Here is a 56,496-nt window from a genome sequence, read left to right on the forward strand (position 1 = left end):
ATGTGCGGGCCGAAATTCTGCTCGATGCGGATTTCCCACGACATCCGCGCCGAGGCGCAAAAGGAGGGCATGGCCGCCATGGCACAGAAATACCGCGAGGGGGGCGACCTCTACATGCCCGTGCGCGAGGGGGTCTGACCTGCCCTTGGGCAGGATGATGGAGGGGGAGGGCCGCCGGCGGCGGCCCCCGTCGAGGAAACTGGTCGCTTGGACCGCTTCCCGAGCCCGTGGCACCGCACCCCGTCGGGCGGCAGAGATCGCCCGGCGGAAACGCCGCGCCCGGGATCGGATCAGCGGCTATTCCGCTGCAAGCGCCGCCAGGACGGCATCCGCGCTTTTGCTGTTCACGGCAAGACGCACGTCGTAAAGGATCGCCAGCCGCAGCAGCGACTTCACGTCAACGTCATGGGGCAGGGCCGACAGCGGATCGATGAAGAAGATCAGGTTCTTCAGCCGCCCTTCGGAGATCATCGCCCCAAGCTGCGCGTCGCCGCCCAGCGGTCCGCTGAGCAGTCGGCCCACTTCGAGCCCGGTCGCGGCATGGATCCGCGCCCCGGTGGTACCGGTAGCGATCAGCGACAGGGGACGAAGCCGGTCGATCCGGTTCTCGACCCAGGCGATCAGGTCGTCCTTCTTGCCGTCATGCGCGACCAGGGCCAGATCGGCGCGATTATCCATGCAGGCTCTCCACAAACATCTCTGTTAGCGCAATCATATCGACCTGCCGGCCGCAAGTCGAGTTGGCGATGCGGCGGCGCAGATTTTCTCCCGAAACAGCCGACGGGCCCGCAGCATGGGGCGGCAGGCCCGGAACCCCGGCCCGGCACCGGGGTCGAGGATCTGCCTGTTTGATGGGCCGTTCCCGGAAAAACCGGCTGAAAATCCGTCAGACCATGCCGGCCGACGCGACGGCGCGGCATGAGGATTGGTGGCGCGCGGCCGATGCCCTCTAGTGCCCCTGAACCACTGGAAGGATAGAGGGAAGGGATACAGGGATGAACAGGATCATCGGCGCAGCCGCCGCTCTGGCCATTTCGACCGGGCTTGCGGGCATCGCGCAGGCGCAGGAAGGCGAGCCGATCAAGATCGGCGTGCTGCATTCGCTTTCGGGCACGATGGCGATTTCGGAAACCACGCTGAAGGACACCGTCCTGATGATGGTCGAGCGCCAGAACGCCAGGGGCGGGCTGCTGGGCCGCCCGCTGGAGGCCGTGGTGGTCGATCCGGCCTCGGACTGGCCGCTGTTCGCCGAAAAGGCGCGCGAACTGCTGACCGTCAGCGATGTGGACGTGATCTTCGGCGCCTGGACCTCGGTTTCCCGCAAATCCGTGCTGCCGGTGCTGGAGGAACTCAACGGGCTGATGTTCTATCCCGTGCAATACGAGGGCGAGGAAAGCTCGAAGAACGTCATCTATACCGGCGCCGCCCCGAACCAGCAGGCGATCCCGGCGGTCGATTACATGATGGAGGAACTGGGCGTCGAGAAATGGGCGCTCCTGGGCACCGATTACGTCTATCCGCGTACCACGAACAACATCCTTGACGCCTATCTGAAGGACAAGGGCGTCGCCGCGGCAGACATCTTCGTCAACTATACCCCTTTCGGGCATTCGGACTGGTCCAAGATCGTCGCGGACGTGGTGGCGCTTGGTGCGGACGGCAAGAAGGTCGGCGTCGTCTCGACCATCAACGGCGATGCCAATGTCGGCTTCTACAAGGAGCTGGCGGCGGCAGGCGTCTCGGCCGAGGACATTCCGGTCATCGCCTTCTCGGTCGGCGAGGAAGAGCTTTCCGGCCTGGATACCGCGAACCTGGTCGGGCATCTGGCCGCCTGGAACTATTTCCAATCCGCCGACACGCCGGAAAACGCCGCCTTCATCGAGGAATGGCACAAGTTCATCGGCGACGACAAGCGCGTGACCAACGACCCGATGGAGGCGACGATGATCGGCTTCAGCGCCTGGGTCGCGGCGGTCGAAAAGGCCGGCACCACCGATGTCGATCCGGTGCTTGACGCCATCGTCGGCATCGAGGTGCCGAACCTGACCGGCGGCACCGCGACGGTCCTGCCCAACCACCACCTGACCAAGCCGGTGCTGATCGGCGAGATCCGCGCCGACGGCCAGTTCGACATCGTCAGCCAGACCGATCCGGTGCCCGGCGACGCCTGGACCGACTACCTGCCCGAATCCGCCGTGCTGGATGCCGACTGGCCGGGCAAGCAATGCGGCATGTTCAACACGCAGACCAACAGCTGCGTGCAGGTCCAGTCGAACTACTGACCGGCCTTTGGGGGCGGTGCTGCCGCCCTCTTGCGCCTCCAGACGGGAATGCCCATGACCTGCCGCCTGATCGCCCTGCTGCTGAGCCTGTTCCTGGCCTTGCCCGCCGCCGCCAATCCGGCGCTGGAAACGGTCGTCGCCGACAACCTGGACCAGATCCAGCACCCCTCGCGCCGCACGGTCGAGCCGGTGGTGGCCCGGATCGCCGCCACCGGACCCGAGGGGCTGGCGCTGCTATCGGCCTGGGTGGACCGCGCGCTTGGCCTGGCCGACGGGCGGCTGGTGATCGTCACGGGCGACGGTGCCACGGACGCGGTGACGGGGCAGGCCGTCACGGGCGCGAAGCCGAAGATGCTGCGCCCCAATGCCGGGGTGCGCGGCGTGATCGAATCGGCGCTGGTCGCGGGCGAGATTGCCAGCCCCGACCCGGCCCGCCGCGCCGCCGCGCTGGCCAGCATCGCCCGCGACGGCACCGCCGCGCATCTGGCCGCCCTGCGCGCCGCCGCACCCGAGCCGGACCCCGCGCTGGCCGCCCGCCGCGCCCGGATCGAAAAGCTGCTGACCATCCGCTTCGACGCCGACCCCGCCGCGCGGGTGGCAGCCATCCAGGACATGGCGGGCGACGTGAGCCTTGATTTCCGCGCCGCGCTGAACCCTTTGCTGGCGACCTGGCGCGTGGCCGCGGCCGAGGAGCCGCAGGGCGCCAATATCGCCCGCGAATTGCGCCTGGGCTCCGACGATTTCCCGCGCGAGGCCGCCGTCGCCCTGCTGACCGCGCAGGGGCTGATCCAGCCGCGCCTGACCGCCGCCGACCAGCGCAATGCGCTGGCCGCGCATATCGTCGATGGCAAGGTGGGCGGCATTGCCGTCGCCGAGCTGTCCGACCCGAAGGCCCGCGACCGCGCCTATGAGGCGCTGGAGAGGGCGGGAACCGTCCCGCCCGCCGCCACCGAGGCCGAGACCGAGGCGGCGCTGGCAGGCACCCGCTTCTTCGATGTCTATGCCGAACCGGATGCGGCCGTGACCGACGCCGCCCGCGCCGCGCAAAGGGGCGCGGAATGGCGGCTGGCGGCGATGAAGGGAATCGATCTGGGGCTGGATGCGCTGTCTCTTGCCTCGATCTGTTTCCTGGCCGCCATCGGGCTGGCGATCACCTTCGGGGTGATGCGGGTCATCAACATGGCGCATGGCGAATTCATCATGATGGGCGCCTATACCGGCTATGTCGCGCAGACCGTGATCGCGGATCGCACCCTGTCGCTGGTGGCGGCGCTGCCGCTGGCCTTCGCTGTGACCTTTGCCGCCGGGGTGATGCTTTACCGGCTGGTGATCCGGCACCTGGCGCATCGCCCGCTGGAGACGCTGCTGGCGACCTTCGGCGTGTCGATCGCGCTGCAACAGCTTGCCAAGAACGTCTTCGGCACGCAGGCCCGGCCGCTGACCGCGCCCGCATGGCTGGAAGGCGCGATCACGCTGAACGACGTGGTCTCGATATCGACCATCCGGGTGGCGATCTTCGGGCTGGCACTGCTGTTCCTGGGCCTGTTCCTTATCATCATGAAGCGCACGCGGCTGGGGCTGGAAGTCCGCGCGGTGACGCAAAACCCCGGCATGGCGGCCAGCATGGGGATCAACCCCGACCGCATCGCCATGCTGACCTTTGGCCTCGGCTCGGGAATCGCCGGGATCGCGGGCGTGGCCATCGGCCTGTTTGCCCAGGTCACGTCCGAGCTGGGCCAGCAATATATCGTGCAAAGCTTCATGACGGTGGTGGTGGGCGGCGTCGGCAACATCTGGGGCACGCTGGCGGGCGCCGGGCTGATCGGGGTGCTGTCGAAGGTGATCGAATCCTTCAACCCCTCGAACACGCTGGCGGCGCAGACCTTCATGATCCTGTTCATCGTGATCTTCATCCAGTTCCGGCCGCGCGGCATCATCCCGCAGCGCGGCCGTGCGGCAGAGGCGTGACATGACCCGGCAACCCTTCATCCTGCGCAACCCCTCGGTGCTGGCCGTCCTGGCGCTGCTGGCCGCCTTTACGCTTGCCGTGACGCTGATGAGCGCGGCCTATGGGTCGGGCGTCATCCCCACCTCGACCGTCAAGGTGCTGGGCAAGACGCTGTGCCTGGCGCTGGCCGCCCTGGCGATGGACCTGGTCTGGGGCTACCTGGGCATCCTCAGCCTGGGGCAGATGGCCTTCTTCGCGCTTGGCGGCTACATGATCGGGCAATGGCTGATGTATGCCCGCACCGAGGCCATCGTCGCCGCATCGCTTTCCGGCAACCCGATCCCGCCCACCGCGCAGGAATTGCGCGAGGCGGTGGCCAACCAGATCTTCGGCGTCGTCGGCTCGGCGGACCTGCCGCTGGTCTGGACCCTGGCCCATTCGCTGACGGCGCAGCTGGTCCTGGTGGTCGCGGTGCCGGGGCTGCTGGCGCTGGTCTTCGGTTGGCTGGCGTTCCGGTCGCGGGTCAACGGCGTCTACCTGTCGATCCTGACGCAGGCGATGACGCTGGCGCTGGCCCTGTGGCTGTTCCAGAACGACAGCGGCTTTCGCGGCAACAACGGGCTGTCGGGATTGCAGAACATCCCCGGCCTCGATGGCGTGTCGCAGGCGCGGCTCTCGGTCTGGTTCCTCTGGGCCTCGGCCGCCGCGCTGGCGTTGTTCTACCTCCTGGCCGCATGGGTGGTCGGCGGCAAGTTCGGCAGCGTCATCCGCGCCATCCGCGACGACGAGACCCGCGTGCGCTTCCTGGGCTATCCGGTCGAGGGCTTCAAGCTGGCAGTCTTTACCCTGGCTGCGATGATCACCGCCATCGCCGGCGCGCTCTATTACCCGCAGGCCGGCATCATCAACCCGGCGGAGCTGATGCCCATCGCCTCGATCTACCTGGCGGTCTGGGTGGCGATCGGCGGGCGCGGCCGGCTTTACGGCGCCATGATCGGCGCCATCGTGGTCTCGCTGCTGTCCAGCTGGTTCACCGGCGGCCGCGCGCCCGACCTGAACCTGCCGGGCTATACGGTCAAATGGGTGGACTGGTGGCAGGTGGCGCTTGGCCTTTCCTTCGTGCTGGTGACGCTTTTCGCCCCCAAGGGCATCGCGGGGATCGTCGACCGGCTGGCTGGCATCCTGCCGCCGCGCCGCCACGGCCGCGCCCTTGGCCCCGATCAGGGCGCATTGCAGGAACAGGAGGCCAAGGCATGACCGCGCTTCTTGAAGTGGACGGGATCTCGGTCAGCTTCGACGGGTTCCGGGCGATCAACAACCTGTCTTTCAGCATCGGCGCGGCGGAACTGCGCGCGGTGATCGGCCCCAACGGCGCGGGCAAGACCACCTTCATGGACATCGTGACCGGCAAGACCCGGCCCGATTCCGGCGATGTGAAATTCGGCGAAAGCTCGCGCTCGCTGCTGCGGATGAACGAGGCGCAGATTGCGCGGGCCGGCATCGGCCGCAAGTTCCAGCGGCCCACCGTCTTCGAGGACCAAAGCGTCGCCGCCAACCTGACCATGGCGCTGAAGGCGCACCGCGGCCCCTTTGCGGTGCTGTTCTGGAAGCCCTCGGCCGCGTCGCGCGCGCAGGTGGCGGAACTGGCGGCCGAGGTCGGGCTGGCCGAGCACATCCACCGCAAGGCGGGCGAATTGAGCCACGGCCAGAAGCAATGGCTGGAGATCGGCATGCTGCTGGCCTCGGCCCCGCGCCTGCTGCTGGTGGACGAGCCGGCGGCCGGCATGACCCTGGCCGAGCGCGAGCAGACCACGGCGCTGCTGGTGCGGCTGGCCAAGACCCGCGCCGTGGTGGTGGTCGAGCACGACATGGACTTCGTGCGCCGGCTGGATTGCAAGGTGACGGTGCTGCACCAGGGCTCGGTGCTGGCCGAGGGCAGCCTGGACCATGTGACCCGCAATCCCGACGTGATCGAAGTCTATCTGGGGCGCTGAGACATGCTGGAAGCCAGGAACCTGACCCTTCACTATGGCGGCAGCCAGATCCTTCACGGCATCGACATCGACGCCCGGCCCGGTCGCGTGACCTGCGTGATGGGCAATAACGGCGTGGGCAAGACCTCGCTGCTGAGCCTGCTGGCCGGACGGCACCCCCGCTCGGGCGGCACGATCCGCCTTGACGGGCGCGAACTGGGCCGGGTGACGGCGCAGCAGATGGCGCGGCTGGGCGTGGGCTATGTCCCGCAGGGCCGGGCGATCTTTCCGATGCTGACCGTGCGCGAGAACATGGAGACGGGTTTCGCCTGTCTGCCCCGCAACCAGCGCCGCATCCCGGACGAGATCGTCGACAGCTTTCCCGTGCTGGCCGAGATGGCGCATCGGCGCGGCGGCGACCTGTCGGGCGGCCAGCAGCAACAGCTGGCTATCGCCCGCGCGCTGATCACCCGGCCGCGCGTCCTGCTGCTGGACGAGCCGACCGAGGGCATCCAGCCCAACATCATCGCCCAGATCGGCCGGGTGATCGCCGCGCTTCGCGAGCGGGGCGACATGGCCATCGTGCTGGTCGAGCAATATTTCGACTTCGCGTGGGATCTGGGCGACGACTTCCTGGTGCTGGAACGCGGCAGGCCGGTGGCCCAGGGATCGAAGGCCGATCTGCGGCGCGAGGATCTGCATGCGCGGCTGGCAGGCCACGCGGCATGATGGCTCCAACCCCTGCCGGGTCAAGAAATCGGGCACGCGAAGCCGGCCAGCCCGGTGAAGCGTATTTCCCCGGTTCCGGGCCGGTCCTGGCCGGCAAGCGCGGGTGGCGGGCAGGGTTTCGGCCGGGTCCGCTCAGGCCCACCGGCGGCACAGGACCAGTTTCGCCGCAAGCCCCTGTTCGGCCTGGAAGAACTCCAGCCGCCCGCCATGCTGCGCGGCGATGGTCGAGACGATGGCCAGCCCCAGCCCCATGCCCGAGGCCGCGCCGGCATTGCCGCCGCGCTGGAAGGCGCCGGTCAGCCGCGCCAGGTCTTCGCCGGTCAGCACCGATCCGCGATCGGTGACGGTGATCCACGCGTCATCCGCATCGCCATCCACCATCACCGCGGCCTCGCGGCCGTATTTCAGCGCATTGTCGATCAGGTTCGACAGCGCGCGGCGCAGCGAGGTGGGCTGGCCGCGCATCAGGATCGCGTGGGCCTCGACCGGCTGGCGCGCCTGCGCGCGCGAAAACAGCGTGCCCGCGCGGGCGGCCCGGATCGGCGCGGGGATCAGCCGCACCGGCATGCCCACGTCCTGATAATCGGCCACCACCGCCTCGGCCAGCGAGGTCAGCGAAAGCTGCCGGAACGGCTCGGCCCCGATCTCGGCGCGGGTATAGGTCAGCACGCCGTCGATCATCGTCGTCATCTCGTCGATGTCGCGCTCGAGCTTGCTGCGCAGGGCGTCATCCTCGATCAGCGCGCTGCGCAGCCGCAGGCGCGTGGCGGGGGTGCCCAGATCATGGCTGACCCCCGACAGGACCAGCGCGCGGTTTTCCAGCGCGGCGCGGTCCTGCGCGACATAGGCGTTCACCGCCTCGGCGGTCTGGCGCAACTCCTCGACGCCCCCCACCGGCAGGGCGGCATTGCGCGCCCGGTGATCGCGCAGCGCCGCGGCGAAGCTGGAAAAGGCGCCCGACACCTCGGCCACCCAGCCCAGCAGCAGAAGCAGCGCGCCCCCCAGCACCGACCCCGCCAGCAATCGCCGGTCCGGGGGCGCGGCGTCGCAGCCCCAGATCGCGGCGCCCTGGATATGCAGCCACGGGCCGGTGTCGGATTGCACGAACAGCCGGGGCGTGCTGCAAAACCGCGCCAGCGTGCGCGTGACCGAGGCCAGCCCCGCCGCCTGGCTGCCGCCGCCATAGCTGCGCACCTCGGCCACCGGATATTGGATGTCGGGCGATTGCACCCGGATCGACAGCCGCGCGCCGCGCGACAGGTCGGGGCGCCCGCCGCCGGTCAGGGTCAGCAGCGTCTCGTGCCAGCCGGCGGGCAGGGTGGGCGCGGCCCCCTGCTGCACCAGCGTCACGCCTTCGGGCAGGGCGCTGCCGTTTTCCAGCGAATCATGCAGCGCCAGCCCGGCGATATAGGCGCGGTCCAGATGCGTCTTCCATGCCGCCTGGCTGGCCATCCACAGCCAGACCCCACCGCCGCCGGCCGCCATCGCCAGCACCACCCAGAGACTGGCCAGCCAGCGCAGGCTGAGGCGGCTAGGCATCGTCGCGGCTGACCTCGGCCGCCAGCACATAGCCGGTGCCGCGTTCGGTGCGGATCAGCGCCGGGTCGGTCTTGTGGCGCAGCCGGCCCACCAGCATGTCGATGGCCCGGCCCCCGGCGGCCTCGTCATGCTCCAGCGCCGCGGCGATTTCCTCGCGCGTCAGCGGGATCAGCGGATTGGCCAGAAACACGCGCAGCAGCGCGGTCTCGCGCGAGGACAGCGAAACCTGCCACCCGCCCGGCGCCGTCACCTCGTCGCGGCGCGCGTCATAGCGCCAGCCCTGAAAGCGCAGGATCGCGTCGCGGCGGCGATGGCTCAGGCTGGGCGCGCGGCGGGCGCGGCGCAGCACGGCGCGGATGCGGGCCAGCAGCAGGTCCGGGTTGAAGGGCTTGGCGATGTAGTCGTCCGCGCCGACCTCGTAGCCGGCCATGCGCTGATGATCCGCCGACAACGCCGAGACCATGATGATCGGCACATCCTGCGCCGCGCGGATCTCGGCGCAGATCTGCACCCCGTCATCCTTGCCCAGCGACACGTCCAGCAGGATCAGGTCGACCCGGCCCGTCCGCAGCGCCTCCAATGCGCCGGCGCGGCTGTCGGCGCGGCTGACATGGAAGCCCTGCCGTTGCAGATAGGCGGCCAACATCGCCGCCATCTCGGCATCGTCCTCGACCAGAAGCAGGCGGTGCAGGCTCATGTCTTCCTCCCTGCCCTCGGCATATCACTTCGTAACAGTTTGTAACATAAAGGTGCGAAATCCGCCCGGCGCATGGCCGTGTTGCGTTGCGCGAATGGCAGCGGCTTTGGCATGATCCTTTCACGGCGCGGTCCCTGCAAGGTCCGCGCGATCAAGATCTGGGAGGATCCATGACCATGAAACCCCTTCTGGCGGCGTCGACCGCCGTGATGCTGGCCGGGCCGGTTCTGGCCGAGCCGCAGGCCGAAGTGCTGCACTGGTGGACCTCGGGCGGCGAAGCGCGTTCCGTCGCGGTGCTGCAAGAGCAGTTCGCGGCCGAGGGCGGCACCTGGACCGACATGCCCGTGGCGGGCGGGGGCGGCGACGCGGCGATGACCGCGCTGCGCGCCCGCGTGCTGTCGGGCAATGCGCCGACCGCCGTGCAGCTGAAAGGCCCCGCCATCCAGGAATGGTACGAGGAGACCGGGCTGGCCGATATCGGCGCGGTCGCCGAGGAAAACGGCTGGGAGGCCGTCCTGCCCGCGCGCATCGCCGAGCACATGCAATGCGAAGGCCACTGGTGCGCCGCGCCGGTGAACGTCCATCGCGTGAACTGGATCTGGGGCAACAAGCAGATCCTGGACGAACATGGCATCGCCATGCCGACCACGTGGGAGGAGTTCAACGCCGCTGCCGAGGCGCTGAAAGCGGCGGGCGTGACGCCCCTGGCCCATGGCGGGCAGAACTGGCAGGATGCGACGGTGTTCGAGACCGTCGTGCTGGGCCTGGGCGGGCCGGAATTCTACCAGCAGGCGCTGGTCGACCTGGATCCCGAGGCGCTGACCTCGGACACCATGAAGCAGGTCTTCGACCAGATGCGGGTGATCCGCGGCTATGTGGACGACAATTTCTCGGGGCGCGACTGGAACCTTGCGACCGCGATGGTGATGAACGGCGAGGCCGCCTTCCAGATCATGGGCGACTGGGCCAAGGGCGAGTTCCTGGCCGCCGGCAAGCAGCCGGGCGTGGATTTCGTCTGCGCCGAAACGCCCGGCGGCGGCTTCCTGTACAATGTCGACAGCTTCGCCTTCTTCAATGTCGATGGCGATGACCGCCAGCAGGGGCAGGCGCTGCTGGCCCGGCTGATCATGGGTGAGGATTTCCAGAAGACCTTCAACCTCAACAAGGGCTCGATTCCCGCGCGTACCGACGTGCCGCTGGACGAGTTCGACGATTGCGCCCGGCAATCGGCCGAGGCGATGAAGGCGGGCGCCGAAGACGGCTCCTTGCTGCCCTCCTATGCGCATGGCATGGCGCTGCGCGGCGGGCCCGCCGGGGCGATCACCGACGTGGTGACGGCGCATTTCAACAGCGACATGACCTCGGACGAGGCCGTGGAGCAGCTGGCCAACGCCGTCGCGAGCGCGATGTAAGGCCGACGGCCCCGTCCCCGGCAGCAGGTCCGGGGACGGGGTTTCCTTTCTGGGGGAAATCGGGAAATGGAATGGCTTGAACGCAACGTGCCCAAGCTGGTCTTGGCGCCGTCCTTCGTAGCGATTCTGGTGTTCGTCTATGGCTTCATCGCCTGGACCGCCTGGATCAGCCTGACACGCTCGCGCCTGATGCCACGCTATGAATTCGAGGGGATCGGGCAATACGAGCGCCTGTTCGCCGCGCCGCGCTGGGACGTGGCGATGCACAACCTCTTCGTCTTTGGCGGCTTGTTCATCGTGATCTCGATGGTGATCGGGCTGATGCTGGCGATCTTTCTGGACCAGAGGATCCGCGCCGAGGGCGTGTTGCGCACCGTCTACCTCTACCCGATGGCGCTGTCGCTGATCGTGACGGGAACGGCGTGGAAATGGATCCTGAACCCCGGCCTGGGCATTCAGGCCACCGTGCGGGGCTGGGGGTTCGAGAATTTCACCTTCGACTGGCTGATCCGGCCCGAGATGGCGATCTATACCATCGTGCTGGCCGCCGTCTGGCAGGCCTCGGGCTTCGTGATGGCGCTGTTCCTGGCCGGGCTGCGCTCGGTCGATACCGAGATCATCCGCGCCGCGCAGGTCGACGGCATCCCGACGCACCGCATCTATTCCGCGATCATCATCCCGACCATGGCGCCGATCTTCCTGTCGGCCTTCATCGTGCTGGCGCATCTGGCGATCAAGGCCTTCGACCTGGTGATCGCGCTGACCAATGGCGGCCCCGGCTACGCGACCGACCTGCCCGCGACCTATATGTATGCGATGGCCTTCTCGCGCGGCGATCTGGGCCAGGCGGCGGCCAGCGCGATGGTCATGATGATGGTGATCTTCGCCATCGTCGTTCCCTATCTCTACAGCGAATTGAGGCCCCGCCGTGACCAGTAACACCATGCTGCGCTGGGGCCTTTACGCGGTCCTGGTCCTGTTCGCGCTGTTCTACCTGATGCCGCTGTTCGTGATGCTGACCACATCGCTGAAAAGCCTCGAGGAAATCCGCACCGGCAGCCTCTTGTCGCTGCCGCGCGAACTGACCTTCGCCCCCTGGGCCGAGGCCTGGTCCAGCGCCTGCGCGGGCACGCAATGCCAGGGTCTGCGGCCTTTCTTCTGGAACTCGGTGCTGATGGCGGTGCCCGCGGTGGCGATCTCGACCGTCGTCGGTGCGCTGAACGGCTATGTCTTCGCGCAATGGCGCTTCCGGGGCGCGAACCTGTTCTTCGCGGCGATCCTGTTCGGCTGCTTCATCCCGTTTCAGGTCGTGCTGCTGCCGATGGCGCAGATGCTGGGGCTGATGGGCATCGCGGGGACGATTCCGGGGCTGATCTTCGTCCATGTGATCTATGGGATCGGCTTCACCACGCTGTTCTTCCGCAATTACTACGTCACCATCCCGCTGGAACTGGTGCGCGCGGCCAAGGTGGACGGGGCGGGCTTTTTTCGGATCTTCTTCGCGATCTTCCTGCCGCTGTCGCTGCCGATCATCACCGTCTCGGTCATCTGGCAGTTCACGCAGATCTGGAACGACTTCCTGTTCGGCGTCAGCTTCAGCGGGCCGGGCAGCCAGCCGGTCACGGTCGCGCTGAACAACATCGTCAACTCCACAACCGGCGTGAAAGCCTACAACGTGGACATGGCCGCCGCGATCATCGCCGCCGCGCCCACGTTGCTGGTCTATGTGATCGCCGGGAAATACTTCATCCGCGGCCTGACCGCCGGCAGCGTGAAAGGGTAAGCCATGCCGATCCTCGAAATCGACCATCTGCAGAAAGCCTATGGCGAAACGCATATCCTGCACGACATCAATATCAGCATGGAGCCGGGCGATTTCCTGGTCCTGGTCGGCCCCTCGGGCTGCGGCAAGTCGACCCTGCTGAACTGCATCGCCGGGCTGGAGCCGATCACCGGCGGCACCATCCGCATCGGCGGGGGCGACGTGACCGGCGTGTCGCCCAAGGACCGCGACATCGCCATGGTGTTCCAGTCCTACGCGCTTTACCCGACGATGAGCGTGGCCAGGAACATCACCTTCGGGATGCAGGTGCGCGGCGTGGACAAGGCGACGCAGGCCGCCAAGCTGGCCGAGGTCGCCCGGCAATTGCAGATCGAGCCGCTTTTGGCCCGCAAGCCCGGCCAGCTGTCCGGAGGGCAGCGCCAGCGGGTGGCGATGGGCCGGGCGCTGGTGCGCGACCCCAAGCTGTTCCTGTTCGATGAGCCGCTGTCGAATCTGGACGCCAAGCTGCGCGTCTCGATGCGGACCGAGATCAAGAAGCTGCACCAGGATCTGAACGCCAGCATCGTCTATGTCACCCATGACCAGATCGAGGCGATGACGCTGGCCACCAAGATCGTCGTGATGAAAGGCGGCGTGATCCAGCAGATCGGCACCCCGGCGGAAATCTACAACCGCCCGGCCAATATGTTCGTGGCCGATTTCATGGGCAGCCCGGCGATGAACCTGATCCCGGCGCAGGTGCGTTCCGAGGGTGGCCAGACCCGCATCGAGATCGCGCGCGAGGGCGCGGCGCCGCTGGTCATCACCGACCCGGTGGCCCGCGAGCTTCCGTCCCAGATCGTCCTGGGCGTCCGCCCCGAGGATATCCACGAGGCCACCGGCAGCGCCCATCTGCCGAGGCTGGCACAGGGCGCGGGCGGCGACGTGATGATCGAGATCGTCGAGCCTGCGGGCGCGGATACCTTTGCCGTCACCCATCTGGGCGGCAAGCCGGTCACGGCGCGGCTGCGCGCGGAAAGCGCGGTCCGGGCGCGGGCGCTGTTTCCGCTGGCCTTCGACCTTTCGAAAGTGTCCTATTTCTCGCCCGAGAGCGGAGAGCGGTTGAACTAGGCCAAGGACGATCGCGCTGCCCCGGCGCCTTTCTGCCGGCCGGGCCGAGGATGCGTCCCTGCCGACCGTTCTGATCTATGGTCACGGCGAGGTGGTGACCGGCGTGCCGGAAAAATGGCCCGCCGGCCTGCCGCCGTTCCGGATGACCGAGCGCGACGGGTGCTGGCATGGCCGCGGCACCGCCGACACCAAGGGCCGGCACTCGGTGAATTTCACCGCGCGCAAGGTGGTCCTTGCCGTCAACGGCAAGCTGGGCTTCGACCTGAAAGGCCTGATGTTCCTTACCCCAAGATCGTTCATCCGCGCCGACAGGAAGATGCGCCCGGCGACCGCAAGCCGCGCCCCGCCCTGTCGGCGCGAGCCGGCCCTCAACGCTCCGCCGCCCCGTCGTAAAGCCCGGCGAAACGGTCGCGCAGCAGGTTCTTCTGCACCTTGCCCATGGTGTTGCGCGGCAGCTCGTCCACGAACAGCACGCGCTTGGGCTGCTTGAACTTCGCCAGCCGTCCCTCCAGCGGGGCCAGCACATCGGCCTCGGTCAGGGCGGGGCTGCCGGTCGGGACCACCACCGCCGTCACGCCCTCGCCGAAATCGCGATGCGGCAGGCCGATGACGGCGGATTCGACCACGCCGGGCAGCGCGTCGATCTCGGTCTCGATCTCCTTGGGATAGACGTTGTAGCCGCCGGTGATGATCAGATCCTTGCCGCGGCCGACGATGTGCAGATAGCCGCGCTCGTCGAATTTCCCCAGGTCGCCGGTGATGAAGAAGCCGTTGTCGCGCAGTTCGGCGGCGGTCTTTTCCGGCATGCGCCAATAGCCCTTGAACACGTTCGGGCCGCGCACCTCGATCATGCCGATCTCGCCCCGCGGCAGTTCGGCGCCGGTCTCGGGGTCGGTCACGACGATCTCGGTGCCGGGCAGCGGCAGGCCGACGGTGCCGGCGATGCGCTCGCCGTCATAGGGGTTCGAGGCGTTCATGTTCGTCTCGGTCATGCCGTAGCGTTCCAGGATCGCATGGCCGGTGCGGGCCTGCCATTCGCGATGCGTCTCGGCCAGCAGCGGCGCCGAACCCGAGACGAACAGCCGCATGGTCGCGGTGGTTTCGGCGTTCAGCATGTCGTCCTGAAGCAGGCGGACGTAGAAGGTCGGCACGCCCATCAGCACGGTGGCGCGGGCCATCGCCTCGAAGATCCGGTCGACGTCGAATTTCGGCAGGAAGATCATCGAGGCGCCCGAGAACAGCACCACGTTGGTGGCGACGAACAGGCCGTGGGTGTGAAAGATCGGCAGGGCGTGGATCAGCACGTCCTGCGCGGTAAAGCGCCAGGCCTCGCGCAGCACCTGGGCATTCGAGACCAGATTGCCATGGGTCAGCATCGCGCCCTTGGAGCGGCCGGTGGTGCCCGAGGTGTAAAGCAGCGCGGCCAGGTCGCCGCTGTCGCGGGCCACGGTGGCAAAGGTTTCGGGGGCGGCATCGGCGGCGTCGGTCAGGCTGCCCCGCCCCTCGGCATCCAGCGTGACCATGCGGGCGCCGGCGGCCTCGGTGGGCGCGCGCAGCGCCTCTTGCCGGGCGGGGTCGCAGACAAAGACCCGCGGCTCGGCATCGCCCAGGAAATAGCCGATCTCGGCGGGGGTATAGCCGGTGTTCAGCGGCAGGAACACCGCGCCTGCCCGCAGGGTGGCGAGATAGAGGATGATCGCCTGCACCGATTTCTCGACCTGCACCGCCACCCGGTCGCCGGGCTGGACGCCAAAGGCCGCCAGCGCATTGGCCATGCGGCCGCTGCGGGCGATCAGGTCGGCGTAGCGGATGCGCTCGCCGGCCTGCGTCTCGATGGCCACGGCCTCGGGGTCGGTGATGCCGGCGGCGAGAAGGTCGAACAGATTGTCACTCATGCGTTGTCCCCGTGATTCATGGGTTGGAGGCCGGCAGCGCGCGCTTGACGCTGTCCGATGCGGCGATGGCGCTGCGTTCGGCGAAGGCTTCGTGGTTCGCCTCGATCCGGTCGAGATCGTAGAGATAGTTCACCATCAGCCCATGCGACTGCTTCAGCCCGTTGGCCGAGACATCGCCCAAAAAGTTCAGCCGTTCCAGCCGGGCGCCGTTGCCCAGGTGGAAGCGCGCCACCGGATCGACGATGCGGCCCTTGCCGTCGCGGGCGCGCAGGAAATAGGCCGCGGCGGCGGCCAGAAGCGGCGGGCGCAGGCTTTCGGCCTTGGCCGGATCCTTGTGCCAGCCGGGATCGTCCAGCAGGGCGAAGGCCAGGCGCTGGTCGGCGTCGATCAGTTCCGACATCGCGTCCTTGCACTGCCCGGCCAGCCAGGCGGCAAAGCCCGGCACCGGCGACAGCGTGACGAAGCTGCGGATGTTGGGCAGTTCCGCCTTGAGTTCCTCGACCACCTGCTTGATCAGGAAATTGCCGAAGGACACCCCGGCCAGCCCGCGCTGGGTGTTCGAGATGGAATAGAACACCGCGGTGCTGGCGCGCTCCGCTTCGATCGGCTGGCGGTCGAGGTCGAGCAGCCCGGCGACATTGTCCGGGATCTCCTTGGTCAGCGCCACCTCGACGAAGATCAGCGGCTCATCCACCAGCTGCGGGTGAAAGAAGCCGTAGCAGCGCCTATCGGTCGGCTGCAGGCGGTTGCGCAGGTCGTCCCAGTTCTGGATGGCATGCACCGCCTCGTAGCGGATGATCTTTTCCAGGATGCTGGCGGGTGTGTTCCAGTCGATATGACGCAGCACGAGAAACCCCCTGTTGAACCAGGACGCGAAGAGATGCGCGAAATCGCCGTCCACCCGGCGCAGCGCGGGGTTGCCCTTCAGATGGCGCAGCAGCTCCTCGCGCATCCGCACCAGCGCCGCCGTGCCGCCGGGCGCCAGGTTCAGGCGGCGGAACAGCTCCTGCCGGCGCGGCTCGGCGGCGTCGTGCAGCGCCTCGATGGCCCGCCCGTCCTCGGGGTCGCGCTGCACCGCCTCCAGCGCCGCGCGGACCGCCGCCGGATCGGGACCGAAACGGTCGGCAAGGTTTTGCAGGAAGGCCAGCCGCGTCGCCTCATCGGCATCCTCGAAGGCGGCGAGCAGACCCTGGGCGATGGCCACCCCCGAGGCCTCGCCCCGCCGCGACAGCAGCGCCTCGCCCAGCTCGCACAGGTCGGGCGCCTCGGGGGCGGTGCCGGCGCCGCGCCGCCCCAAAAGGCGGCGGCCGCGCTCTGTCAGCACCTCGAACAGCTCGCCCAGAAAGGCCGGGCGTCCGGGGCGCGGGGTCTCGACGGTCTTGATCATTTCGGGCCTCCGAAAAGCGGGTGGCCTGCCGGGATCACCCCGGCAGCACGACGAAGATCAGCCACAGCACGACCGGGGCGACCAGCGTCACCAGCGCGCCATAGCTCAGCAGTCTGCGGAAAAACACCTGGCGGTCCACCCCGCGCGCATTGGCCAGAACCAGGGCGCCGTTGGTCGAGAAGGGGCTGACATCGACGATGGTCGAGGCGACGGCCATGCCGGCGATGAAGCCGATGGCGCCGACGCCGGTATCGCCCTGCAGGAAGGGCACCGCCAGCGGGATCAGCGAGCCCAGCACCGCCGTGGACGAGGCGAAGGCCGAGACCACGGCGCCGATCAGGAACAGCATCAGCGCCGCCAGCAAGGGCGAGGCCATGCCCGCCACGCTGTCGCCGACGAAATCGATGGTGCCCATGTGCTCCAGCACCGCGACATAGGTGGAAACCCCGGTGATCAGCATGATCTCGGGCCAGGCGACCTGGGCCATGGCGCGCCTCTGCATGGTCGGATCCCACAGCGCCAGGGCCAGGCCGATGGTCAGCGAGACGAAGCCGATGTCGAGATTGAAGGCCAGCACCAGCACCGCCAGCAACGCCAGCCCGGCCAGCGTCACGATCTGATAGAGCGTGCCGTCGGGCTGGTCGCCCTCCTCGACCTCGGCGACGAGACGGTTCGATTCCCCGCCTCCCTCCTCGCCGATGCGGCGGCTCAGCGCCTCGGCCTCGCTGTCGCCGAAGATCTGCGGGCCGGTGGCGGGGCGGGCAATCTCGACATGCGGCACCGCGACCGGCTCGATCCGGTCCTGCCGCGCCTGCATCAGCTTGCGCCCGCCCAGCATCATGAACAGCAAAAGCGCCACCGCCGCGTTGACGAAGAAGCTGGCGGCAAAGGTGGTCATGGGCGACAACGGCAGCCCGGCCTTGGCCACCACGCCATTGGTGATGCCGCCATAGATGCTGATCGGCGAAAAGCCCCCGGCCTGGGCGCCATGCACCACCATCAGGCCCATCAGCAGCGGCGAGATCTGGTAGCGGAAGGCAAAGCCCAGCGCGATGGGCGCCACGATGGCGACGGCGCCGGGGCTGACTGCACCCACCGCGGTCAGGACGGCCGAGATGCCGAACATGATCCACGGGATCGCGCCGATGCGGCCCTTGACGGCGCGCACGGCCATGCGCACCAGCCAGTCGATGGTGCCATTGTTCTGCGCCAGCGCGAACAGCCAGGTGATGCCGACCAGCGTCAGGAACAGGCCGCTGGGAAAGCCGGCGATGATTTCCTTGGCGGCCTGCCCGGCCAGCAGGGTGCCGACCAGGAAGGCGCCGACATAGGCCAGCACGCCCATGTTGATTGGCCAGATGGTGGCGACGACGAACATCGCCGCCAGCGCGTAGATCGAAAACAGATGCGGGGTCATGCGCGGCTCCTCTCCATGCAAACCTCCTTGCGCCGGCGAACCGGCGGCCGATTCCCGCGCCCTCCTCCGGCGCGCGAATCCTCACCGGGCTGTTATACGTTTCTTGTTGCTTGTTGTATATATCAAATCCGAAGATGGATAAATGCCGGGAAACTGCTTATCTTTCGGGCAAGGAGCAGAAGGAGGCTTTCCATGGCGACGATCCCCAACACGCTGCGCATCCGCAACGCGCTGGAAAACGCCATCGTGGAAGGCAAGTATCCGCCCGGCGCCCGGCTGGATCCCGAGGCGCTGGAGCGGGAGTTCGAGGTTTCGCGCACCCCGATCCGCGAGGCGCTGCACCAGCTCGAGGCCTCGGGCCTGGTCCGGGTGGTGCCCAAGCGCGGCACTTTCGTCACCGAATGGAGCGCCAGCGAACTGGCCGAACGCTTCGAGGTCATGGCCGAGATCGAGGCGACCTGCGGCCGACTGGCCGCCCGCCGCATCACCGAGGCGGAACTGGCCGATTTCGAGGCCGTTCACGAGATCTGCCGCCGACTGGCCGAGGCCGGCGAGGTCGAGGCCTATTATGCCCGCAATTCGGATTTCCACCATTGCATCTATCGTGCGACCCATAATGCCTTTCTGGCGCAGGAGGCGGCGCGGCTGCATGCCATGCTGCAACCCTATCGCCGCATGCAGCTCAAGGTGCGCAACCGGATGATGCGGTCCTTCGCCGAACATGACGCGGTGGTGGCGCGCATCCGAGCCGGCGACGGCGAGGGCGCGGCCAAGGCGCTGCGCAACCATGTGATCGTGCAGGGCGACCGCTTCCACGACCTGATCGCGGCCTTGCGGCAAGGGCGGGGCTGAACGGGCGGGCACCGGTCATCGGAAAACCCCACCGGCGGATCGCCGCGACGCGACGGGATAATGGGTCATGGACCGCCCGGCGGGCTGGTTGCCCATATCGGGGCGAAGGCGACCGGGCGGCCGCGATCACCGGCCGGACAGTGGACCTTGCGGGCCCGCCACCGTGCGAACGGCCGACCGCTGCCAGCCGCCCTCCCTTTGCCAAGCCGGCCGCCGGGCGGCGTGCTTTCCCATGCGCCGCCCCTGGCGCTGCGATCTTCTCGAACAGGCGCTGGCAGATGCGGTGCGGCAACCCGCGATTGCAGCGATCATGGGGCGTGACCGGCAGTCCCCAGGCTGCCGGAACATCGCGCCGGCGGCGCCCGGTCCGGGGGATATGCGGAATGCCGGAAATCGCTGCCCGGTCATCGACTTGCGACATGCCCGCCGCGGCAAGAACCCGCAGACATGGAGCATTTGTCGCGAACCACCAGCAAGACATGCCGGCTCTCGGCCTAGCCGTCCTGGATCCGCAGCACGCGCGCCGGGCGCACCGACAGCGGCCGCAGCGCAAAGGCGATGCCGGCCAGCATGACGGCCGCCACCCCGCCCAGCACGATCGCCACCGCCGAGACCGGCTCGAACACGTAGCGCGCCTCCATCACGAAGGTGATCACCGCCCAGCCCGCGAGCCCTCCGGCAAGGATCGCCACAAGGCCCGCCGCAGCCCCCATCAGCGCCGAGCGCAGCGCGAAGGAGGCAAGGATGCGTCCCCGCGTCGCGCCCAGCGTGCGCAGGACCGCCGCCTCGAAGACCCGCGCCCGCTCGCCCGCCGCGGCGGCGCCGATCAGCACCATGAACCCGGTCACGAGCGTCGCCCCCGCCGCCCATGCCGCTGCCGAGGCAATGGCGCCGAGCGCGTCGGTCACGCGGTCCACCGCGTCGCGCACCCGGATCGCGGTCACGTTCGGGAAGGCGCGCGCCAGGTCACGCAGGATGCGGCCCTCGGCCTCGGTCCCGGCATAGACCGTGGCGATATGGGTATGGGGCGCGCCGCTGAGCGCGTTCGGGCTCATCGACATGACGAAGCCGAGGCCGCCGGTCGAGAAATCGACCGCGCGGAAGCTGGTGATCCGGGCCTCGATGTCGCGGCCCAGGATGTTCACCGTGATCCGGTCGCCAAGCGCCAGCCCCAGCTCCGCGGCCTCCTCGGCCCCGAACGAGACCTGCGGCGGACCGTCGTAGCCCTGGGGCCACCAGGTGCCGGCTGTGACCGTGGTGCCCTCGGGCGGCGTTTCGGAATAGGTGACGCCGCGATCGCCACGCAGCACCCAGTGGTCGCCCGCGACCTCGGCGGCGGGCCGGCCGTTGATGCGGGTCAGGATGCCGCGCAGCATCGGCGCGCTTTCCACCCGCTCCACGCCGGGATCGGCGTCCAGCCGGGCGTTGAACGCCGCCATCTGGTCGTTCTGGATGTCGAGGAAGAAATAGGCCGGCGCGCGGGCGGGCAGGTCGCGGTCGATGGCGGCGCGCAGGTTGGCCTCGATCTGCCCCACGCTGGCCAGCACCGCAAGCCCCAGGCCCAGCGAGAGAATGACCGAGGTGGTTTCCTGCCCCGGCCCGCCGATGGCCGATAGCGCCAGCCGCAGCGCCGGCCGCCCGCGCAGGGCGGGCCGGCGCGCCAGGAACCGCGCCGCGCGGCGCACCAGCAGGGCCGACAGGACCAGCACGCCCAAGGCCGCCACGATGCCGAACGCCGCCCCCAGCGCCAGCCGCGGCACGCCGGAAAACAGCACCGCACCGCCGATCAGCACCGCGGCAAGCATGGCGGACACCGCCCACCATATTGGCCGGGGCCAGCCTTGCGCCGCACCCGCCGCCTCGCGGTAAAGCGCCGCCGCCCTAATGCGCGCGGTGCGCGCCAGCGGCCAGAGCGTGAAGAGCAGCGCGGTCGCGATGCCGTAGAACGCCGCCTCGGCCAGCGGCGCGGGCCAGGGCGCAAAGACCGCCGGCACCGGCAGCAGGCGCGCGATCATCGGCGCAAGCGCCAGCGGGACGGCCGCGCCAAGGACCAGCCCCGCGCCGACCCCCAGGGCGGTCAGCGCCGCGATCTGGAACAGATAGGTCAGGAACACCACCCTTTGGTCGGCGCCCAGGGTGCGCAGCGTGGCGATGGTGGCCGTCTTGCCCGCCAGATAGGCGCGGATCGCCGCCGAGACGCCGACCCCGCCCACCGCCAGGCCGGCCAGCCCCACGATCACCAGGAAGGCCCCGATCCGGTCCACGAAGCGTTCGATCCCCGGCGCGGCGCGGCGGCTGTCGCGCCAGCGCAGGCCGGTATCGGGAAAGGCGGCCATCGCCTCTTGCCGCAGGGCGGACAGATCGGTGCCCGGCGGCAAGAGCAGGCGGTATTGCGTGTCAAACAGCGTGCCCGGCCCGATCAGCCCCGAATCCGCCAGCGCCGGGCTGGCGACCAGCGTGCGCGGGCCAAGGCCGAAACCGCCCGAGGCGCTGTCGGGCTCGGCCATCAGCACCGCTGCCAGGCGAAAGGATTGCAGGCCCAGCCGGAAGGTGTCGCCGATGCCAAGGCCCAGCCGGTCGACCAGTACCCGGTCCATCACCGCGCCGGGCAAGCCGTCCCTGCCGGCCAGCGCCTGATCGAGCGGCATCGGCGGGTCAAGCTCGACCGTGCCGACCAGCGGATAGGCACCGTCCACGGCCTTCACCTGGGTCAGGCCATGCTCGGCCGCGTCGCCCTCGCCGGCGACGGCCATCGAGCGGAAATCGATCACCTCGGAGATGCGCAGCGCCACGCGGTCCATGAAGGCGCGCTCGGCCTCGGAGGCATGGCGATAGGTGAACTGCATCTGCGCATCGCCGCCCAGCAGAACCCTGCCCTGCTCGGCCAGCCCCGCCTGGATCGAGGCGCGCACGATGCCCACCGCCGCGATGGCCGCGACGCCCAGGATCAGGCAGGCCAGGAAGATGCGAAAGCCGCGCAATCCGCCGCGCAGCTCGCGCCGGGTAAGGCGCAGGGCCGTGCGGGCGCTCATGGCCGGACCGCGCGGGCGGCGGCGGTTTGCGCGGGGCCTCGGCCGCGAGCCGGCATCCGCGCCGGGCGGCAAGGGGATGCGGCCGTCATTCCGCCGCCCTCTGCCCTGCCGCCTCGCCCTCGATCCGGCCGTCGGCCAGATGCACCACCCGGTCGCAGCGCGCCGCGAGTTCGGGCGCATGGGTGACAAGGATCAGCGTCGCGCCGTGCCGGTCGCGCAGCCCGAACAGCAGGTCCATGATCGCCCTGCCGTTCTTGCCGTCCAGGTTGCCGGTCGGCTCGTCGGCCAACAGGATCGCGGGCCGCGTCACCGCGGCGCGGGCCAGGGCCACGCGCTGCTGCTCGCCCCCCGACAACTGCGCGGGATAATGCCCGGCGCGCTTTTCCAGCCCCACGGCAGCCAGTTCGGCGGCCGCGCGTTCGAAAGCGTCCCGCGCGCCCATCAGTTCCAGCGGCACGGCGACGTTTTCCAGCGCCGTCATCGTCGGGATGAGGTGGAAGGACTGGAAGACCACGCCCATATTCCCCCTGCGGAACCGGGCAAGCGCATCTTCGCCCAGGGCCGTCAGATCGCAACCCAGCGCCCGGACGCTGCCCCCCGTGGCCCGTTCGAGCCCGCCCATGAGCATGAGGAGAGAGGACTTGCCCGAACCGGACGGACCCACCAGCCCCAATGTCTCGCCCCGCGCCACGTCCAGGGTGATGCCTCTCAGGATGTCCACCGGCCCGGCGTTTCCCATCAACGTGAGCCGCGCTTCGCGCAGCGAAACCACCGGCTCCGTCATCGCCCGTCCTTCACCTGACCGTCCTGCCTGGGGATATGGGGCCGGGCGGGATTTCCGCAACCGCATGATGGCTACGATGTCCGCGGTTTTCATCGGCCTGGCCATGCTGGCGCTGCCGGCGGCGGCAGGGCCGCTGCAGCTGGTGGCCCTGGGCGACAGCCTGACGCAGGGCTACGGCCTGCCGCCGGACCAGGGCTTCGTGCCGCAGCTGGAGGCCTGGCTGCGGGCCGAGGGGCGCGAGGTGACGGTGCTGAACGCCGGGGTCTCGGGCGACACCACCGCGGGCGGGCGGGCACGGGTCGGCTGGGCGCTGGCCGACGGGGCGGATGCGATGATCCTGGCCCTGGGCGGCAACGACCTTTTGCGCGGCATCCTGCCCGAGGTCAGCCGCGCCAATCTGGACGCCATCCTGGCCGAGGCGGCCGCGCAGGAGGTGCCGGTGCTGCTGGTGGGCATGGAGGCGCCGGGCAATTACGGCCCCGAATACCGCAGGGCCTTCGATGCCATCTACCCGGAGCTTGCACGGGCGCATGATGTGCCGCTGGCGGGCAGCTTCCTTGCGCCGCTGCTGGAAGGCACGGGCGATCCCGCGGGTCTGGGCGCCTATCTGCAACCCGACGGCCTGCATCCGAATGCCGAGGGCGTGGCGCGGATCGTCGAGGGCCTCGGCCCCGAGGTGCTGCGGTTCCTGGATGGTATCGAAGGGAAGGAATGACATCGGCGCAAGGGGTGCAGGGCAGGATCCGCACCGGCTTACCCGCCCGCGGAGGTTCCGGCATTGCCCCGGCGCCCTGCCCATGCGGACCACCAGCGCCGCGCCCAGATCCGCCTCCGAGATCCGGCGATCGCGCAAGGGGCGGCCCGTGGCCGGTCCTCGCCATGCATCCAGGTATCGGGAAAGGCGCCGATCCCGCCCTTTTGCAGCCGATTCATGCGCTCGGCGTTCGGGGCCGCCCCTTGCGGTCGCGTCCAGCCTGACCACACCGCGGCCGCAGCCCGGCATCGGTCCTCGCCGGAGGCGCAAGGGGCGCGGCAGGGCGGCCAGCCCTGCTGCCGCAGGCCGATCCCGGTCGCCCGGTTGCGGTCTGCATGCCTCTGGCGGAGGCGGGAAAACCCGCGGCCTCCTTCAGCCATCCGATCACCCGCAGCCGCGCCGGTCGGGGCCATCCGCAGCCGCCAGCAAATCGGCCAGCGCCCCGCTCAGCCCAAACGCGCGCCCTATCCTCGGGTTCCGGCATCCGGCGCGGCGCGGCCATGGCGCTCAGCCCATCCGGTAGCCGGGGGTGGATTCGGAAAGCGCGCGTTCCTCCTCGTCCATGTCCTCGGGGATATCCTGGAACAGCGGTGTGGAGAGATAGCGCTCGCCGGTATCGGGCAGCATGGCAAGGATCACCGTACCGGGCGCGGCCTTTTCGGCGATGCCCATGGCGGCGGCAAAGGTCGCGCCGCCCGAGATGCCGGTCAGGATCCCCTCGCGCGCGGCCAGCTTTTTCGCCCAGGCGATACCCTCCGCGCCGGGCACCGTGACCAGCTCGTCATAGCCGCCCTTGTCCAGCGCCTCCTGCAACACGAAGGGGATGAAATCCGGGGTCCAACCCTGGATCGGATGCGGCTCGAAGGCCGGATGGCTGACCGCCGGCGCGTCCGCCGCACCCCGCTCCTGCGCGATGCCGCTGGAGACCAGGGCGGCATTGGCCGGCTCGGCCAGCACGATCCTGGTCTCGGGCCGCTCCTTGCGCAGGACGCGGGCAAGGCCGGTCACGGTGCCGCCCGTGCCATAGCCCGTCACCACGCAGTCGAGCCTGCGCCCGGCGAAATCGCCCAGGATCTCGCGCGCCGTGGTCGCCTCGTGGATGTCGGCATTGGCCGCGGTCTCGAACTGGCGGGCCAGGAACCAGCCGTGTTCCCGCGCCAGTTCCACGGCCTTGTTGTACATTCCCGTGCCCTTATCGGCGCGGGGCGTCAGCACCACCTTGGCCCCCAGCAGCCGCATCAGCCGCCGCCGCTCGACCGAAAAGCTGTCGGCCATGGTGACGACCAGCGGATAGCCCTTTTGCGCGCAGACCATGGCCAGCCCGATGCCGGTGTTGCCGCTGGTCGCCTCGACCACCGTCTGCCCCGGCTGCAAGGCGCCCGAGCGTTCCGCCGCCTCGATGATGTTCAGCGCCAGCCGGTCCTTGACCGAGGCGGCGGGGTTGAAGAACTCCGCCTTGACGTAGAGATCCACCCCTTGGGGCGCCAGGTTGTTGACGCGGATCACCGGCGTGTCGCCCACCGTGTCCAGGATGCTGTCATAGAGCCGCCCGCGACCGGCGGTCGTCCTTGTGCCTTGCGTCGTCATGGTCCAATTCCCTTGGTTGCAGATGAAGCGGTGATGGTCCGCCGGCGATCGCGATGCCTGGTCGAACCATGAAGAACTCGTGCAGGATCCCCGCGGTGGGCTGGCGCATGATCGGCATCTTCGGCGACTTCAAGCCGGATGACCAGAAATTCGAGCGGCAGCAGGGCCGAGTTGGCGCATGCCGCGGCCGCGGATCAGCCGCCCTTGCCCGTCTCGTCCAGGATCAGGGCATCGGGCCGCAGGATGCGCAGGTATTTCCGCCCCGATTCGATGATGCCCGCGCGGCTGAGCTTGGCCAGCACGCGGCTGACCGCCTCGCGGTTGGCGCCGATCATGTTCGCCATCTCGGCATGGGTCGGCGGATCGGGCACGCGGCACCCCGGCTCAAGCCCGCCATGCTCCAGCGAGACGCGGAGCAGATAGGCGCGCAGCCGTTCCTCGACATCCAGCGAGGTCAGCTCGTGTACCCGTTCGGTCAGGTCGTGGATCCGCCGGACCAGCCCGCGCAGCACCGCCTGCCGGACGAGCGGCTGCGTATCCACCAGCCCGATCAGCAGCGGGCCGGGCATCTCCAGCAGGACGCAGGCCGTGCGCGCGTAAAGCGACAGCGAACGCGGCGTCCCCGACAGCACCGACAGCTCGCCGAAGGCGCTGCCGGAGGCGATCTCGCTATAGACGATCTCGCGCCCGCTCGGCGTCCATTGCACGGCCAGGACGCTTCCCGACAGGACAAAAAGCACGGAGCTGCCGGGATCGCCCCGTTCAAGGATCAGCTGGCCGCGGGCGACATGGCGGCGGCGCGAGCCGGCCTCGATTCCGGCCAGAACCTCGCCCGGCAGCCCGGCGAACCACGGCAACTCGGCCAAATCCAGAATCTTCTTCATCCTTTCCCCATACCATTCAATCGTTTGCCTGCGCGGGGCCGGCTTTGTGCGCCCGCGCACAGAACCGCGGCGACGGCTGTGGCAGGATCCGGGTCAACTCCAGCAACCAAAGGGCGTGTTTCATGTCGAACAGACATTCCGCACCATGTATTGCCAAGGAACCGCTGGCCGCGGCCGCCGGCCTGCTGCGTCAACTGACCATGGCTGCCCTGCATGTGCAGGTGCGCGCCCGTTTTCAGGGCGATCCGCCGCAGATCGTCGCCAACCGGGCCGGGATCATGGCCCATGCGGCTGTCGATGGTCAGGCCAGCCTGCGCGCGATGTCGCATTATTGCCTCGAACAGTTGCTGCCGCGCGTCCAGTCGATGATGATTCAGGTCGAGGAGGCCGCCGAACGGGCCGCCGCGCTGGCCGAAACGTCGGCGGCCGATCTCGTGCCGCAGTTGAACGGCATCGCCGCCAATCTGGAGCAGGCGCGCGGGTCATTGCGCGGCCGCGCCCGTTCGCCGCACAACAGCGCCGGGATGATCCGGCTGAGCGAGCAGCGGCTCTGGGGCGCGCTGGCGGTCGAGCTGCAGCGGCTCGAAGGCGCCGATGGCCCGATGATCTGCGCCTGCGCCCGGATCGAGCCCGCCGCGTTCGAGCTTGCCGCGGCGATCGAGGCGTTCCTGGAACGGGGCGACGGCATCGCGCTGGCGCAACGCCACGACCTGGCGCAAATCCTGGTCCGGCTGGAAAACCAGGCGGCGGCGACCCTGCTGTCGCGTGACGAGATCGCCCGGCAGCTTGGCCCGATGGCCGGCCGCCTGCCGCAGCTGGTCGGGCTGCTGGCCGGGCTGTCCCAGGAATACCGGCCGCTGCGCGAGGCCGCGCCACAGATCGCCATGGCCCTGTCCATTGCGACCCAGACCGCCACCCAGTCCCGCGTGACCCAGCGGCTGGAACAGGCGATGCAGGATCTGTGCCGGCTGCTGGGCGGGCTTGTCACCGACTACCGGGCCCTGGCCCGATCCGCGCAGCGCCCGCGGGGCATCGCGGCCGCGCGGCAACTGATCGCCGCCGAGGCGCCGCTGTGGCACGCGGCGGCAAAGGTGCTTGCCGACCCGCCGGCCCTGGTTCCCGATACCCCGGCCGCTTGTTCCGTGGCCCGGATCGAGGGCCGTGCCGGCCTGCACGGCCAGGCAATGGTCAGGGCCTGACGGGTCCGGCCCAGCTTCCGTGGAAATTTCAGAGCATTTAACCATTTTCTCGTTCTAACGTATCTCTGAAAGAAGGGTCAGGATCATGCCGATCCTGACCCGCATTCCTTCGGATTGTCCAGCCGCCGCGGAACCGCGCGGGGGCGATGGGCGGGGGCCAGCCGGGGGCGGGGCTAATCCTTGCCGTCGCTGCCTGCGCTCATGCCCCGCACGCTCATCCCGTGCACGCTCATGCCGCGTTCCGGGCCACCGCGCGGATCCAACAGCAACTGCTCGAACATGCCCGAGCGCACGTCCAGGCGGATCGAGTAATCGGCCTTGTCATAGGACCAGACCATCAGGTCGTCGGGCTGGGGAAGGCCGCGCGCCCCCTCACCCGTCCCCTCGCCCATCGCCTCGGCCGGGGCGGCCTGCGGCGAGCGCAGCTGCGACATGACCTTCCCTGCATCCAGCCCCGGTCCGTGCACCAGAAACAGCGCCGGGCGCGGCATGACGTGATACAGCCCCTCGAAGGCAAAGCCGTAGATGCGGGCAAAATTCGCATCTTCGGCCTGCAACTGCCGCTCGAGCAGGCCGGGCGTGCCGCCGCGGGCGCGTGGGAACGGCCCATGCCGGGGATCGTCGTGCTTGCCATGCGCCGAGGGCGGGCGGATCTGCAAATCCTCGACCACGCGACCGAAAAGCAGCAGGTTCGAGGGGCTCAGCAAGGTCTCGGGCATCGCAACCTCCGCCGGGAAAGGGAATTTTCCACCGCCGCGCAGGGCTAGGCCTGCGGGCCCGGACCTTCAGACTACGGTGCCGGGCGGCCGCTGTCGATGGGTTTGTCGCTCGCGCCCGCATCGGGCGGCGGCTGCCCGTCTTTCAGCCACAGCGCATGGTCCCGCGCCAGCGCGGCTTGGAAATGCCCCATATCGCGAAAGCCGAGGCTGCGGGCGTAATGCTCCAGATCCTCGGGCAGGTCGCGGCCAAGACGGGTGCGGAAATACCAGGCCACCAGCAGCGGCGGCGGCGGCGGCGGCTCGGAATCCGCGCAGGCAAGGATGCGCTCGCGCAAGGCGGCATAGCCGCCGTCCAGCCGAAGCTGGTCCAGGATCGCCGGCCCCAGCGCCGCGTCGCGGTCCTGCGCCATCGCCTCGAGCGTCGCCAGCCGGGCCATCAGCCGGTCGAATCCCGCACGGTCCAGCCCGTTTTCCGCCGCCCAGCGGTCGATGTCCTGCCCGCGCAGCAAGCCGCGCGGCAGGCGAAACTCCAGCGCGGCCTGGGCGATGCGCTGCGGGTCCGGCCCGCATCGCTCGCGCCCGGCGGTCTCGGCGGCGAGGTGTTGCAGCAGGGCGGCGCGGCGCAGGTCCAGATAGGGCTCGCCCCGCAGGCGCAGCGCATCGAGCAGCAGCGCATCCGCCGCCCCGGTGTCCTGCTCATGCGCCGCAAGCCAGGGCGCATTGGCCCAGGCCTCGGTCCATTCAAAGGCGAAATCCGGCTCCGGGGGCGGTTCGCCGCGCGCGGCATGGGCCTGGATTTCGTGCAGCAGTTCCAGCGCATCCGCACGCTTCTGGTCGATGCGGCCGCCGGGCAGCCATGCCGCAAGGCGGTCGCGCATGGCGGGGGGCACCTGCGCCGCGGCCGCCAGGACGCCGGGCCAGTCGCGCTCTTTGTAGAACTGCGCCTTGGCGGTGGCCAGCAGATGCGCAGCACCCGCATCGTCGACGATGCCCGCCGCCAGCGCGGCGGCGACGGTGGCACGGATATTGACCATCGGCTCGCTCAGCGCGGCATGGCCGGTCTCTGCCGGTCCATGCAGCAGCGCCACCTCGTCGTCATCCGTCAGCCGGCCGTCGCGGAAATCCCGGAAGATGCGCCCGACGCCCCGCATTCCGAAAGGCGCAAGCTCGGCGGCGCGCAGGGCGCCCATGCTGGCGGCACCGAAGACGGCGATGCGCTGCGAGATCGCCCAGAGCACCTCCTTGTGCCAGACCGCGGGCACGCCGTCGAAACTGCCGTCGATCAGGCCGATCGCCAGGGGCCGCTGCCGCGCGGCGCGATAAAGATCGCCCTGCTGCGCGGGCGGCAGGAAGCGGATCTGCGGAAAGGCGGCGCGGTCGCGCGCGCGCAGCGAGGGGCCGGAAAAGACCACCACGCTCATGTCGCGGCCTGCCCGGCGGCGCGGGCGCGGGGGCCGGGCCGCCAGCCGGGGTGGTCATGGGGCGCCTCCAGCCCCGGAATCACCAGGCGGACGACCGGCAGGTCCAGGCCCGGCTTGCGCAGGTCCACGGCCACCGCCTCGTCGATGCCGACCGCCCGCAGGCGGGACAGCAGCCAGTCCAGGTCTTCGGCGAAATCCATCGAGACGAACTCTTTCACCGCCGCGAAATCCGTCTCGGGCCGGTGGCTGGCGCGCATCCCGGCGGCCCGCCGCGCCTTGCGGGACAGTTCCTGCGGGCTGTAGTCCTCCGGGCGCAGATCGTCCCGCGCGCCCGAGATATAGGTGCAGCGCACCTGCGCCGCCTCGGTCAGGGCGCGCAGCAGCGCGATGGCGCGCGCGGGATGCGCCCCGGCACCGATGCCGTGATGCGATCCCGGCTCGCGCCGGTCCGAGAGCAGGCAGAAGAAGGCCGGCACCGCCAGGTCGCTGGCCAGCTGCCAGACATGCACGTCGAAACCGGCCCCCTGCATCCGGTCCAGCACCGCACGGCAGGCGGGATCGTCGACGCTGCCGAGATCCAGCCCGGTCGCGGCGCGGCGTTCGGGCGCCAGCAGGTGCCACAGGGTCGCGGCGTCGCGCTCGACCAGTTCGCAGATGGCATGGCAGGTCGCCTCGATCATGGTATTGCCCGAAGCAAGGCCGTTGCTGCTGCAGGGAAAGCACCCGCTGCCGGGGGGCGGCGGCAGGGTATAGTTCGCCCGCACGCATTCGAAGGGCAGCCAGCACGCCCGGCCCGAGACGAGATCCCGCCCCTCGATCCACAGCATCGGCAGGTCGCGGTGGAACCGGTCCGAGACCCTGGCCAGCCGGTCCATGTCGATCATGGCGTGAGAATGGGCCAGCTCGTTCAGGCTGCCCAGCTTCAGCGGCGCCTCGACATGCTCGGCGTGGTAAAGCTCGGCCGCCTCCATCAGGCCCGAGGCGGTGGCGGCAGCCAGGTCCAGCCCCTTGCCCTGCGACACCGCCAGCGAGCGGGCGTTCGGCCGGCAGACCATCACCACCGGCACGCCGATCCGGTCCAGCCCGGTGACATCGGCAATGCGGGTGATGCCCATCCGTGCCATCAGCGGCCGGACCCGCGCCACGGTTTCGGCCGGTGCCACGCCGCGGTGGCAACCGCTGCGATAGCCCTTGATCCCGGCCTCGCGCGTCAGCGCCGCAATCCTTCGGGCGCCCAGACCATGTCCAGGATCGGCGTGGCATCGGGGTCGATCATGCGAAAGCCCAGCCGCAGGTAAAGGCCGATGGCCCGGTTGGTCCGCACCACCGACAGCGAGACGGTCCTGCCCTCGCACGCGGCCCGATGCAGCAGGTCGCGCAGGATCCGCGAGCCGATGCCCCGGCCGCAATATTCCGGCAGCAGCTGCAGCTGGGCCAGGTTGTAGTCGGCATCCCGCTGCGTGACCTGCATCCAGCCGATGTCCCTGCCCTCCAGCGTGATGATGCAGGAATCCGCCGCCTTGAACGAGCGCCGGATCGCCGCCCGGCGCATCGGCTCGTCCCAGGCGTCCAGTTGCAGCATCAGGGGCCGCATCGCGTCGATATAGATCGCCTCGGCAAAGGGATATTCCTCGGGTCGCGCCGGACGCAGGCCGAATTGCGGGATATGATGCCTGTCATATGTCATGCGGGTATTATAGGCCCGTGCCGGCGGCTGTCACGGGCCCCGTGACGCGGCCCGCCGCCGCGATCCGGGCTTGACAGGCCGGGCGGCTGCGCCTTTCTCGGTGCCATCGAAAGGAGCCTTGGACGAGCCATGACCGAACAGCCCGGTTTGACCGGCCCCCGGCTTCAGGCGGTGCTTTATGCCGACATCCACGGCTATACCCGCCTGATCGAGCAGGACGAGGCGGGAACGATCCTGCGGCTGACGCGCTCGCTTGCGCTGATCCGCAACTTGGTCGGGGATTACGGCGGCACCGTGGTCAACACCGCCGGGGACGGGTTGGTCGCCGTGTTTCAGGACGTCCACAAGGCGCTGCATTTCGCCATCGAGATGCAGCGCGAACTGTCCTGCGAATCCGCCTGGGCCGAGACGCGCGAACCGATCGCCTGGCGCGTCGGCATCTCGCTGGGCGAGACCTTCGAGGGGCAGGACGGGGTCTACGGCCACAGCGTCAACCTGGCCGCGCGGATCCAGAGCTTTGCCGAGCCCGGCGGCATCTGCGTCACCGAGACGGTCTACCGGATCGTGCGCGACAATGCGCAACTGGCGCTGCGCTCGCTGGGGCGACGACGGCTCAAGAACATCTCGGCCCCGGTCGAGATCTATGCCGCGATGCCCTCGGCCGCCGCAGCCGCGCCCGCGTCCCCCCTGCCGCGCGACATGCTGCGCCGCACCGATCCCAGCCAGCCCGACGCCTCGCTGGCGATCCTGCCGATGGAAAATCTCTCGGCTGATCCCCGCGACCAGCATTTGTGCCAGGGCATCGTCGCCGATCTGATCACCAACCTGAGCCGGTTCCGGCAGCTGATGGTAATCGCGCGGCATTCCTCGGTCCTGGTCGCGGCGCAGACCACCTCACTGCGCGAGATCGGCCGCCGGCTGGGCGTGCGCTACCTGCTGACCGGCGGGTTCCGCCGGGCCGGCAACCGGCTGCGCATCACCGTCGATCTGGCCGAGGCGGAATCCGAGAACGTCATCTGGTCCGAACGCTATGACGGCGTCATGCAGGACATCTTCGATTTCCAGGACGACGTGACCGCGATGACCGCGGCGCGGGTGGCGATCCAGCTCGACACCGCCGAACGGCGACGGCTGGCCGAACAGGCGCATCCGGCGCTTTACGCCTATGGGCTGGTGCTGCGCGGCCAGGACATGGGGCTGCGCTTCCTGCCCGATGCCAACCTGCACGCCCGCCGCCTGTTCGAGGAGGCCCGCGACCTCGACCCCAGCTATGGCCGCAGCTATGCGGCGATGTCGCGCACCTTCAACGTCGAATGGCGCTACAACTGGACCAACGACCCGGACGCGGCGCTGAACCAGGCGCTGGTCCTGGCCAAGCGGGCGGTGCAATGCGACAATCTGGATTCGCGCGGCTTTTCGGAAATGGGCCTGGCCCATCTCTACAAGAAGCAGCACGACGAGGCGCTGGCCGCCTATGAACATGCGCTGGAACTGAACCCCAACGACGCCGACCTGCTGGCCTATACCGGCGACTGTCTTGCCTATGTCCGGCAGGGCGACCGGGCGGTGCAGCTTCTGGAGCGGGCGATGCGGCTGAATCCCTATTACCCGGACGCCTATCTGTGGTTCCTGGGCGACGCCCATTTCCACCATGGCGATTACGCCAGGACCATCGAGACGCTTTCCAAGATGCGCGACCAGTCCGAGGCGCACCGGCTGCTGGCGGCCAGCCATGCGCTGCTGGGCCAGATGGACGAGGCCCGCCACCATGCCCGCGCGGTGATGCAGGTGCATCCGAATTTCACCATCGCGCATTGGCGCAAGGTGCCGCCGCTGAAGCATCCCGAGGATCTGGAGCTTTACGTCGAGGGGCTGCGCAAGGCGGGCCTGACCTGACGGCCGGTCGCCGCCGGCCCTTGCGCGCACGCGCCCCTAAGAAGCTGCAGCGATCCCGGAGTTGGCAAGGTCATCCATCGGCTCATCCCAGGCTGTCATATCTGCGGACGATCCAGCTGATGTCATAGGCCAGCCAGACCGCGCCGATCAGCGCGACGCGTTGCAGGGTCCGGGCGCGAAGCGCCGCGAAGGCCACGCACAGGCCCAGGGCCAGCCTCAGGAAATACTCGGGCCCCAACGCATGAAGATAATCGCTGCCCTTCATCAGCGTGTCGAACAGGTCGAAACCGAATGTCAGCGCAAAGACGCCGAAGAACCAGCGGCGGCGGCGCATGAAGAAGCTCTCGCTTTCGGCATGGTCGGGCAGCGCGTCGGGAAAGATCAGCGTCGCCATCACGAAATGCAGCGAGGCATAGCAGAGAACGAAGACATAGGCGCCGAAATGCCAGTCGCTGATGCGGCGCAGCCCGAATTCCCACCACCAGAAATGCACGGCGCCCAGCAGGATGACGACCGCCCAGATCGTCTGGGCCAGCATGCCCTCGGTCCGGGCCGGCGACTGGATGCGCCGCGACAGTCCCGACAGGACGCGGGTGATCCCCAGCCCCAGGATCATGCTGACGAGAATGCGAAGATGGCCGTAAGCATCCATCACCGGGCTCCTTCATCCTTCGACCGCCGAAATCCATCCTGAAAGCCGTGATCGCGTTTTTCCAGCCCCGCAGCGGAGATTTATCGTAACCTGCCCAAAGAGATCGCTGCATTGAAAGGATAGGGACATGCCTGCATTCAAGGCTTCGTGGACGAGCAGGCGGCGCATCGTCGTGCAGCGCTGGCCGGCCGTGCCCGTCGCGCCGAAGGCGATGGCGCACAATGCCATGTCCAGATCGGCCGAGGGCAGACGATGCCGGCATTGTTGCCGCCCAGTTCCAGGATCGAACGGCCAAAGCGTTCGGCGACCTTGGGCCCGACGACACGCCCCTTGCTGCCCCTGGTTTCCATCGCCATGCGGCCGCGCGGACGGGCCGGCCGGGCCATCGCCCGGCGGTGCTGTTCAAGCCGTCCATCCGCGGTTGTGGCCCCGCGACATCTTGGGCATGGCGACGGCCGCGACAGGGCCGAAGCGCGGATCATCGGTATCGGCGACCGGGCTTGGCGCTGGGGACGGCGTTCGGCACGCTGAGCCAGGACCTGGAGCGACAGCGGGTGATCCATCTGTCGCCGGATCGGGAAGCCTGCCACGGTCGAAGCCTGGCTGCATGCCCAACCGACCCCAACCCAATGCCGCAGGCTTCTCTCAGCTAAAGATCTGCCAAGGGCGTGCTAGGCCAGCTGATAAGCCGTCTTTACCACCGTGTAGAACTCGGCAGCATAGCGACCCTGTTCCCGCGGGCCGAAGGACGAACCCTTGCGCCCTCCGAACGGCACGTGATAGTCGACGCCCGCGGTCGGCAGGTTCACCATGACCATCCCCGCCTCGACCCTGCGGCGAAACTCCGAGGCGTGCTTCAGGCTGCCCGTGCAGATCCCGGCCGAAAGGCCGAATTCCGTGTCATTGGCAATGGCCAGGGCCTCGTCGAAATCCTCGACCCGGATGACCGAGGCGCAGGGCCCGAAGATTTCCTCGCGGTTGATGCGGGCGTCGTTCGTCGTGTTCAGGAACAGGGCCGGGGCCTGGTAGAAACCGGGCTTGTCCAGCTCAAGCCGCTCGCCGCCAAGCACCTCGGCAGCTTCGCTTCGGGCCAGCTCGACATAGGCAAGGTTGGAATCAAGCTGGCGCTGATCGACCACCGGCCCGATCTGGGTATCCGGCTGCAAGGCATCCCCGACGCGCAGGGCGCGCATTTCACGGCCAAGCCTCTCGACAAAGGCATCGTGGATGCCTTTCTGCACGATCAGCCGCGAAGACGCCGTGCAGCGCTGCCCGGTCGAGAAGAAGGCGCCATTCAGGCAGGCCTGCACCGCGTTCTGCAGATCCGCGTCGTCCATCACCACCATCGGGTTCTTGCCGCCCATCTCGAGCTGCACCTTCCGGCGCAGGGTGCCGCATGTCGCAGCGATGCGCGAGCCGGTCGCCGCCGAACCGGTAAAGGACACCGCGTCGATGCCCGGATGCGACACCAGGGCATCGCCCAAGACCGAGCCCGGCCCCATCACCAGGTTGAAGACGCCGGCCGGGCAGCCATGCTTGTGCAGAAGCTGCGCGATCACATGGGCGCAGCCGGGCGTCAGTTCGGCGGGCTTCAGAACCACGCAATTGCCATAGGCAAGCGCGGGCGCGATCTTCCAGGCCGGGATGGCGATCGGAAAGTTCCAGGGCGTGATCAGGGCGATGACGCCCACGGGTTCCCTGGTGACGGCGACGTCGATGCCGGGGCGGACCGACTGCTGGGCATCGCCGGCGACGCGCAGCGCCTCTCCGGCAAAGAACTTGAAGACCTGCCCCGCGCGGATGGTCTCGCCCATCGCCTCGGGCAGGGTCTTGCCTTCTTCCCGTGCAAGAAGGCGCCCGATCTCTTCCTTGCGCGCCAGCAATTCGGTGCCGACGGCATCAAGCAGGTCGTGCCGGACCTGCGGACCGGCCGCCGCCCAAGCCGGAAAGGCCGACCGGGCAGCGTGGACGGCCTGATCGACCGCGGTGCGGTCCGCACAGGCAAAGAACCCGATGATGTCGCGGGTATCGGAAGGGTTCACATTGGGGCGGCAGTCGCCGTCCGGCAGCCATTCGCCGCCGATCAGGTTGCCCTGGATTTCGTTTCCGTCTTTCATGATCTTCTCCTGCTGGGTTCAGGCTGCGACGCGCTCGGACGCCCGCCGATCCAGCGATGCGATGGCGGACGCGCCAAGGGTCGTGAAGGGCGGCAGCACGTTCTGCCATTCGGGGTTGGCGGTGCGGCAGGCCACCAGATACTTGACCGCGGGGATCAGCGGGCAGGCCGATATGGCCGCTCGCAACTCGGCAAGCTGGGGCGCCAGGCCAACCTCTCCCCGCCAGACGCGCGCGCAAATCGGGGCGGTGTGGTTCGCCGTGGCCGAGATGCAGCCTGCGAAGCCGTCCCTTGGTCCCTCGGCCAGCGTGGTTTCCGAACTGGGAAAGACCTTCAGGCCGGGGAGCCGGGAAACCAGGCCGCGGCAATAGGAAAGGTCGCCGGAACTGTCCTTGATGCCATCGAAACGCTGCGGCGCCGCGGCGTGCAGATGCGCGATCACCGCCTCGGGGATCACGAAGCCGGTCATCTGCGGAAAATTGTAGAACCAGACCCGGATCGGCCGGTCGCCCAGCGCCGCATGAAGCGCCAGGTACCAGGCGATCAGCCCCTCCTCGGACGGGGGCGTATAGTAATAGGGTGGCAGAACCAGGGCCACAGGATAGCCCAGGTCATCGGCATGGCAGGTCAGACCGATGGTTTCGTCAATCGACGGCGTGCCGGTCCCGACCATCAGGCGGCAAAGGTCCAGCGCCTCGGCGGCCTGGGTCATGACCATGCGGCGCGTCCCGGTGTCGAGGGAATTCGCCTCGCCGGTCGATCCCAGGACGTTCAATCCGTCGCAGCCGTTGGCCAGGGCCCAGCGCGCATGTTCCACAAAGGCGGCCCCCAGGAAGCGGCCCTGTGCATCGATCGGTGTCGGCACCGCAGCGACGATCCCTTTCATCCTATTCTCCTTCGGGTTGCCTGCATGACGAGACGGGGAGCAGCCGGCAGATCCGGATGGTCCGGCCGGGGCGCCATGGCACGGGACCAGCCGCCGGGTTCTTCCATCTCGCCGGCCTCGTTGATGAAGACCTCGCGGTTGATGCGTGCGAAGATGGCGTTTTCGGGGTCCAGCTCGTCCTCGTATCGGATCGCATCGACGGGGCAGATGCTTTCGCACATGCCGCATTCGATGCATTCGGTCGGGTGGATGTAGAACATCCGCTCGCCCTCGTAGATGCAGTCGACGGGACAGGAGGTGGTGCAGATCCCGTCCTTGACGTCGATGCAGCGGCCCTGGATGACAAGCGCCATGGCATTTACCGGCCGCGCCAGACGGGCGCACGCTTTTCGCGGAATGCGGCGACGCCTTCGACCGAATCCTCGGATTTCAGGGCGGCGATCAGGGCCGGGCGGCGCAGGTCGCGCGCTTCCTGCGGATTCAGATGGGCCGTCGAACGGATCGTGTCCTTGATCGCGGCCACCGACAGGGGCGCGCAGGACAGGATGTCCGCGACCCAGGCATCGACCTCGGCATCCAGCCCGTCGGGCGGCACGACCGCGTTGACCAGCCCGAACCGCGCGGCCTCTTGCGCGGACAGCATCCGGCCCGTCATCATCAGCCCGGCGGCGATGTTGCGGGGGATCAGGCGTTGCAGGGCGACCATGCCGCCGTCCAGGGGCAGGCGGCCGACCCGCGCCTCTGGCAGCCCGAACCGGGCCTCGGTCGAGGCGATGACGATATCGGCGCCCAGCACCATCTCGAACCCGCCGCCAAGGGCAAGGCCGTTGACCCGGGCGATGACGGGCACGGTCAGGCTTTGCCGCAGGGCGATGCCGCCGAAGCCGTTCGGATTGGCGGCGCCCCAGTATTCCAGCCCGCTGAGCCCGTTCGCGGCCTTCATGTCCGCGCCCGCGCTGAAGGCCCGGTCCCCCGCCCCGGTCAGGACCACGCAGCGGATATCGCTGCGCGTCTCGATTTCCGACCAGATGCGGTCAAGCCTGGCATCGGTCGCAGCATCGACGGCATTCATCCGGTCGGGACGGTCGATGGTGACGCGCGCGACGTGATCGACGACTTCGAAGCGGACGGTCATACCGCCTCCTTCCGCGCGACGGCGTTCAGGTTGAATTCGCGGATGACCTCGTCGGTATGCTCCCCCAGCCGCGGCGGCGCATGGCGGATCACCAGAGGGGCCTCGCTGAGATGAACGGGCGACCCGACCAGGGTGATCTTTCCCAGGATCGGGTGGTCCAGGTCCAGCAACATGCCATTGACCGCGGTCTGCGCGTCATCCAGCGCCTCGCCCAGGGAACGGACGGGGGCGCAGAGCAGGTCCTGATCCTCAAGCCGCTTGATCCAGTGGGCGGTCGTGTTGGTCGCAAAGGCATCGCGGAAGCGGCCCTGCAGATAGGGCTTGTTGGCCCGCTGCGACGCAAGGTTCGGATAATCGGCCGACAGATCCTCGATCTCCAGGGCCGCGCATATGTCGCGCAGCGGATGCGGCTTGAAGGCGCCGACCACCACCACCGCCCCGTCGGTCGTGTCGAACACGCCGGTCAGGGGCATCGCGGCCCAGTTCAGCACCTCGCGGTGCTTCGACCATTGCGCGGCCTCTTGCATCTGCATGGCGATCATCGAGTCATAAAGCGAGACGCCGACCTTCTGCCCGCGCCCGGTCTTGGCCCGCGCCAGCAGCGCCGCAAGGATCCCCTGCACAAGATGCATCCCGGCCGTGTAGTCGCAAAGCGTGGTCGGATAGATCGACTTCGGCACCGCCGGATCCTGGGTCTTTTCCATGACCCCGGTCATCGCCTGGGCCAGCACGTCCTGGCCACCCTTGTGGGCATAGGGGCCGACCTCTCCGAAGCCGGTACCCGAGGCGCAGATGATGGCGGGGTTGATCTTCGACAGCGTGTCATAGTCGAAACCCAGGCGCCGCATCACCCCGGCGCGGAAATTGTCCACGACCACGTCCGACTGGGCGACCAGGTCATAGATCATCCGGCGGCCGGCCTCGGACTTGGTGTCGATCTCCACCGACCGCTTGTTGCGGTTAAGCGAGGCGAAGACGGCGTTGTTCATCGCCTCCTCGCTCGGCTCTCCGAAGAAGTTGCGCGACAGGTCGCCCTCGCCGGGGCGTTCGACCTTGATCACGTCCGCGCCGAAATCGGCCAGCATCTGGGTGGCGCAGGGGCCCATCATCACCTGGGTAAAGTCGAGGACGCGGATGCCCTCTAGCGGGAGGTGCTGTTTCGTCATGGTGGTTCCCTTTCTCAGGCGGCGGCGATTGGTTCGATCAGAGCATTGGCCGAGGGCATGTCGCCCGGATCGGCGCCCTGCGCCCGCATCTGTTTCTGGATGGTCCTGACATCGACGTCGCGCAGCGCGCAGTTCGCCTGAAGCGCCTTGGCCACGGCCACGCCGGCAGCCTCGCCCTGGGCCATGCAGGGGGGGATTTCGCGCGATTGCTTCTGCGCCTCGCTTTCGACGGAATAGTGCCGTCCGGCGACGATCAGGTTGTCGATCCCCCGGGGCAGCAGCGCCCGATAGGGGGTATAGTAGTCCCTGCCCCGGCAGACCGAGTCCGCGAAATGGCGCCGCTTCTTCACGTCGTCCTTGGTGACGATGTATTCGCCCTGCAACAGCCGCGTCTGCCGGATGCCCATCTGTTCCGCCGCGCCCAGCATCTTGGCGTTCTCGAAGCCCGGCAGGTTGGCGCGGGCGAAGTCCAGCAGCGCCATCATCCGGCGGCGGCCTTCATATTCGGCCTCGACCATGTGTTCGGGCGACAGGCCGTCATAGCCCGGCATATGCGGGCAGTTGCACCAGACCACGCCGGGCAGCGGCGTCTTCAGCCACCACATCCCCCAGGCCCCGCCGATGACGCGCCTTGCCTGGCGATCCAGCGCCTTGAAGGCTTCGGGGTTCTCGTATTCGAACGCTTCCGCCCTGGCGGTATCCACGTCCATGAGGCGGAAGACGGTCGTGACGATGAACTGCCCGGTCGCGAAGGACGCGCCCGCCGAGGCCGCCACGTCCAGATCGCCCGAGGCATCCACCACCATCCGCGCCCGGATCGCCTGCCGGCCCAGCTTGGTCTGCACGATCACGCCGGTGACGCGGTTGTTCTCGACGATGGCTTCGGAAAACCAGCTATGGGTGCGCAGCTCGATCCCCGCCTCGGCGACCAGATCCAGGCTGACGCGCTTCCAGGCATCGGGGTCGAAGGCGACCGCGTGGATGATCGGCTGCGGCATGCCCTGCTTGTGAAAGTCGATGCAGCCCCAGCGCGCCCATTTCCGCCACATTTCCCAGTTGGTCAGGCAATCTTCGGGCGGCGGGAAGACGGCACCGTCCTGGCGCTGCATCCGGTCCACGAATTCGCTGACGATGCCGGTGGTGACGATCTCGGTCCCGTCGTTCACCATGTCGTCCAGCACAAGGACCATGCCGCCCGACGCCATGCCGCCCAGGTGGTGATAGCGTTCCACCAGCGTCACCCGCGCCCCGTTGCGGGCGGCCGACACTGCGGCGGAAAGGCCCGCCGGTCCCGCCCCGATCACCACCACATCGGTGTTGCTGACGACCGGCACCTGCTCGGCCCTGGTGGTGAGAAAATCCCTGATGCGATCGGTCATTTTGGACAAGCTCCTCCTGTCACGCCGGGGCGGGTCAGGACCGCGGCGTCGATTTTCCGGTTGTTTCGAATGGTCTTAGCTTACCAGCGCACGATCCGGCGTTCGGCCAGCGTGACCAGGGCGAACATCAGCACCGACAGCCCCGAGGACATGAGCACCGTGGCGTAAAGCAGCGGCGAGTTGAAATTGAAGGTCGCGTCGATGATCAGCGCACCCAGGCCCAGATCCGCACCGACCCATTCGCCCACGATGGCACCGATGACCGAGGTGGTGGCCGAGATCTTCAGCGCCGAGAACAGGAACGGCAGCGACGACGGCAAGCGCATCTTCCAGAACACCTCGGCCTTCGACGCCGACAGGATCCGCGCCAGTTCCAGCGTCTGCGGGCTGACCGACTGCAGGCCGCGCACCATGTTGACCAGCGTCGGGAAGAAGCAGATCAGCGCGGCGATCACCACCTTTGCCGTCATGCCCGGCCCGAAGATCAGCACGAGGATCGGCGCGATGGCCAGGATCGGGATGGTGTTGACGAAGACGGCGATGGGGAAGAACGCCCGCTCGACATTGCGGGAATGGACGAAGGCCACCGCGATCAGGATGGCGGCAAGATTGCCCACCACGAAGCCCGCCACGCTTTCGAAGAAGGTGGGCCAGAAGTTCTGCATCAGCAGGGGGTACTTCTCGACAAGGGTGACGGCGACATCCGACGGCGCAGGGGCGATATAGGTCGGGACGCCAAAGGCCCTGACCCCCAGTTGCCACAGCCCGACCAGCGCGACGGCTGTCCCGATGGGCACGATGGTCGAGACCAGCCTTTCCCTGCGCGCCGCGCTGCGGGCAAGGGCATGGGGATCGGCGATGCCAAGGTTTTCGATGACGGCCATCAGCAGGTCTCCAGAAGTTCGCGCAGATAGCTGCAATAGCGGTTGAATTCGGGCGTATCGCGCAGCTTCATCTGCCGCGGCTCGGGCAGGTCGATATCGACGATTTCGCGCAGGCGTCCGGGATTGGCGCGCAGCATGATCACTTTCTGCCCCAGGAAGACCGCCTCGGAAATGGAGTGTGTCACGAACAGGATCGTCGTTCCCGTCTCCCGCCAGATGTCCAGCAGCTGAAGGTTCAGCCGGTCGCGGGTCATCTCGTCCAGCGCGCCGAAGGGCTCGTCCATCAGCAGCAGCTTGGGCTGGCACAGCAGCGCGCGCGCAATGGCGACCCGCTGGCGCATCCCGCCCGAAAGCTCATGCGGAAGGGCGTTTTCGCGGCCCTTCAGGCCGACCAGCTCCAGCAATTCGCGCGGGTTGCGGGGCCCGGTGGGGATTGCGACCCCGCGCTTGCGCCCGATCTCCAGCGGCAGCTCGACATTCTTCAGGGCCGTCCGCCACGGCAGCAGGGCGGCATCCTGAAAGACAAAGGCAAATTCCCGCGCCAGCCGCGCCTCTTCGGTCGTCTTGCCGAAGATCGAGACATCGCCCCCCGCGGCGGGGATCAGGTCCGAGACCAGCCGCAGCAGCGTGGACTTGCCGCATCCCGACGGGCCAAGGATGGTGTAGAACGCGCCGGCCTCGAGCTCCAGGTCAAGCTTGTCGATCGCGGTATAGGTTCCGAAGCGGACCGTTGCCGCGTCCAGCCTGGCCGCCGGGGCGTTCACCCGTGCCGCAGCGACCGGCTGCCCCACCAGGGTTTCCATGGGTTCCATCATGTCGTTCAACCGTATACCGGCCGCATTGCGGCGATTTCATCCAGCACCGAAAGGGTCATGACGTCGTCGACCGCAGGCGCCGCGCCTTCGAACTGGCCGAGGCGGTCGTAGATGTCGATCTGCGCCTGCCAGTTTTCGCGCGTCATCGTGCCCCAGCCGTGTTCGCGCGTCGCCTCGTTGAAGCTGTATTCGACGACCGAACCCACCGCCGCGAGTTCGGCATCCCGGTCAAGGTTGGGATAACGCGACACGAGGATATCGACGGCGGCCTCGGGATTGTCATGCACCCAGCCCCAGCCGCGTGCGATCGCGCGCAACATTCCGCGGACCTGCTCGGGGTTTTCGTTCAGCGACCTGTCGGTGACGTAATAGGGATTGGCGTAAAGCCTGATGCCCGCATCCCACAGCGTCATGTCGACCCGTTCCGGCCCCAGCACCGACAGGGCGCTGACATTGGTTTTCCAGCCGGTCACCACATCGGCCTGGCCGGTCAGCAGCGGCGACATGTCCGCGCCCATCACCAGCACCTCCACCTGGTCCTCGGGGATGCCGTTGGCGGCCAGCAGCGCCTGCAACAGGATCCGCGCAGTGCCGTTGGTGGCGACGGTCTTGCCGATCAGATCCTTCGGCTCGCGCACCGGGTTCTTCTCGAGCGAGAAATAGGTAAAGGGATGCTGCTGATACCCTGCGGCGATGCACTTGACCGGCAGCCCTTGCGAGCGCGCCAGCATCAGCGACGGGCTGGAGCTGATCGAGCCGATCTCGGCCCGCCCCGACGCAACCGAGGCGACGCCATCCACGTTCGGACCCCCGGCAACGACGTCCAGCGCCAGCCCTTCCTCGGCGAAATAGCCGTTCTCATCGGCGGCCAGTTCCCCCAGGATGCCGTTCCCCGCCAGCCACCCAAGCTGCAGCTTGATCGTATGGATATCAGCGGCCCAGGCCCGTTCGATACCGATCCGGGTTCCGACAAAGGCGGCCCCAAGGGCCGTCATGCCCTGCAACAGACTGCGCCGGTCGAGCTTTGTTCTGTGTCGCATCTTTCCATCTCTCTGTTGGTGGTGGGGCGGCCCTTGTTTCGACCTTGTTGCACTGACTTTAGCGTTGCGGATGCAGTGCAGATAGGAGAAAGTTTTACCAACAGTGGTGCAGAAACCGCATCACCCCCCTGGTGTCGAGGCAGCATGCATACCAGCTTCCTGAAGTATTTCGACGAGGTCGCCCGGCAGCGGTCGATCCGCAAGGCGGCACAGCTGCTCAACGTTTCGTCCACCTCGGTAAACCGCAAGATCCTCAACGTCGAGCAGCGGCTGGGCGTCTCGATCTTCGACCGCACCCCGGAGGGCGTGGAGCTGACGGCCGTGGGCGCGATCCTTCTGGAGCATTGCCGCACGGTGCTGCATGATTTCGAGCGCACCAAGATCCTGATCGACGACATGCGCGATCTGCGCACGGGGCATATCAACATCTGCACGATCGATTCGATTGCGATGGGCTGCCTGCCCCGGGCGATGAACGAGTTCGGAAAGAGCTATCCCGACATCTCGATCTCCGTCACCACCGCCCAGCCCGAGGACGCGGTGCAGGCCGTGGCCGGCGGCGCGGCAGAGATCGGAATCGCCTTTACCTTCTCGGACCATCCCGGCGTCAGGCTGCTATCCGAAAAATCCGCGCCCTTCGGTGTCATTCTTCGCCCTGATCACCCGCTCGCAGGCAGGACCAGCGTGACAATAGACGATATTGCCGCCTACCGGCTGGTGCGCACCATCGATGCCCGAGGCGGCAACTCGATCATCGATCAGGCCATCACGACATTGGTTACACCGCTGTCGACGCATATTTTCACGAACACATTGTTTCTCGCCAAGCAAATGATCCTGGGCGGCCATGGTATCGGGCTTTATACCAAGATCGGCTTTTACGACGACATCGAAGACGGCCGGCTCCGCTTCGTGCCGCTGATCCAGGAGATGCTTGCCAACATCCGGGTGGGGATCTTCGTATCCACCTCAAGCCCCATCGACCCGGCCAAGCATCTGATGTGCAACGCGCTGGCAAGAGAGATGGCAGGCATGCGCCTGGACTCCTGAAAGGCGTTGCGGCGCGGGCAGAGCCCGAGGGATGGTCTCAGTGCAGGGGCAGAGGTATCATCTGCACCGGCATTGGTGCGGGCGGTTCTGGTGCCACGACGATTGCTTCGCCCGGACTCGGTGCTGGAATGAAGGCGGGGGCGCTGCGATCCATTTCGCCGCAGGCTTTCTCGATGGTTTCGCGATCCATCGCATTGGTGAGCCGATGGCCGATGAGGGTGCCGAGCTGGCCGAGGACATCCTGTGGCACAGGGCACGATTGCATGGGAAAGGCTATGCGACCGGATTTCCGACAACCAGGTGGAGAACGAGGCTGATGGAGAAGAACGACAGCACCGTCATCACCAGCATCACCACGGCCGCGCCGTGCTGCTGTCCATAGCGCTGTGCCAGGATCGGATAGACCCCCATCGGCTTGCGCCGCGAGCGCCGCAAAGCCCTTGCGCATGTCGGCGCCCCCCGCCGCAAGCTCGACCCGCGTCTTGACTGGCACCGGGATCACGCCGTCAGCCCCCGGGACCAGCCGCGCCAAGGCTTCCGGATCATAGCCGCCGCTGTGTGCGTGGGAATTAGTTTGAGATAGGCGGTGGGAAATCCTTTAGGATGAAATCTTGTATCTCATTGATTTTGAATGAAAACAGGTGTCAGAGGTCCAACAAGGCAGTTTCGGAAGGGTGGCAATCTTAACAGAATGAACCGCGCCGGGTTTTCCGGAGGCTCCAACTCCTGAGTAGGATGGAGCATCATGAGCAAGACGACGACCAAGTTTTCCCCTGAAGTGCGCGAACGTGCGGTGCGGCTGGTTCTCGACAACGAGGCTCAGCATCCGTCGCGCTGGCAGGCGATCATGTCGATCGCGGCGAAGATCGGCTGCACCCCCCAGACCCTGAATGACTGGGTCAAGAAGGCCGAGGTCGACAGCGGCAGGCGCGCGGGCATCCCGACCGATATGGCCGAGAAGATGAAGGCGCTGGAGCGGGAGAACCGGGAACTGCGCCAGGCGAACGAGATCCTGCGCAAGGCATCAGCGTATTTTGCGATGGCGGAGCTCGACCGCCGGTCGAAGTGATGGTGTCGTTCATTGACGCGCATCGGGATGCACACGGGGTCGAGCCGATCTGCAGCGTGCTGCCGATTGCCCCGTCCACCTATTACGATCATCTGGCGAAGCGGGCCGATCCCACGCGGCAGTCCGACCGGGCGCGCCGGGACGAGGCCTTGCGGCCAGAGATCCTGCGCGTGTTCGAGGAGAACTGGCGCGTCTACGGCGTGCGCAAGGTCTGGCGGCAGCTGGGCCGAGAAGGCTTCGACATCGCCCGTTGCACGGTGGCAAGGCTGATGAAGGGCATGGGCGTTCAGGGGATTATTCGCGGCAAGCCGCACCGGACCACGATCCCGGACAAGAAGGCGCCATGCCCGCTGGACAAGGTCAACCGCCAGTTTCGCGTGCCTGCGCCGAACATGCTCTGGGGTCGTCCATTGTGGCGCCATTGGTCCGAGCCCAATGGACGACGACTTCACCTATGTCGCCACCTGGAAAGGCTTCGCTTACGTCGCGTTCGTCATCGATGCCTATGCCCGGCGGATCGTCGGCTGGCGGGTCAGCGCTCCCGCCCATGCAGGCTTCGTGTTCGATGCCTTGGAGCAGGCCGTGCATGATCGGCGCCCGTCCAAGGGCATGGGGCTGGTCCACCATAGCGACCGCGGTTCGCAGTACCTGAGCATTCGCTACAGTGAGCGGCTGGCGGAAGCTGGCATCGAACCATCGGTGGGCAGCGTCGGCGACAGCTATGACAACGCCTTGGCCGAGACGATCAATGGCCTCTTCAAGGCTGAGGTTATCCACCGTCGCGGCCCGTGGCGCAGCTTCGAGGCTGTCGAATATGCCACGCTGGAATGGGTCGACTGGTTCAACAACCGCCGTCTGCTCGAACCGATCGGGAACATCCCGCCTTCGGAAGCAGAGGCCAACTTCTACGCCGCTCTGGAAACTGAAGACATGGCCGCGTAACTAACCCAAATCAGCCTCCGGAAAACCCGGCGCGGTTCACTGGCCCGCGATGACCGGCCTTGGGGCGGCACGTCTCCACCGGGCGTGGTCTTCACTGACGCCCCCGGTCGGGGCGGACAGCATGCCGAACGGATATTGAACGGCTTCGGCGGCATCCTGCAGGTCGACGGTTATGCGGGATACAACCGCCTGATTGCGCCGGCCCCGGCATCCAGCTTGCCTATCGCTGGGCACATGCCCGCCGCAAGCTGATCGAGATCACCCGCACCGGGCCCGCGCCGATTGCCGAGGAGGGCGTAGCCCTCATCCGCGCAGCAATAAGGGCAAAGAGGGTCTCACAGCGTCGCTGGAACGCCCGGAAGGCAACGGGATCGGTGTTTCCTTGCTCTCTTGCATAGACTTCAAGCATCCAGACGAAGAACGAATAGTACCTGAAGCGCAGCGTGATGGTGCTGATGCCGGGCAGCAGGGATTGATAGATCGCTTCGATGGGGCGCTGCATTCCAAGGGGATCAAGTCCGCCATCCTGGCCGAGTTCGGTCCATTCGGGGAAACCCGGCCCAAAATCCTTCATCTTCAATCCACCGTCGAGAGAACCACGGGTTAATGATGGCGGGAACCGGAATCGCGCGCAACTGCGAGTTGCCTGCCGCTGCCTGCGAATGCGTGATTATGCGTGCTGGTGCGGTCTTTCTGGTGTCGTGTTGATGTGGCGTTGATGTAAACTGGAACGCACAAACCCCGACGATTTACGTCTGGTTCTAAGTGTCTGATATCTTTGTTTATTTTGGCTGCAGGGCGCGCAACCAACGAGACCAACACTCGCTAGAATGAGGTGGTGCCGGTTTCTGAGACAGGGGCATAAGGTGGATCGACCGATGAAAAGGACGATCCAGCATGAAGACACGCAGACGGTTTACGGCCGAGTTCAAGGCCAAGGTCGCGCTTGAGGCGATCCGCGGCGAGCGGACGATTTCGGAGTTAGCCACGAAACACCAGCTTCATCCCAACCAGATCACGCAGTGGAAGCGGCAGGCCATCGAGAACCTGGCCAAGGCGTTCGACGACAAGGCTTCCGACGCACAGGTCGGCCGGGAGGCCGAGGTCACGAAGCTGCACGCCAAGATCGGCCAGCTCGTCGTCGAGCGCGATTTTTTGGCCAAAGCCTTCGATCGCTGAGCCTGGATCGGAGGAGAATGATGATTGATCCCGATCACGAACGGCTCTCGATCCGTCGCCAGTGCGAGCTGGTCTCGATCTCGCGAGCCTCGTTCTACCGCCAGCCCGCTGGCGAGAGCCCGGAGAATCTTGAGTTGATGCGTGTCATCGACGGGGCCTTCATGGAAACGCCCTGGTATGGCTCGCGTCAGATGGCGCGGCACCTGCGCCGCCAGGGCTGGTGCGTCGGCCGCAAGCGTGTCCGGCGGCTGATGCGCAAGATCGGCCTGTCGCCGATCTACCAGGCACCGAGGACCAGCGAGCCGCATCCGCAGCACCGCATCTATCCCTACCTGCTACGGAATCTGGCGATCGAGCGACCAGATCAGGTATGGTGTGCCGATGTGACCTACATCCCGATGCGGCGCGGCTTCCTCTACCTCGTCGCCATCATGGACTGGTTCAGCCGCAAGGTGCTTGCCTGGCGGCTGTCGAACACGATGGACGCCGACTTCTGCGTGGCCGCGCTCGAAGAGGCAATCGCCCACCACGGCAGGCCCGACATCTTCAACACGGATCAGGGAAGCCAGTTCACCAGCTTCGCTGTCCTCATCCATGATTCAATTCTTCACTATAGTGCCACCCACGCAAGTCGAAATCTGGTCATTACAAGGTCGACCGGTGGCGACGGGCTGGGTGTGTGGTCAGCGACCGCGCGCCTTGCTTCTCGAGACCCAGTTTGCGCCACCGTAGGTAACGGCGAATATCAGCACCTCAGCGGCTTCGTCGTCCACCACGAACGCGATGACAGCTTTCCGCCCGGCCGGGATGGCCCGAAGTCCGGGGGCGATCTCATCGCGGATGCTTCCCTTGTGCGGCGTGTCCCTCAGGGTCGCGATGGCTTCCTCGATCTCGGCCAGCTTCCGCGCTGCGATATCCGGCCCGGCATAGCCGAGGATCCATCGCACGATTGCGTCGAGGTCACGCGCGACGAGAGGGTGGAAACGGATTCGGTAGGTCACGCTCCGCGCGCAGCCTCGATCGAGGCGCGGGCGGCGACGAAGGCGCCGTCCTCGTCGATGAAGGCTTCGCGCGGCGTTTCCATGCGGGCACGGATTTCCTGCGCGAGGGCCTGGAGGGCAACATTTCGCTCCTCCTCATCCTGCATCATCTGTTCCAACGCAGCCGCGACGGCGGCACTCTGCGTTGCGAACACGCCCTGTCCGACCTTTTCCGACAGGAACTGATGATGGCGGTCGGTGAAGCTTAGGGTGGTCTTGACGGTCATCCGCGCCTCCAAGGGTATGACTCAGTCATATATGGCTTGCGGGCACGTCCCGCAACCTGGCGCAAGCAGACGGACGACGCCCCGCCCGGAACGCAAAAAGCCCCCTTGTGGGGGGCCTGGTGTAACGTTGAGTTGTTGTTGAGGTGTTTGCGTTTGCTTATACACAAGCGAAACACTCAACATTTAAGTCTTTGGTTTTGTTGTGAGATTTGGTTGTGGGGGTAGGATTTGAACCTACGACCTTCAGGTTATGAGTCGTGTCGAACGAACCATGAACAATCACTCAGAACCGCGAGTTCTTGCGCAGTTTCCGACACTTACCGATCCCGCAGGCAAGGCACCGCTGCGCACGACCTGTCGGGATTGCGCAGCGTTTTTCAGCCTCGTGCTTCCACAATGCTTCCAAGGGGCCGTGACCTGATTTTCCGGTAGCACGACCATCAGGCGGCGGTCAGCGACCAGAAGCCGAACTTTCTGCCGTGGTCCTCCTTCAGCCGGGCGACATACGCGTCGTGCGTCTCGAACGCCCCGAAGTCCGGGATGTCCCGCGCGAGCCGGGCGCAGCTAACCAGATGCTCGGCGGCATAGCGATACCGCTTCGCCCGCGTTCGGGTGAGCGTGAAGTCGATCATTGCGCGGAGCACCAGCGTCGCAGCCAGCGGATGACGCTCTGACAGGGCCTCCGCCGCGGGGGCGAGATACTCGTAGTGATCCCCGTCGATCTCGTCGTGCCTGGCCACCAGGAGGTCGGCGGCGCGATCCAGAGCCGGCCAGTCGAGGAAAAACTGCAGGGCGTGGAGAAGGCTCGGATAGGCCATGGCGTGCGCCATCGCCCGCTCCTCGGCCTCGATGTCGTCGAAATCGGGAAGCCGCTTGAGATAGGCCCGCAGGTAGCTGTCGGAGAGCGTGCGCTCGAAGCAGTCCCACCGGAACGCTTGCGCCTCCTCGCCGCGACCCAGCGCCTCCAGCGTCTGCAGGCGAATGTCCTGCCAGGCCAGCGGAACCCGCAACCCGTCGCCGAGCTCCGCGCGCTCGAGGAACCCCAGCGCCTCGCCGGCCCTGCCGGCCGCGAGCAGGCGCTGCGCGATCTCCGCCGCGATCTGCGGCACCTTGCGAGTCTTTGGATCGTACTGAGCGATGAAGCCGTCGACGTCGCCCTGCGCGTCGGCGATGTCCTTGAGCGCCATGGCGACCGCGCTCGTGCGCTCGCGCGCCCGCATCTCGTGCTCGTAGGTGGTGCCGCCCGGGCCCCAGCCCACCGCCTTCCATTGATCCTTTGACGGCACTGGCACGGGCGAGCGACCGAGGTCCTCCGCCATCGATTTCAGGGTCGCCAGCCCCTCGGCGCCGAGCGCCGGCGCCATGATGCCGATCAGCCCGTCATACTGGCCATAGCCGTTGTCCTGCAGCGCATCGAGAACAGTGCCGGCGAGCGCGTGCGGATCCGGCCGGACCTTCTCGGCGAGCTGACCCAGATCGGCGCAGGCCTGGTGGAAGATGCCGATGACGGTGCCGCTGGAATCATCGCAGCGCTCGAAGACGGGTGTGGCGAGCGCCATGAACCGCCACATGAGCGCCAGCGCCTCGTCCGGATCGGCCGGCGCGATCTGCTCGACGATGGCGCGCCGCTGGGTTTCGAGATCCGTGACCAGCGCCTTGCGGTTCTTCCAGGTGATGAAGCTGCGGGCGCGGGCGATGCTGGTCAGTCGCTTGGTGATCTCCCGCGCGGCCTCCCTCGGGCTCTGGGCCCCCGCCAACGCGAGCCGCAGCTTGCGCTTGGCCGCCGCGTTGCCGGTGCTGACCTCGATCAGCAATTGCGCCAGGCGCTCGGCGCCCAGCGCTTCGAGGTTCTTCGCATTAAGGGTGGTCTTGGAAGCCATCGGATCGCCAGTTTCTTTTCCCCGAGCCTAACAGCAGCCTGCGGGCACCGAAACCTGCGTTCTGATTCGCGCGGCTCGTCGATTTCCCGCACCATCGCGCCGAAACGCCTTGCGCGGAAACGCGAGGCATTTCCTTTTTATTCGCGATTTCAATGTGTTCGTTGACTGTCGCCCCGGCTTCAGCACTGTGGAACGGCGAAAGAACCACCGAAGAGTGCCATGCCCAGGATCACCAAACGCCTCGTCGACGCCGCAGAAGCCCGCTCCACCGAATACTTCGTCTGGGACAGTGAGATCCCTGGCTTCGGGCTGCGGGTGCTGCCGAGCGGGCGCAAGGGCTACGTGGTCCAGTATCGCGCCGGACGCCGATCCCGGCGGATCAGCCTCGGGCCCAGCACGGTCCTGACCTGCGAGCAGGCCCGCAACCGCGCCATCTCCATTGTCGCCGCCGCGCGCAATGGCGCGGACCCCGCCGCCGAGCGGGACGCAGGGCGCAAGGCGATCACGGTGAAGGAGCTGGCGGAGCGGTTCGACAGGGAACACATCGCGATCCGCGTGAAGGCCAGCACAGCCAAGGAATATCGCCGGAACCTCGAACGCTTCATCCTGCCCGCGCTCGGGCAACTCACTGTCACGGGCATCACCCGGGCTGACGTGGCGAAGTTCCACCACGACCTCCGCCACATCCCCTATCAGGCGAACCGCTGCCTCGAAGTGGTCTCGAAGATGTTCAGCCTCGCCGAGATGTGGGGCCTGCGTCCGGACGGCACCAACCCGAGAAAACACATCCGAAAGTACCCCGAGGAGAAGCGCCAGCGGTTCCTCAGCGCGGCTGAACTGCGCCGCATCGGCGAGGTGCTGCGCGAGATGGAGGCGGAGGGGATCGAACTGCCCTCGGCCATCCTCGCCGCCCGCCTGCTCATACTGACTGGCTGTCGGCTGAACGAGATCATGACGCTGAAATGGGCATACGTCGATCTGGCCGAACGCGTTCTGCGCCTGCCGGATTCCAAGTCCGGCGCCAAGGTCGTCCATCTCGGCCAGCCTGCTGTCGATCTGCTCCGCGACGCCCATCGCATCGACGGGAACCCGTGGGTCATCACCGGCACCCTGCCCGGCAAGCGCCTGAGCGATCTGCAGCCCTTCTGGCAGCGCGTCCGGGCCCGCGCTGGCGTAAAGGACGTCCGCATCCACGACCTGCGCCACACCTTCGCGTCGACCGCCGTCGCCTCGGGTCAGGGTCTGCCCATGATCGGCAAGCTGCTCGGCCACACGCAGGTCCAGACCACGGCCCGCTACGCCCATCTCGCGGCCGAGCCTGTGCGGATGGCGGCGGACGCGGTGGCGCAGAACCTCCGGCAATCCTTGGGATAATTGCGCTCCGCCACGTCCCTTTTCGATTGATCGCGCAGTTCCCCGCGGCTACCCTCCAAGAAAGCCCAGAAATTGGGCGCGCACAGTTCGCGTGCGCGCAGGGCCGGGCGGGAGTGCAGAGTGGACAGGGACAAGGCCGAACTACGCTGGGGAATCGAGCAGCGCCTCGAGTTCATCGAGTTCCGCCTGTTCTGGGAGGGGCACGTCAATCGCATCGACGTGATGCAGCAGTTCGGCGTCTCCGTTAATCAGGCATCCTCCGACCTGAACCGATACATCGCGCTGGCGCCGGACAACATGGTCTACGACAAGAGCGCGCGCACCTATGTCCGCGGGTCCGACTTCGACTGCAAGTTCCGCCCGCCAGACGCCGCGCACTACCTCTCACAGCTCCGCCTCGTTGCCGACGACGTGCTGGAGCGCGAGGACTGCTGGATCCCTGACCTGCCACCCTACGCATCCGCCCCCACGCCAGTGCGTGGTGTCGATCCTGTGACGCTGCGGGCTGTTGTCGGCGCCATCCGCCGCTCCGAGGCGACCGAGGTGAAATATCAGTCCCTGTCCAGCCCGGAGCCACGCTGGCGGTGGATCGCGCCGCACGCCATCGCGTTCGACGGGTTCCGCTGGCACACGCGGGCGTTCTGTCTGACCGACGAGTGCTTCAAGGACTTCCTGCTCTCACGGATCCTCGGCATCCGCGGATCAAGGGAAAGCGAAACGTCGGCCGACGAAGATCGCGACTGGCATTCCGAGGTCACCCTGGAGGTCGGTCCCCACCCTGACCTCTCGGAGACGCAGGCGAAGGTCATCGCGCTCGACTACGGCATGCGGGGCGGCAAGGCGAAGATCAAGGTGAGGCGCGCGCTCCTCTACTACGCGCTCAGGCGGCTCGGGCTCGACACCGATCCGGACGCGCGGCGACCACAGGATCAGCAGATCGTGCTGCTCAACCGGGATCAGATTAGCCAGACGGCACAAGGAATTATGCAATGAGTGAAACTGTCCAGACCCTCCGCGATCTCATCCTCGACCTGGTTCCGGCCGACGGTTCGACCATTGGCAATCGGAAGCTGATCGGCGAGCTTCGCACCCATCTGCCGGATCTGGACGACGCCGAGTATCACGCGGCCAAGGAGGCGCTCGTCGCCGAAGGGCTATTGGCAAAGGGACGCGGTCAGGGTGGCTCGGTCTCCCGCGCGGATGGGAATGCGCCAGCGCCAGTGGCCTCCACGTCGGCAAAGCCGAAGCCTGCTGCCATGCCGGCCGGTAACGGGTCGGCCGCCTATGCGCATGCGGACGAGGCCGTGCTGCGGCCGGACGTGGGGGTCGAGGCGCAGTTCTCGCATCGCAAGCCGCCGAAGACCTACCGTTACGATTCCAGCCTCGCGCCGGAGCTGGCCTGGGACGAGAATGGCGAGCGGCCCTTTGCGGAATGGCTGCTCAACCTGGTGGCCGAGGCCGCGGAGAAGGGCGAGGCCACGGTCTTTGCCGAGCCGCAGGTCTGGCAGGGCACGCACGAGCGGTTCACCTCGCTCTCGCAATGCGCGGCGCGGCTGCGCAGCCTGACCAAGCCCTTCCTGAACTGGGCGGGCAAGGCCGAGCGGCAGCAGATCACCGTGCCGACACTGCCCTTGTTCGTACACGAGCGGCATTCGACGCAGGCGATCCTCGAGACGCTGAAGTCGCACAAGGCGCGGGGGCAGACGCTGGACCTGTTCGGCGATCTGGACCTCGACATCGCCGACCGGCTGGACGCCTACGAGCACAAGGGCCCCTGGACCAACCGCCTGATCCTTGGCGACTCGTTGCAGGTCATGAACTCGCTCCTCGAATACGAGGGGATGGGCGGTCAGGTGCAGATGATCTATTTCGACCCACCCTATGGCGTGAAGTTCGGGTCGAACTTCCAGCCCTTCGTACGCAAGACGAGTGTCAAGCACGGCTCCGACGACGAAATGATCCGTGAGCCGGAAATGGTGAAAGCCTACCGGGACACATGGGAACTTGGCCTTCACTCCTATCTGACCTACCTGCGCGACCGCATTGTTCTCGCCAAGGAGATGCTGGCACCGTCAGGTTCGATCTTCGTTCAGATCTCGGAAGAGAACGTGCACCACGTGCGCGAGATTTTGGAGGAGGTATTCGGGAGCGAGAACGCATGTCCGATGATCGCCTTCCAGAAGACAACCGGAGCGGGCAGCCCCAGCGGGGGAACCGAGCTACCACCCGTCGTGAACGATTATCTGCTGTGGTACGCGAAGGACCGAAAGGTGATGCAGTACGCTGAAGCGTACCGTGAGAAGGTCCGCGGCGGGCCAGGTGCTACGCAGTACGATTTCATCGACATTGACGGTGTAAAACGGAAGGCGACCGAAGAAGAACTGGTTGATCCCCCTGAGGGCAGCCGCTTCTTTGCACACGATAACATTACCTCGCAATCTGGCGGCCCAACAACGCAGTTTCCTGTCGAATTCGAGGGGAAAACCTTCTTTCCATCGAAAGGCGGCTGGAAAACAAATTCGGAAGGTATGGAGAACCTTCGGAAAGAAGGCCGACTATTCGTCGTGGGCGATACCCTACGCTACGTGAGATATCTGGACGACTTTCCTTATTCGATCATCAATAACTTCTGGACGGATACAGTGATTTCTGGGTTCGGCGACCCCAAAATCTATGTCGTCCGAACGTCAAAAAAGGTCATCGAGCGCTGTATGTTGATGGTGACCGAGCCTGGCGACCTTGTCCTCGACATCACGTGCGGATCCGGCACTACCGCCGCTGTAGCCGAGCAGTGGGGAAGACGCTGGATAACTTGCGACACATCCCGCGTGCCGATCGCACTGGCTCGACAGCGGCTGCTGACGAGCAACTTCCCTTGGTATCAGTTGAAGGAGCCCAAGAAGGGACCTGCGGGCGGCTTCGTCTATCAGCGAAAGCGCAACAAGCAAGGCGTCGAAGTGGGTGGTCTGGTTCCGAAGATCACGCTCCAATCCATCGCGAAGAAGGAAGATGCAGGCTCTCGCATCATTTCGGATAGACCCGAGATTAGTCGCGGCATAACTCGCGTCTGCGGTCCCTTCACCGTCGAAGCGACGATCCAGGCGTCGATGAGCATGGAGGAGGATGCCGAGGGCGCATCAATGCAGCCGCAGTCCTCTAGCCCGCGTGCCTATCTCGACCGGATGATCGAGGTGCTGCGGCAGAGCAAGTCGCTCAGCCTGCCCGGCAACGTGACCCTGCAACTCGACAACGTCCGCCCGCTCGCTGACCGCGAGCATCTGCATGCAGAGGCCGTAGCAAAGAACGGCAGCGAGAAGACCATCGCGATCGCCTTCGGCCCCGAGGACGGCGCCATTGGCTCGGACTACGTGTTCAATGCGGCGATGGAGGCCATGCAGCAGGGCTTTGGCCAGCTGTTCCTGTTCGGCTTCGCGATCCAGGCCAAGGCGCGCGAGATCCTCGAGAAGATGAAGATCCCGACCGCCTACATCTCGATGACGCCGGATGTTGTGATGTCGGACCTGCTCAAGACGACAAAGGGCAGCGAGATCTTCTCCATCACCGGCCTGCCGGATGTGCGGCTGGAGAAGGCCGGCAAGCGAGACGACGGCACGCCGCTCTATCGCGTGGTGCTGCGCGGGCTCGACATCTTCCTGCCGCACCTGATGGACACGGACCACATCGACGCCGAGAACCTGCCCTGCTGGATGCTCGACACCAATCACAACGGCATGGCGTTCTACGCGAGCCAGGTGTTCTTCCCCAAGACCAGCGCGTGGGACAATCTGCAGAAATCGCTGAAGGGCCAGTTCGAGGACAGCGTCTGGTCGCACCTCGCCGGCACGGTCAGCGAGCCGTTCGCGCTCGGTGACAAGAAGCGGATCGCGGTCAAGGTGATCGACGAGCGAGGCAACGAGCTGATGGCGACCCGCAGCGAAGAGGATGCCGTCTGATGCCCGAGGCCGCACCGCAGGACGCCCCGCTCACCGTCGCCGAGGTCGAGTCCCCGATCATCAATTCGCCCTTCGAGGAACCGGAGTGTCACTGGAAGATCGAGAAGGCCAAGCCGCCCTACAAGGCGGATGGTCGACGCCGCGCGAGCTACTTCTACCGCGTGCCGGAACATGCCGGGCGGGGGCGCGCGAACCGCGACCAGGCCGAGCTTTTCGAAAGCCAGGCGGGCGAGGAAGTCGAGCTCGAGATCGTCAATGCCATCCGCAGCCGGGTGAAGGACTGGCGGGCGGGTGTGCACAGCGGCGGCGTCGCCTATGATGGCGCGTCCCCGGTGACGCGTGAGCTTCTGGACCTGTGGCGCAGCGACCAGCGCATGCAGCGCCTGTTCTTCGCCCAGATCGAAGCGGCCGAGACAATCATCTTCCTCGTGGAGGCGAAGGACGTCTATCGCAAGGGGCTTCCCGAGATCCCCAAGGACGAGCCGGGACTGGAGGCCAAGGCAACCGGAGTGCGCGCCTTCCTTCGATATGCGTGCAAGATGGCGACCGGCAGCGGCAAGACAACCGTCATGGGCATGCTGGCCGCCTGGTCGATCCTGAACCGTGTCGCCTCCCCACGGGATGACCGGTTCTCGGACACCATCCTGATCGTCTGCCCCAACGTGACGATCCGCGAGCGGCTGCAGGAACTGGATCCGGCGCTCGGCGACCTCAGCCTTTAC

Annotated in this window: 48 protein-coding genes, 4 pseudogenes and 1 other annotated feature (2 of these 53 only partly in view); of the genes and pseudogenes, 22 read left to right on the plus strand and 30 right to left on the minus strand. The window is 67.2% G+C overall.

Annotated features, from left to right (window positions below):
- Positions 1-138 carry the 3' portion of a phosphomethylpyrimidine synthase ThiC gene (gene thiC / locus ESD82_RS20540; protein ID WP_024844188.1) on the plus strand. The gene continues 1,668 nt to the left of window position 1, outside the view, so only the last 138 of its 1,806 coding nucleotides appear in the window; its start codon lies beyond the left edge, outside the window; the stop codon is at positions 136-138.
- A 159-nt stretch (positions 139-297) separates the two neighbouring features.
- On the opposite strand, the gene ESD82_RS20545 is transcribed toward thiC, so the two are convergent.
- The gene (locus ESD82_RS20545) at positions 298-678 is read right to left on the minus strand and encodes a methylglyoxal synthase (RefSeq protein ID WP_024844189.1); all 381 of its coding nucleotides are present in this window, start codon (positions 676-678) and stop codon (positions 298-300) included.
- A gap of 317 nt (positions 679-995) precedes the next feature.
- Here ESD82_RS20545 and urtA point away from each other — a divergent pair, with 317 nt between their 5' ends.
- The 5 genes from urtA to urtE are packed head-to-tail and all read left to right on the plus strand — an operon-like array spanning position 996 to position 6,932.
- Entirely contained in the window at positions 996-2,282 is a 1,287-nt protein-coding gene (gene urtA / locus ESD82_RS20550) for an urea ABC transporter substrate-binding protein (RefSeq protein WP_024844190.1), read from the plus strand.
- 48 nt (positions 2,283-2,330) lie between these two features.
- Complete coding sequence (gene urtB, locus ESD82_RS20555; RefSeq protein WP_081762183.1) at positions 2,331-4,250, plus strand: urea ABC transporter permease subunit UrtB; 1,920 nt, start codon at positions 2,331-2,333, stop codon at positions 4,248-4,250.
- A 1-nt stretch (position 4,251) separates the two neighbouring features.
- Complete coding sequence (gene urtC, locus ESD82_RS20560; RefSeq protein ID WP_147427496.1) at positions 4,252-5,487, plus strand: urea ABC transporter permease subunit UrtC; 1,236 nt, start codon at positions 4,252-4,254, stop codon at positions 5,485-5,487.
- A complete protein-coding gene (gene urtD / locus ESD82_RS20565) occupies positions 5,484-6,224 on the plus strand; it encodes an urea ABC transporter ATP-binding protein UrtD (RefSeq protein ID WP_147427495.1) in 741 nt (246 codons plus the stop codon). Before urtC ends, urtD begins: the two co-directional genes overlap by 4 nt.
- A gap of 3 nt (positions 6,225-6,227) precedes the next feature.
- A complete protein-coding gene (gene urtE / locus ESD82_RS20570; protein WP_147427494.1) occupies positions 6,228-6,932 on the plus strand; it encodes an urea ABC transporter ATP-binding subunit UrtE in 705 nt (234 codons plus the stop codon).
- A gap of 132 nt (positions 6,933-7,064) precedes the next feature.
- On the opposite strand, the gene ESD82_RS20575 is transcribed toward urtE, so the two are convergent.
- Together ESD82_RS20575 and ESD82_RS20580 are read right to left on the minus strand one after the other, a co-directional pair.
- On the minus strand, positions 7,065-8,471 hold the full coding sequence (locus tag ESD82_RS20575) for a sensor histidine kinase (RefSeq protein ID WP_024844195.1): 1,407 nt from the start codon (positions 8,469-8,471) through the stop codon (positions 7,065-7,067).
- Positions 8,464-9,168 (minus strand): response regulator transcription factor, encoded by a 705-nt coding sequence (locus ESD82_RS20580; protein ID WP_024844196.1) that lies wholly within the window; start codon positions 9,166-9,168, stop codon positions 8,464-8,466. The genes ESD82_RS20575 and ESD82_RS20580 overlap by 8 nt, the downstream gene beginning before the upstream one ends.
- Before the next feature lie 170 nt (positions 9,169-9,338).
- Between ESD82_RS20580 and ESD82_RS20585 the strand changes: the two genes are divergently transcribed.
- The 4 genes from ESD82_RS20585 to ESD82_RS20600 all read left to right on the plus strand — a co-directional run bounded on the left by ESD82_RS20585 (position 9,339) and on the right by ESD82_RS20600 (position 13,473).
- Positions 9,339-10,580, plus strand: a complete 1,242-nt coding sequence (locus ESD82_RS20585; protein ID WP_024844197.1) for an ABC transporter substrate-binding protein — start codon at positions 9,339-9,341, stop codon at positions 10,578-10,580.
- A gap of 66 nt (positions 10,581-10,646) precedes the next feature.
- Positions 10,647-11,519: a carbohydrate ABC transporter permease gene (locus tag ESD82_RS20590; RefSeq protein ID WP_024844198.1), complete on the plus strand. Its 873-nt coding sequence runs from the start codon at positions 10,647-10,649 to the stop codon at positions 11,517-11,519.
- Between the two features lie 4 nt (positions 11,520-11,523).
- Positions 11,524-12,363, plus strand: coding sequence for a carbohydrate ABC transporter permease (locus ESD82_RS20595; protein WP_024844199.1), 840 nt, complete (start codon positions 11,524-11,526; stop codon positions 12,361-12,363).
- A gap of 3 nt (positions 12,364-12,366) precedes the next feature.
- Entirely contained in the window at positions 12,367-13,473 is a 1,107-nt protein-coding gene (locus ESD82_RS20600; RefSeq protein ID WP_024844200.1) for an ABC transporter ATP-binding protein, read from the plus strand.
- 368 nt (positions 13,474-13,841) lie between these two features.
- On the opposite strand, the gene ESD82_RS20610 is transcribed toward ESD82_RS20600, so the two are convergent.
- Genes ESD82_RS20610 through ESD82_RS20620 form a run of 3 tightly spaced genes read right to left on the minus strand, consistent with a single transcriptional unit; the run spans position 13,842 to position 18,172 of the window.
- Positions 13,842-15,368: a malonate--CoA ligase gene (locus tag ESD82_RS20610; protein ID WP_024844201.1), complete on the minus strand. Its 1,527-nt coding sequence runs from the start codon at positions 15,366-15,368 to the stop codon at positions 13,842-13,844.
- Between the two features lie 16 nt (positions 15,369-15,384).
- Positions 15,385-16,755: a malonyl-CoA decarboxylase gene (locus tag ESD82_RS20615; protein WP_024844202.1), complete on the minus strand. Its 1,371-nt coding sequence runs from the start codon at positions 16,753-16,755 to the stop codon at positions 15,385-15,387.
- 34 nt (positions 16,756-16,789) lie between these two features.
- Positions 16,790-18,172 carry an SLC13 family permease gene (locus ESD82_RS20620; RefSeq protein WP_024844203.1) on the minus strand — a complete coding sequence of 461 codons (1,383 nt, stop codon included), beginning with the start codon at positions 18,170-18,172 and terminating at the stop codon, positions 16,790-16,792.
- A 192-nt stretch (positions 18,173-18,364) separates the two neighbouring features.
- Here ESD82_RS20620 and ESD82_RS20625 point away from each other — a divergent pair, with 192 nt between their 5' ends.
- The gene (locus ESD82_RS20625; protein WP_024844204.1) at positions 18,365-19,024 is read left to right on the plus strand and encodes a GntR family transcriptional regulator; all 660 of its coding nucleotides are present in this window, start codon (positions 18,365-18,367) and stop codon (positions 19,022-19,024) included.
- Positions 19,025-19,518: 494 nt separating this feature from the next.
- On the opposite strand, the gene ESD82_RS20630 is transcribed toward ESD82_RS20625, so the two are convergent.
- Positions 19,519-22,056, minus strand: coding sequence for an ABC transporter permease (locus tag ESD82_RS20630; protein ID WP_147427493.1), 2,538 nt, complete (start codon positions 22,054-22,056; stop codon positions 19,519-19,521).
- Positions 22,057-22,141: 85 nt separating this feature from the next.
- The gene (locus ESD82_RS20635; protein WP_024844206.1) at positions 22,142-22,840 is read right to left on the minus strand and encodes an ABC transporter ATP-binding protein; all 699 of its coding nucleotides are present in this window, start codon (positions 22,838-22,840) and stop codon (positions 22,142-22,144) included.
- A 76-nt stretch (positions 22,841-22,916) separates the two neighbouring features.
- Here ESD82_RS20635 and ESD82_RS20640 point away from each other — a divergent pair, with 76 nt between their 5' ends.
- On the plus strand, positions 22,917-23,555 hold the full coding sequence (locus ESD82_RS20640; protein ID WP_244314560.1) for an arylesterase: 639 nt from the start codon (positions 22,917-22,919) through the stop codon (positions 23,553-23,555).
- Between the two features lie 546 nt (positions 23,556-24,101).
- Here ESD82_RS20640 and ESD82_RS20645 read toward each other — a convergent pair.
- Both ESD82_RS20645 and ESD82_RS20650 read right to left on the minus strand, forming a co-directional pair.
- Positions 24,102-25,181, minus strand: coding sequence for a PLP-dependent cysteine synthase family protein (locus tag ESD82_RS20645; RefSeq protein ID WP_024844208.1), 1,080 nt, complete (start codon positions 25,179-25,181; stop codon positions 24,102-24,104).
- 194 nt (positions 25,182-25,375) lie between these two features.
- Positions 25,376-26,065, minus strand: coding sequence for a Crp/Fnr family transcriptional regulator (locus ESD82_RS20650; RefSeq protein ID WP_024844209.1), 690 nt, complete (start codon positions 26,063-26,065; stop codon positions 25,376-25,378).
- Positions 26,066-26,187: 122 nt separating this feature from the next.
- On the opposite strand from ESD82_RS20650, the gene ESD82_RS20655 reads away from it, so the two are divergent.
- A complete protein-coding gene (locus ESD82_RS20655; RefSeq protein WP_024844210.1) occupies positions 26,188-27,264 on the plus strand; it encodes a hypothetical protein in 1,077 nt (358 codons plus the stop codon).
- A 173-nt stretch (positions 27,265-27,437) separates the two neighbouring features.
- Here ESD82_RS20655 and ESD82_RS20660 read toward each other — a convergent pair whose 3' ends face one another.
- The 4 genes from ESD82_RS20660 to ESD82_RS20675 form a co-directional block, all read right to left on the minus strand.
- Positions 27,438-27,983, minus strand: coding sequence for a hypothetical protein (locus ESD82_RS20660; RefSeq protein ID WP_024844211.1), 546 nt, complete (start codon positions 27,981-27,983; stop codon positions 27,438-27,440).
- A gap of 71 nt (positions 27,984-28,054) precedes the next feature.
- Positions 28,055-29,404: a TfuA-like protein gene (locus ESD82_RS20665; protein ID WP_231486692.1), complete on the minus strand. Its 1,350-nt coding sequence runs from the start codon at positions 29,402-29,404 to the stop codon at positions 28,055-28,057.
- Positions 29,401-30,567, minus strand: a complete 1,167-nt coding sequence (locus tag ESD82_RS20670; protein WP_024844212.1) for a YcaO-like family protein — start codon at positions 30,565-30,567, stop codon at positions 29,401-29,403. Before ESD82_RS20670 ends, ESD82_RS20665 begins: the two co-directional genes overlap by 4 nt.
- 47 nt (positions 30,568-30,614) lie before the next feature.
- Positions 30,615-31,091: a GNAT family N-acetyltransferase gene (locus tag ESD82_RS20675; protein ID WP_024844213.1), complete on the minus strand. Its 477-nt coding sequence runs from the start codon at positions 31,089-31,091 to the stop codon at positions 30,615-30,617.
- A gap of 129 nt (positions 31,092-31,220) precedes the next feature.
- Between ESD82_RS20675 and ESD82_RS20680 the strand changes: the two genes are divergently transcribed.
- Entirely contained in the window at positions 31,221-32,987 is a 1,767-nt protein-coding gene (locus tag ESD82_RS20680; RefSeq protein ID WP_024844214.1) for an adenylate/guanylate cyclase domain-containing protein, read from the plus strand.
- A gap of 82 nt (positions 32,988-33,069) precedes the next feature.
- Here the strand turns inward: ESD82_RS20680 and ESD82_RS20685 are convergent, their stop codons facing one another.
- From ESD82_RS20685 to ESD82_RS20735, 11 genes and pseudogenes are all read right to left on the minus strand, one after another.
- Positions 33,070-33,639, minus strand: coding sequence for a hypothetical protein (locus tag ESD82_RS20685; RefSeq protein ID WP_024844215.1), 570 nt, complete (start codon positions 33,637-33,639; stop codon positions 33,070-33,072).
- Positions 33,640-33,777: 138 nt separating this feature from the next.
- Positions 33,778-33,968: pseudogene (locus ESD82_RS20690) on the minus strand (aldehyde dehydrogenase family protein); the annotation flags it as partial.
- A 342-nt stretch (positions 33,969-34,310) separates the two neighbouring features.
- Positions 34,311-35,756: an aldehyde dehydrogenase family protein gene (locus ESD82_RS20695; protein WP_024844216.1), complete on the minus strand. Its 1,446-nt coding sequence runs from the start codon at positions 35,754-35,756 to the stop codon at positions 34,311-34,313.
- 18 nt (positions 35,757-35,774) lie between these two features.
- Positions 35,775-36,641, minus strand: coding sequence for a dihydrodipicolinate synthase family protein (locus tag ESD82_RS20700; protein ID WP_147427491.1), 867 nt, complete (start codon positions 36,639-36,641; stop codon positions 35,775-35,777).
- The gene (locus ESD82_RS20705; protein WP_024844218.1) at positions 36,638-36,994 is read right to left on the minus strand and encodes a 4Fe-4S dicluster domain-containing protein; all 357 of its coding nucleotides are present in this window, start codon (positions 36,992-36,994) and stop codon (positions 36,638-36,640) included. The genes ESD82_RS20700 and ESD82_RS20705 overlap by 4 nt, the downstream gene beginning before the upstream one ends.
- A gap of 5 nt (positions 36,995-36,999) precedes the next feature.
- A complete protein-coding gene (locus ESD82_RS20710; RefSeq protein WP_024844219.1) occupies positions 37,000-37,776 on the minus strand; it encodes an enoyl-CoA hydratase-related protein in 777 nt (258 codons plus the stop codon).
- Positions 37,773-38,942 carry a CaiB/BaiF CoA transferase family protein gene (locus tag ESD82_RS20715; RefSeq protein ID WP_024844220.1) on the minus strand — a complete coding sequence of 390 codons (1,170 nt, stop codon included), beginning with the start codon at positions 38,940-38,942 and terminating at the stop codon, positions 37,773-37,775. The genes ESD82_RS20710 and ESD82_RS20715 overlap by 4 nt, the downstream gene beginning before the upstream one ends.
- 14 nt (positions 38,943-38,956) lie before the next feature.
- Positions 38,957-40,321 carry an FAD-dependent oxidoreductase gene (locus ESD82_RS20720; protein WP_024844221.1) on the minus strand — a complete coding sequence of 455 codons (1,365 nt, stop codon included), beginning with the start codon at positions 40,319-40,321 and terminating at the stop codon, positions 38,957-38,959.
- An 80-nt stretch (positions 40,322-40,401) separates the two neighbouring features.
- Positions 40,402-41,205 (minus strand): ABC transporter permease, encoded by an 804-nt coding sequence (locus tag ESD82_RS20725; protein WP_147427490.1) that lies wholly within the window; start codon positions 41,203-41,205, stop codon positions 40,402-40,404.
- Complete coding sequence (locus ESD82_RS20730; RefSeq protein ID WP_244314561.1) at positions 41,205-42,020, minus strand: ABC transporter ATP-binding protein; 816 nt, start codon at positions 42,018-42,020, stop codon at positions 41,205-41,207. Before ESD82_RS20730 ends, ESD82_RS20725 begins: the two co-directional genes overlap by 1 nt.
- Before the next feature lie 5 nt (positions 42,021-42,025).
- The gene (locus ESD82_RS20735; protein WP_147427489.1) at positions 42,026-43,060 is read right to left on the minus strand and encodes an ABC transporter substrate-binding protein; all 1,035 of its coding nucleotides are present in this window, start codon (positions 43,058-43,060) and stop codon (positions 42,026-42,028) included.
- Positions 43,061-43,204: 144 nt separating this feature from the next.
- On the opposite strand from ESD82_RS20735, the gene ESD82_RS20740 reads away from it, so the two are divergent.
- On the plus strand, positions 43,205-44,110 hold the full coding sequence (locus ESD82_RS20740) for a LysR family transcriptional regulator (protein WP_024844225.1): 906 nt from the start codon (positions 43,205-43,207) through the stop codon (positions 44,108-44,110).
- 37 nt (positions 44,111-44,147) lie between these two features.
- Here the strand turns inward: ESD82_RS20740 and ESD82_RS21935 are convergent, their stop codons facing one another.
- A complete protein-coding gene (locus ESD82_RS21935; RefSeq protein WP_155987200.1) occupies positions 44,148-44,360 on the minus strand; it encodes a hypothetical protein in 213 nt (70 codons plus the stop codon).
- A gap of 23 nt (positions 44,361-44,383) precedes the next feature.
- Positions 44,384-44,521: a hypothetical protein gene (locus ESD82_RS21940; protein WP_155987201.1), complete on the minus strand. Its 138-nt coding sequence runs from the start codon at positions 44,519-44,521 to the stop codon at positions 44,384-44,386.
- A 334-nt stretch (positions 44,522-44,855) separates the two neighbouring features.
- Here ESD82_RS21940 and ESD82_RS20750 point away from each other — a divergent pair.
- Together ESD82_RS20750 and ESD82_RS20755 are read left to right on the plus strand one after the other, a co-directional pair.
- Positions 44,856-46,121 (plus strand): annotated as a pseudogene (locus ESD82_RS20750) (IS3 family transposase).
- Positions 45,137-45,253: a sequence feature (AL1L pseudoknot), on the plus strand. It overlaps the preceding pseudogene by 117 nt.
- Positions 46,122-46,139: 18 nt before the next feature.
- Positions 46,140-46,444 (plus strand): annotated as a pseudogene (locus ESD82_RS20755) (IS66 family transposase); the annotation flags it as partial.
- Here the strand turns inward: ESD82_RS20755 and ESD82_RS20760 are convergent.
- Positions 46,342-46,695 carry a hypothetical protein gene (locus ESD82_RS20760; RefSeq protein ID WP_147427488.1) on the minus strand — a complete coding sequence of 118 codons (354 nt, stop codon included), beginning with the start codon at positions 46,693-46,695 and terminating at the stop codon, positions 46,342-46,344. The pseudogene ESD82_RS20755 and the gene ESD82_RS20760 overlap by 103 nt on opposite strands.
- Positions 46,696-47,018: 323 nt before the next feature.
- On the opposite strand from ESD82_RS20760, the pseudogene ESD82_RS22375 reads away from it, so the two are divergent.
- A pseudogene (locus tag ESD82_RS22375) lies at positions 47,019-47,878 on the plus strand (IS3 family transposase); the annotation flags it as partial.
- Positions 47,879-47,983: 105 nt separating this feature from the next.
- Here the strand turns inward: ESD82_RS22375 and ESD82_RS20775 are convergent.
- Positions 47,984-48,301: a type II toxin-antitoxin system RelE/ParE family toxin gene (locus tag ESD82_RS20775; protein WP_024846217.1), complete on the minus strand. Its 318-nt coding sequence runs from the start codon at positions 48,299-48,301 to the stop codon at positions 47,984-47,986.
- 706 nt (positions 48,302-49,007) lie between these two features.
- Positions 49,008-50,447, minus strand: a complete 1,440-nt coding sequence (locus ESD82_RS20785; protein ID WP_147427486.1) for a DUF6880 family protein — start codon at positions 50,445-50,447, stop codon at positions 49,008-49,010.
- Between the two features lie 219 nt (positions 50,448-50,666).
- Here ESD82_RS20785 and ESD82_RS20790 point away from each other — a divergent pair, with 219 nt between their 5' ends.
- From ESD82_RS20790 to ESD82_RS20805, 4 genes are all read left to right on the plus strand, one after another.
- Positions 50,667-51,821 (plus strand): tyrosine-type recombinase/integrase, encoded by a 1,155-nt coding sequence (locus ESD82_RS20790; protein WP_147427485.1) that lies wholly within the window; start codon positions 50,667-50,669, stop codon positions 51,819-51,821.
- 120 nt (positions 51,822-51,941) lie between these two features.
- Positions 51,942-52,814 (plus strand): WYL domain-containing protein, encoded by an 873-nt coding sequence (locus tag ESD82_RS20795; protein ID WP_147427484.1) that lies wholly within the window; start codon positions 51,942-51,944, stop codon positions 52,812-52,814.
- Positions 52,811-55,774: a site-specific DNA-methyltransferase gene (locus ESD82_RS20800; RefSeq protein WP_147427483.1), complete on the plus strand. Its 2,964-nt coding sequence runs from the start codon at positions 52,811-52,813 to the stop codon at positions 55,772-55,774. The genes ESD82_RS20795 and ESD82_RS20800 overlap by 4 nt, the downstream gene beginning before the upstream one ends.
- Positions 55,774-56,496: the 5' portion of a BPTD_3080 family restriction endonuclease gene (locus ESD82_RS20805; RefSeq protein WP_147427482.1), read on the plus strand. It continues 2,418 nt past the right edge of the window; the window shows 723 of its 3,141 coding nt (coding positions 1-723); its start codon is at positions 55,774-55,776; the stop codon falls past the right edge of the window. The genes ESD82_RS20800 and ESD82_RS20805 overlap by 1 nt, the downstream gene beginning before the upstream one ends.

Origin of the sequence: Paracoccus pantotrophus (assembly GCF_008824185.1) — a bacterium.
GTDB lineage: Bacteria > Pseudomonadota > Alphaproteobacteria > Rhodobacterales > Rhodobacteraceae > Paracoccus > Paracoccus pantotrophus.

What these genes read in the sequence shown, in the direction of transcription:
- ESD82_RS20545 (WP_024844189.1), bottom strand. Translation starts at nt 678, where the DNA reads ATGGATAATCGCGCCGATCTGGCCCTGGTCGCGCATGACGGCAAGAAG.
- urtA (WP_024844190.1), top strand. Translation starts at nt 996, where the DNA reads ATGAACAGGATCATCGGCGCAGCCGCCGCTCTGGCCATTTCGACCGGG.
- urtB (WP_081762183.1), top strand. Translation starts at nt 2,331, where the DNA reads ATGCCCATGACCTGCCGCCTGATCGCCCTGCTGCTGAGCCTGTTCCTG.
- urtC (WP_147427496.1), top strand. Translation starts at nt 4,252, where the DNA reads ATGACCCGGCAACCCTTCATCCTGCGCAACCCCTCGGTGCTGGCCGTC.
- urtD (WP_147427495.1), top strand. Translation starts at nt 5,484, where the DNA reads ATGACCGCGCTTCTTGAAGTGGACGGGATCTCGGTCAGCTTCGACGGG.
- urtE (WP_147427494.1), top strand. Translation starts at nt 6,228, where the DNA reads ATGCTGGAAGCCAGGAACCTGACCCTTCACTATGGCGGCAGCCAGATC.
- ESD82_RS20575 (WP_024844195.1), bottom strand. Translation starts at nt 8,471, where the DNA reads ATGCCTAGCCGCCTCAGCCTGCGCTGGCTGGCCAGTCTCTGGGTGGTG.
- ESD82_RS20580 (WP_024844196.1), bottom strand. Translation starts at nt 9,168, where the DNA reads ATGAGCCTGCACCGCCTGCTTCTGGTCGAGGACGATGCCGAGATGGCG.
- ESD82_RS20585 (WP_024844197.1), top strand. Translation starts at nt 9,339, where the DNA reads ATGACCATGAAACCCCTTCTGGCGGCGTCGACCGCCGTGATGCTGGCC.
- ESD82_RS20590 (WP_024844198.1), top strand. Translation starts at nt 10,647, where the DNA reads ATGGAATGGCTTGAACGCAACGTGCCCAAGCTGGTCTTGGCGCCGTCC.
- ESD82_RS20595 (WP_024844199.1), top strand. Translation starts at nt 11,524, where the DNA reads ATGCTGCGCTGGGGCCTTTACGCGGTCCTGGTCCTGTTCGCGCTGTTC.
- ESD82_RS20600 (WP_024844200.1), top strand. Translation starts at nt 12,367, where the DNA reads ATGCCGATCCTCGAAATCGACCATCTGCAGAAAGCCTATGGCGAAACG.
- ESD82_RS20610 (WP_024844201.1), bottom strand. Translation starts at nt 15,368, where the DNA reads ATGAGTGACAATCTGTTCGACCTTCTCGCCGCCGGCATCACCGACCCC.
- ESD82_RS20615 (WP_024844202.1), bottom strand. Translation starts at nt 16,755, where the DNA reads ATGATCAAGACCGTCGAGACCCCGCGCCCCGGACGCCCGGCCTTTCTG.
- ESD82_RS20620 (WP_024844203.1), bottom strand. Translation starts at nt 18,172, where the DNA reads ATGACCCCGCATCTGTTTTCGATCTACGCGCTGGCGGCGATGTTCGTC.
- ESD82_RS20625 (WP_024844204.1), top strand. Translation starts at nt 18,365, where the DNA reads ATGGCGACGATCCCCAACACGCTGCGCATCCGCAACGCGCTGGAAAAC.
- ESD82_RS20630 (WP_147427493.1), bottom strand. Translation starts at nt 22,056, where the DNA reads ATGAGCGCCCGCACGGCCCTGCGCCTTACCCGGCGCGAGCTGCGCGGC.
- ESD82_RS20635 (WP_024844206.1), bottom strand. Translation starts at nt 22,840, where the DNA reads ATGACGGAGCCGGTGGTTTCGCTGCGCGAAGCGCGGCTCACGTTGATG.
- ESD82_RS20640 (WP_244314560.1), top strand. Translation starts at nt 22,917, where the DNA reads ATGTCCGCGGTTTTCATCGGCCTGGCCATGCTGGCGCTGCCGGCGGCG.
- ESD82_RS20645 (WP_024844208.1), bottom strand. Translation starts at nt 25,181, where the DNA reads ATGACGACGCAAGGCACAAGGACGACCGCCGGTCGCGGGCGGCTCTAT.
- ESD82_RS20650 (WP_024844209.1), bottom strand. Translation starts at nt 26,065, where the DNA reads ATGAAGAAGATTCTGGATTTGGCCGAGTTGCCGTGGTTCGCCGGGCTG.
- ESD82_RS20655 (WP_024844210.1), top strand. Translation starts at nt 26,188, where the DNA reads ATGTCGAACAGACATTCCGCACCATGTATTGCCAAGGAACCGCTGGCC.
- ESD82_RS20660 (WP_024844211.1), bottom strand. Translation starts at nt 27,983, where the DNA reads ATGCCCGAGACCTTGCTGAGCCCCTCGAACCTGCTGCTTTTCGGTCGC.
- ESD82_RS20665 (WP_231486692.1), bottom strand. Translation starts at nt 29,404, where the DNA reads ATGAGCGTGGTGGTCTTTTCCGGCCCCTCGCTGCGCGCGCGCGACCGC.
- ESD82_RS20675 (WP_024844213.1), bottom strand. Translation starts at nt 31,091, where the DNA reads ATGACATATGACAGGCATCATATCCCGCAATTCGGCCTGCGTCCGGCG.
- ESD82_RS20680 (WP_024844214.1), top strand. Translation starts at nt 31,221, where the DNA reads ATGACCGAACAGCCCGGTTTGACCGGCCCCCGGCTTCAGGCGGTGCTT.
- ESD82_RS20685 (WP_024844215.1), bottom strand. Translation starts at nt 33,639, where the DNA reads ATGGATGCTTACGGCCATCTTCGCATTCTCGTCAGCATGATCCTGGGG.
- ESD82_RS20695 (WP_024844216.1), bottom strand. Translation starts at nt 35,756, where the DNA reads ATGAAAGACGGAAACGAAATCCAGGGCAACCTGATCGGCGGCGAATGG.
- ESD82_RS20700 (WP_147427491.1), bottom strand. Translation starts at nt 36,641, where the DNA reads ATGAAAGGGATCGTCGCTGCGGTGCCGACACCGATCGATGCACAGGGC.
- ESD82_RS20705 (WP_024844218.1), bottom strand. Translation starts at nt 36,994, where the DNA reads ATGGCGCTTGTCATCCAGGGCCGCTGCATCGACGTCAAGGACGGGATC.
- ESD82_RS20710 (WP_024844219.1), bottom strand. Translation starts at nt 37,776, where the DNA reads ATGACCGTCCGCTTCGAAGTCGTCGATCACGTCGCGCGCGTCACCATC.
- ESD82_RS20715 (WP_024844220.1), bottom strand. Translation starts at nt 38,942, where the DNA reads ATGACGAAACAGCACCTCCCGCTAGAGGGCATCCGCGTCCTCGACTTT.
- ESD82_RS20720 (WP_024844221.1), bottom strand. Translation starts at nt 40,321, where the DNA reads ATGACCGATCGCATCAGGGATTTTCTCACCACCAGGGCCGAGCAGGTG.
- ESD82_RS20725 (WP_147427490.1), bottom strand. Translation starts at nt 41,205, where the DNA reads ATGGCCGTCATCGAAAACCTTGGCATCGCCGATCCCCATGCCCTTGCC.
- ESD82_RS20730 (WP_244314561.1), bottom strand. Translation starts at nt 42,020, where the DNA reads ATGATGGAACCCATGGAAACCCTGGTGGGGCAGCCGGTCGCTGCGGCA.
- ESD82_RS20735 (WP_147427489.1), bottom strand. Translation starts at nt 43,060, where the DNA reads ATGCGACACAGAACAAAGCTCGACCGGCGCAGTCTGTTGCAGGGCATG.
- ESD82_RS20740 (WP_024844225.1), top strand. Translation starts at nt 43,205, where the DNA reads ATGCATACCAGCTTCCTGAAGTATTTCGACGAGGTCGCCCGGCAGCGG.
- ESD82_RS21940 (WP_155987201.1), bottom strand. Translation starts at nt 44,521, where the DNA reads ATGGGGGTCTATCCGATCCTGGCACAGCGCTATGGACAGCAGCACGGC.
- ESD82_RS20760 (WP_147427488.1), bottom strand. Translation starts at nt 46,695, where the DNA reads ATGAAGGATTTTGGGCCGGGTTTCCCCGAATGGACCGAACTCGGCCAG.
- ESD82_RS20785 (WP_147427486.1), bottom strand. Translation starts at nt 50,447, where the DNA reads ATGGCTTCCAAGACCACCCTTAATGCGAAGAACCTCGAAGCGCTGGGC.
- ESD82_RS20790 (WP_147427485.1), top strand. Translation starts at nt 50,667, where the DNA reads ATGCCCAGGATCACCAAACGCCTCGTCGACGCCGCAGAAGCCCGCTCC.
- ESD82_RS20800 (WP_147427483.1), top strand. Translation starts at nt 52,811, where the DNA reads ATGAGTGAAACTGTCCAGACCCTCCGCGATCTCATCCTCGACCTGGTT.